54 protein-coding genes (2 of these 54 cut by a window edge) are annotated in these 57,671 nt (G+C 70.3%); 40 read left to right on the forward strand and 14 right to left on the reverse strand.

Translation table 11 applies throughout. From position 1 onward, the window contains the following. The 3 genes in view from CLV71_RS37845 to CLV71_RS37855 are tightly spaced (at most 44 nt apart) and all read left to right on the forward strand, a layout consistent with a single transcriptional unit that may run on beyond the window. Positions 1-1,143: the 3' portion of an ATP-binding protein gene (locus tag CLV71_RS37845; protein WP_133907864.1), read on the forward strand. 138 nt of this gene lie to the left of the window's left edge; 1,143 of the gene's 1,281 nt are visible here — the last part of the coding sequence; its start codon lies beyond the left edge, outside the window; the stop codon is at positions 1,141-1,143. A gap of 9 nt (positions 1,144-1,152) precedes the next feature. Next, positions 1,153-1,812: a response regulator gene (locus CLV71_RS37850; RefSeq protein ID WP_133907730.1), complete on the forward strand. Its 660-nt coding sequence runs from the start codon at positions 1,153-1,155 to the stop codon at positions 1,810-1,812. A gap of 44 nt (positions 1,813-1,856) precedes the next feature. After that, on the forward strand, positions 1,857-2,663 hold the full coding sequence (locus CLV71_RS37855; RefSeq protein ID WP_133907731.1) for a MerR family transcriptional regulator: 807 nt from the start codon (positions 1,857-1,859) through the stop codon (positions 2,661-2,663). On the opposite strand, the gene CLV71_RS37860 is transcribed toward CLV71_RS37855, so the two are convergent. From CLV71_RS37860 to CLV71_RS37895, 8 genes are all read right to left on the reverse strand, one after another. Beyond that, positions 2,635-3,528 (reverse strand): DMT family transporter, encoded by an 894-nt coding sequence (locus CLV71_RS37860; RefSeq protein WP_133907732.1) that lies wholly within the window; start codon positions 3,526-3,528, stop codon positions 2,635-2,637. The genes CLV71_RS37855 and CLV71_RS37860 overlap by 29 nt on opposite strands. 469 nt (positions 3,529-3,997) lie before the next feature. Next, positions 3,998-5,623: a serine/threonine-protein kinase gene (locus CLV71_RS37865; protein WP_133907733.1), complete on the reverse strand. Its 1,626-nt coding sequence runs from the start codon at positions 5,621-5,623 to the stop codon at positions 3,998-4,000. Positions 5,624-5,636: 13 nt separating this feature from the next. Further along, a complete protein-coding gene (locus tag CLV71_RS37870) occupies positions 5,637-6,974 on the reverse strand; it encodes a serine/threonine-protein kinase (RefSeq protein ID WP_133907734.1) in 1,338 nt (445 codons plus the stop codon). 207 nt (positions 6,975-7,181) lie between these two features. Then, positions 7,182-8,021: a hypothetical protein gene (locus CLV71_RS37875; protein WP_133907735.1), complete on the reverse strand. Its 840-nt coding sequence runs from the start codon at positions 8,019-8,021 to the stop codon at positions 7,182-7,184. A gap of 138 nt (positions 8,022-8,159) precedes the next feature. Beyond that, positions 8,160-9,350 carry a hypothetical protein gene (locus CLV71_RS37880; protein WP_133907736.1) on the reverse strand — a complete coding sequence of 397 codons (1,191 nt, stop codon included), beginning with the start codon at positions 9,348-9,350 and terminating at the stop codon, positions 8,160-8,162. A gap of 57 nt (positions 9,351-9,407) precedes the next feature. Beyond that, positions 9,408-10,118, reverse strand: coding sequence for a PIG-L deacetylase family protein (locus CLV71_RS37885; RefSeq protein ID WP_243867156.1), 711 nt, complete (start codon positions 10,116-10,118; stop codon positions 9,408-9,410). A gap of 96 nt (positions 10,119-10,214) precedes the next feature. Next, the gene (locus CLV71_RS37890) at positions 10,215-10,520 is read right to left on the reverse strand and encodes a hypothetical protein (protein WP_133907737.1); all 306 of its coding nucleotides are present in this window, start codon (positions 10,518-10,520) and stop codon (positions 10,215-10,217) included. Positions 10,521-10,582: 62 nt separating this feature from the next. After that, positions 10,583-10,858: a chorismate mutase gene (locus CLV71_RS37895; RefSeq protein WP_133907738.1), complete on the reverse strand. Its 276-nt coding sequence runs from the start codon at positions 10,856-10,858 to the stop codon at positions 10,583-10,585. Positions 10,859-11,107: 249 nt separating this feature from the next. On the opposite strand from CLV71_RS37895, the gene pcrA reads away from it, so the two are divergent. Then, the gene (gene pcrA / locus CLV71_RS37900; protein WP_133907739.1) at positions 11,108-13,465 is read left to right on the forward strand and encodes a DNA helicase PcrA; all 2,358 of its coding nucleotides are present in this window, start codon (positions 11,108-11,110) and stop codon (positions 13,463-13,465) included. Between the two features lie 126 nt (positions 13,466-13,591). Next, on the forward strand, positions 13,592-13,825 hold the full coding sequence (locus CLV71_RS37905) for a hypothetical protein (RefSeq protein ID WP_133907740.1): 234 nt from the start codon (positions 13,592-13,594) through the stop codon (positions 13,823-13,825). 4 nt (positions 13,826-13,829) lie between these two features. Here CLV71_RS37905 and CLV71_RS37910 read toward each other — a convergent pair whose 3' ends face one another. Further along, the gene (locus tag CLV71_RS37910) at positions 13,830-14,549 is read right to left on the reverse strand and encodes a M23 family metallopeptidase (protein ID WP_133907741.1); all 720 of its coding nucleotides are present in this window, start codon (positions 14,547-14,549) and stop codon (positions 13,830-13,832) included. Positions 14,550-16,164: 1,615 nt separating this feature from the next. On the opposite strand from CLV71_RS37910, the gene CLV71_RS37915 reads away from it, so the two are divergent. The 21 genes from CLV71_RS37915 to CLV71_RS38015 all read left to right on the forward strand — a co-directional run bounded on the left by CLV71_RS37915 (position 16,165) and on the right by CLV71_RS38015 (position 39,605). After that, entirely contained in the window at positions 16,165-17,862 is a 1,698-nt protein-coding gene (locus CLV71_RS37915; protein WP_133907742.1) for a hypothetical protein, read from the forward strand. Positions 17,863-17,967: 105 nt separating this feature from the next. Then, positions 17,968-19,146, forward strand: coding sequence for an ADP-forming succinate--CoA ligase subunit beta (sucC, locus tag CLV71_RS37920; protein WP_133907743.1), 1,179 nt, complete (start codon positions 17,968-17,970; stop codon positions 19,144-19,146). A 1-nt stretch (position 19,147) separates the two neighbouring features. After that, positions 19,148-20,050: a succinate--CoA ligase subunit alpha gene (sucD, locus tag CLV71_RS37925; protein WP_133907744.1), complete on the forward strand. Its 903-nt coding sequence runs from the start codon at positions 19,148-19,150 to the stop codon at positions 20,048-20,050. A 297-nt stretch (positions 20,051-20,347) separates the two neighbouring features. After that, positions 20,348-20,950 (forward strand): DUF5336 domain-containing protein, encoded by a 603-nt coding sequence (locus CLV71_RS37930; protein ID WP_243867158.1) that lies wholly within the window; start codon positions 20,348-20,350, stop codon positions 20,948-20,950. 970 nt (positions 20,951-21,920) lie between these two features. Then, positions 21,921-23,435 (forward strand): cell division protein PerM, encoded by a 1,515-nt coding sequence (locus CLV71_RS37935; protein ID WP_133907746.1) that lies wholly within the window; start codon positions 21,921-21,923, stop codon positions 23,433-23,435. A 152-nt stretch (positions 23,436-23,587) separates the two neighbouring features. Next, complete coding sequence (purN, locus tag CLV71_RS37940) at positions 23,588-24,196, forward strand: phosphoribosylglycinamide formyltransferase (protein WP_341771705.1); 609 nt, start codon at positions 23,588-23,590, stop codon at positions 24,194-24,196. Beyond that, entirely contained in the window at positions 24,193-25,752 is a 1,560-nt protein-coding gene (gene purH, locus CLV71_RS37945; RefSeq protein ID WP_133907747.1) for a bifunctional phosphoribosylaminoimidazolecarboxamide formyltransferase/IMP cyclohydrolase, read from the forward strand. Before purN ends, purH begins: the two co-directional genes overlap by 4 nt. 393 nt (positions 25,753-26,145) lie before the next feature. Further along, positions 26,146-27,162 (forward strand): ABC transporter ATP-binding protein, encoded by a 1,017-nt coding sequence (locus CLV71_RS37950; RefSeq protein WP_133907748.1) that lies wholly within the window; start codon positions 26,146-26,148, stop codon positions 27,160-27,162. Next, entirely contained in the window at positions 27,159-27,944 is a 786-nt protein-coding gene (locus tag CLV71_RS37955) for an MlaE family ABC transporter permease (RefSeq protein ID WP_133907749.1), read from the forward strand. The genes CLV71_RS37950 and CLV71_RS37955 overlap by 4 nt, the downstream gene beginning before the upstream one ends. 10 nt (positions 27,945-27,954) lie before the next feature. Next, positions 27,955-28,800 (forward strand): MlaE family ABC transporter permease, encoded by an 846-nt coding sequence (locus tag CLV71_RS37960; RefSeq protein ID WP_133907867.1) that lies wholly within the window; start codon positions 27,955-27,957, stop codon positions 28,798-28,800. Further along, positions 28,797-30,041 (forward strand): MCE family protein, encoded by a 1,245-nt coding sequence (locus CLV71_RS37965; RefSeq protein WP_133907750.1) that lies wholly within the window; start codon positions 28,797-28,799, stop codon positions 30,039-30,041. Before CLV71_RS37960 ends, CLV71_RS37965 begins: the two co-directional genes overlap by 4 nt. Then, positions 30,038-31,048 carry an MCE family protein gene (locus CLV71_RS37970; protein WP_133907751.1) on the forward strand — a complete coding sequence of 337 codons (1,011 nt, stop codon included), beginning with the start codon at positions 30,038-30,040 and terminating at the stop codon, positions 31,046-31,048. Before CLV71_RS37965 ends, CLV71_RS37970 begins: the two co-directional genes overlap by 4 nt. Further along, on the forward strand, positions 31,045-32,046 hold the full coding sequence (locus CLV71_RS37975) for an MCE family protein (protein ID WP_133907752.1): 1,002 nt from the start codon (positions 31,045-31,047) through the stop codon (positions 32,044-32,046). Before CLV71_RS37970 ends, CLV71_RS37975 begins: the two co-directional genes overlap by 4 nt. Further along, complete coding sequence (locus tag CLV71_RS37980; protein ID WP_133907753.1) at positions 32,043-33,074, forward strand: MCE family protein; 1,032 nt, start codon at positions 32,043-32,045, stop codon at positions 33,072-33,074. Before CLV71_RS37975 ends, CLV71_RS37980 begins: the two co-directional genes overlap by 4 nt. Next, entirely contained in the window at positions 33,071-34,093 is a 1,023-nt protein-coding gene (locus tag CLV71_RS37985) for an MCE family protein (RefSeq protein WP_133907754.1), read from the forward strand. The genes CLV71_RS37980 and CLV71_RS37985 overlap by 4 nt, the downstream gene beginning before the upstream one ends. Beyond that, positions 34,093-35,304, forward strand: a complete 1,212-nt coding sequence (locus CLV71_RS37990) for an MCE family protein (RefSeq protein WP_133907755.1) — start codon at positions 34,093-34,095, stop codon at positions 35,302-35,304. Before CLV71_RS37985 ends, CLV71_RS37990 begins: the two co-directional genes overlap by 1 nt. Beyond that, the gene (locus CLV71_RS37995) at positions 35,289-35,792 is read left to right on the forward strand and encodes a hypothetical protein (protein WP_208297954.1); all 504 of its coding nucleotides are present in this window, start codon (positions 35,289-35,291) and stop codon (positions 35,790-35,792) included. Before CLV71_RS37990 ends, CLV71_RS37995 begins: the two co-directional genes overlap by 16 nt. Next, entirely contained in the window at positions 35,789-36,457 is a 669-nt protein-coding gene (locus CLV71_RS38000; protein WP_243867161.1) for a hypothetical protein, read from the forward strand. The genes CLV71_RS37995 and CLV71_RS38000 overlap by 4 nt, the downstream gene beginning before the upstream one ends. A gap of 187 nt (positions 36,458-36,644) precedes the next feature. Further along, complete coding sequence (locus tag CLV71_RS38005) at positions 36,645-37,214, forward strand: hypothetical protein (protein ID WP_133907756.1); 570 nt, start codon at positions 36,645-36,647, stop codon at positions 37,212-37,214. Between the two features lie 29 nt (positions 37,215-37,243). Then, a complete protein-coding gene (locus CLV71_RS38010) occupies positions 37,244-38,650 on the forward strand; it encodes a DUF6801 domain-containing protein (protein WP_133907757.1) in 1,407 nt (468 codons plus the stop codon). Positions 38,651-38,669: 19 nt separating this feature from the next. Next, positions 38,670-39,605: a hypothetical protein gene (locus tag CLV71_RS38015; RefSeq protein WP_133907758.1), complete on the forward strand. Its 936-nt coding sequence runs from the start codon at positions 38,670-38,672 to the stop codon at positions 39,603-39,605. Between the two features lie 48 nt (positions 39,606-39,653). Here CLV71_RS38015 and CLV71_RS38020 read toward each other — a convergent pair whose 3' ends face one another. Beyond that, positions 39,654-40,877, reverse strand: coding sequence for a PucR-like N-terminal domain-containing protein (locus CLV71_RS38020; protein WP_133907759.1), 1,224 nt, complete (start codon positions 40,875-40,877; stop codon positions 39,654-39,656). A gap of 268 nt (positions 40,878-41,145) precedes the next feature. On the opposite strand from CLV71_RS38020, the gene CLV71_RS38025 reads away from it, so the two are divergent. From CLV71_RS38025 to CLV71_RS38055, 7 genes are all read left to right on the forward strand, one after another. Continuing rightward, positions 41,146-41,358, forward strand: a complete 213-nt coding sequence (locus tag CLV71_RS38025) for an SRPBCC domain-containing protein (RefSeq protein ID WP_133907760.1) — start codon at positions 41,146-41,148, stop codon at positions 41,356-41,358. Further along, entirely contained in the window at positions 41,342-41,650 is a 309-nt protein-coding gene (locus CLV71_RS38030; RefSeq protein WP_133907761.1) for an ArsR/SmtB family transcription factor, read from the forward strand. The genes CLV71_RS38025 and CLV71_RS38030 overlap by 17 nt, the downstream gene beginning before the upstream one ends. Before the next feature lie 98 nt (positions 41,651-41,748). Continuing rightward, positions 41,749-42,609, forward strand: coding sequence for a hypothetical protein (locus tag CLV71_RS38035; protein WP_208297955.1), 861 nt, complete (start codon positions 41,749-41,751; stop codon positions 42,607-42,609). A 55-nt stretch (positions 42,610-42,664) separates the two neighbouring features. Beyond that, on the forward strand, positions 42,665-44,221 hold the full coding sequence (locus tag CLV71_RS38040) for a DNA polymerase Y family protein (protein ID WP_133907870.1): 1,557 nt from the start codon (positions 42,665-42,667) through the stop codon (positions 44,219-44,221). 105 nt (positions 44,222-44,326) lie between these two features. Beyond that, entirely contained in the window at positions 44,327-47,635 is a 3,309-nt protein-coding gene (locus CLV71_RS38045) for an error-prone DNA polymerase (RefSeq protein WP_133907762.1), read from the forward strand. A gap of 111 nt (positions 47,636-47,746) precedes the next feature. After that, positions 47,747-48,337 (forward strand): RNA polymerase sigma factor, encoded by a 591-nt coding sequence (locus CLV71_RS38050; RefSeq protein WP_133907763.1) that lies wholly within the window; start codon positions 47,747-47,749, stop codon positions 48,335-48,337. Next, the gene (locus CLV71_RS38055) at positions 48,334-49,098 is read left to right on the forward strand and encodes a hypothetical protein (protein ID WP_133907764.1); all 765 of its coding nucleotides are present in this window, start codon (positions 48,334-48,336) and stop codon (positions 49,096-49,098) included. The genes CLV71_RS38050 and CLV71_RS38055 overlap by 4 nt, the downstream gene beginning before the upstream one ends. A gap of 160 nt (positions 49,099-49,258) precedes the next feature. Here CLV71_RS38055 and CLV71_RS38060 read toward each other — a convergent pair whose 3' ends face one another. After that, positions 49,259-49,816 (reverse strand): TetR/AcrR family transcriptional regulator, encoded by a 558-nt coding sequence (locus CLV71_RS38060; protein WP_133907765.1) that lies wholly within the window; start codon positions 49,814-49,816, stop codon positions 49,259-49,261. Between the two features lie 79 nt (positions 49,817-49,895). On the opposite strand from CLV71_RS38060, the gene CLV71_RS38065 reads away from it, so the two are divergent. After that, entirely contained in the window at positions 49,896-50,348 is a 453-nt protein-coding gene (locus CLV71_RS38065; RefSeq protein WP_133907766.1) for an anthrone oxygenase family protein, read from the forward strand. Here the strand turns inward: CLV71_RS38065 and CLV71_RS38070 are convergent. Then, positions 50,299-50,865 carry a nucleotidyltransferase domain-containing protein gene (locus CLV71_RS38070; RefSeq protein ID WP_166664421.1) on the reverse strand — a complete coding sequence of 189 codons (567 nt, stop codon included), beginning with the start codon at positions 50,863-50,865 and terminating at the stop codon, positions 50,299-50,301. The two genes, CLV71_RS38065 and CLV71_RS38070, sit on opposite strands and share 50 nt — an antisense overlap. On the opposite strand from CLV71_RS38070, the gene CLV71_RS38075 reads away from it, so the two are divergent. Beyond that, complete coding sequence (locus CLV71_RS38075; RefSeq protein ID WP_133907768.1) at positions 50,864-51,406, forward strand: RBBP9/YdeN family alpha/beta hydrolase; 543 nt, start codon at positions 50,864-50,866, stop codon at positions 51,404-51,406. The two genes, CLV71_RS38070 and CLV71_RS38075, sit on opposite strands and share 2 nt — an antisense overlap. Positions 51,407-51,435: 29 nt before the next feature. On the opposite strand, the gene map is transcribed toward CLV71_RS38075, so the two are convergent. Next, positions 51,436-52,233 carry a type I methionyl aminopeptidase gene (map, locus tag CLV71_RS38080; RefSeq protein ID WP_133907769.1) on the reverse strand — a complete coding sequence of 266 codons (798 nt, stop codon included), beginning with the start codon at positions 52,231-52,233 and terminating at the stop codon, positions 51,436-51,438. Between the two features lie 81 nt (positions 52,234-52,314). Between map and CLV71_RS38085 the strand changes: the two genes are divergently transcribed. The 3 genes from CLV71_RS38085 to CLV71_RS38095 are packed head-to-tail and all read left to right on the forward strand — an operon-like array spanning position 52,315 to position 53,669. Continuing rightward, a complete protein-coding gene (locus tag CLV71_RS38085) occupies positions 52,315-52,581 on the forward strand; it encodes a helix-turn-helix transcriptional regulator (protein WP_133907770.1) in 267 nt (88 codons plus the stop codon). 59 nt (positions 52,582-52,640) lie between these two features. Continuing rightward, on the forward strand, positions 52,641-53,063 hold the full coding sequence (locus CLV71_RS38090) for a universal stress protein (protein ID WP_133907771.1): 423 nt from the start codon (positions 52,641-52,643) through the stop codon (positions 53,061-53,063). 9 nt (positions 53,064-53,072) lie between these two features. Then, positions 53,073-53,669 carry a pentapeptide repeat-containing protein gene (locus tag CLV71_RS38095; protein WP_133907772.1) on the forward strand — a complete coding sequence of 199 codons (597 nt, stop codon included), beginning with the start codon at positions 53,073-53,075 and terminating at the stop codon, positions 53,667-53,669. 37 nt (positions 53,670-53,706) lie between these two features. On the opposite strand, the gene CLV71_RS38100 is transcribed toward CLV71_RS38095, so the two are convergent. Continuing rightward, entirely contained in the window at positions 53,707-55,956 is a 2,250-nt protein-coding gene (locus CLV71_RS38100; protein WP_243867163.1) for a TNT domain-containing protein, read from the reverse strand. Positions 55,957-56,056: 100 nt separating this feature from the next. Here CLV71_RS38100 and CLV71_RS38105 point away from each other — a divergent pair, with 100 nt between their 5' ends. Together CLV71_RS38105 and CLV71_RS38110 are read left to right on the forward strand one after the other, a co-directional pair. Beyond that, entirely contained in the window at positions 56,057-57,025 is a 969-nt protein-coding gene (locus CLV71_RS38105) for a DMT family transporter (RefSeq protein ID WP_133907773.1), read from the forward strand. A gap of 13 nt (positions 57,026-57,038) precedes the next feature. Further along, positions 57,039-57,671, forward strand: the 5' portion of a protein-coding gene (locus CLV71_RS38110; RefSeq protein WP_133907774.1) for a bifunctional methylenetetrahydrofolate dehydrogenase/methenyltetrahydrofolate cyclohydrolase. 219 nt of this gene lie beyond the right edge of the window; the window shows 633 of its 852 coding nt (coding positions 1-633); the start codon lies at positions 57,039-57,041; its stop codon lies beyond the right edge, outside the window.

The raw sequence follows: 57,671 nt of genomic DNA on the forward strand, positions 1-57,671 counted from the left end.
GTGCGGGTCGCCTTCGCGGTGCTCGCGGCCTTCGGCGGTGCCGGGGTGATGGCCTACGGCCTGCTGTGGGTGTTCGTCCCGCAGAACCGCAACGAGAGCAAGCCGACCGAGGTCTCCACCCGTGAGAAGCAGCAGGCCCGCGGCCTGCTCGCCATGGGTGTGGGCCTCGCGGTCGGCGTCGGCGCGCTGTCCGGGATGCTCAACGGCTGGGTCGCCGGCGGCATCGCGGTGACGCTGGTCGGCGCCGCGCTCGTCTGGCGGGAGGCCGACGAGCAGCAGCGCCAGCGCTGGAAGGGCTCCGGCGTCGTCGGCGCGGTCATCGGCCAGGGCGGTCGGTCGGCCGCGGTCCGCATCCTGACCGGCGCGGTGCTGGTCATCACGGGTATCGCGGTGTTCCTGGCCCGCAGCGTCGGGCTCGACCAGATGCAGTTCGCCCTGCTCGCGGTGATCGCGGCGCTCGGTGGCGTCGCCGTGCTGACCGTCCCGTTCTGGCTGCGGCTGGTCCGCGACCTCGGCGAGGAGCGCACGAAGCGCATCCGCACCGAGGAACGCGCCGAGATCGCCGCCCACCTGCACGACTCCGTGCTGCAGACGCTCGCGCTGATCCAGAAGCAGGCCGAGGCGCCACGTGAGGTGCTGCGGCTCGCGCGTGGCCAGGAGCGGCAGCTGCGTGGCTGGCTGTACGGGCCGTCCGGCTACGGCGGCGGGATCCGCGCGGCGGGTGAGGGCTCGCAGACCGGGCCCGAGGTGCTGTCCGAGGCCATCGCCCGCGCGTGCGGCGAGGTGGAGGACCAGTTCGCGATCAAGGTCCAGCACGTGGTGGTCGGGGACTGCCCGCTGGACGAGAAGCTCACCGGGCTGGTCTACGCGGCCCGCGAGGCGACCGTGAACGCCGCCAAGCACGCGGAGGTCGGCGAGGTCAGCGTGTACGCCGAGGTCGAGCCGGACTCGGTCGAGATCTTCGTGCGCGACCGGGGGAAGGGCTTCGACCCGTCGGCGGTCCCCGAGGACCGGCATGGCCTGGCGGACTCCATCAGGGGGAGGATGGAGCGCAACGGCGGCGAGCTGCGCCTCCGTACCGCGCCCGGCGAGGGCACGGAGGTGCACCTTCGCATGCCGCGGCAGACCGTCGCGTCGAAGTAAGGGGATCTGATGGCCGAGAAGCCCGTGCGGGTGTTCCTGGTGGACGACCACGGCCTGTTCCGGGCCGGGGTGCGGGCGGAGCTGGACTCCATCACCGACGAGGTCGAGGTGGTGGGTGAGGCGGGCACGGTCGGCGAGGCGGTCGTCGGCATCGGCCACAAGAAGCCGGACGTGGTGCTGCTGGACGTCCACATGCCGGACGGCGGCGGCGCCGAGGTGCTGCGCCGGGCCAGGCCGGACAACCCGGAGGTCGTGTTCCTGGCCCTGTCGGTGTCCGACGCGGCCGAGGACGTCATCGCCGTCATCCGGGCGGGTGCCCGCGGCTACGTCACCAAGACGATCTCCAGCCACGAGCTGGTCCGCGCGGTGGTCCGGGTGTCCGAGGGGGACGCGGTCTTCTCGCCGAGGCTGGCGGGCTTCGTGCTGGACGCGTTCGCCGACCGGCCGGGCGCGGCGCCGATCTCGGACCCGGAACTGGACCTGCTGACGCCCCGCGAGCGCGACGTGCTGCGTTTACTGGCCCGCGGCTACGCGTACAAGGAGATCGCGGCGGAGCTGTTCATCTCGGTGAAGACGGTCGAGACGCACGTGTCGAGCGTCCTGCGCAAGACGCAGCTGTCCAACCGGTACGAACTGTCGCGTTGGGCTTCCGACCGTAGGCTGGTGTGAGGTTTGACCCTGACACCGTGTGAGGCCATAGACCTGGGCACGTCATGTTCACCATCGGAGACTTCGCCAGACACGGCCGTGTGACGGTCCGCATGCTGCGGCACTACGACGGGATCGGCCTGCTGAGGCCGGCCCGTGTCGACCCGCACAGCGGCTACCGCGGCTACGACGCGGCCCAGCTGTCCCGCCTCAACCGCATCGTCGCCCTCAAGGACCTGGGCTTCACCCTGGACCAGGTGGCGGCGATCATCGACGACAAGGTCGGGATCGACGAGCTGCGCGGCATGCTGCGCCTGCGGCGGGCCGAGCTGGAGACCCAGCTGACCGTCGACCGCGCACGGCTGGCCGCCGTCGAGGCGAGGCTCCGGACGATAGAGACGGAGGGCGCCATGCCCACTGACGACGTGCAGGTCAAGAAGGTCGAACCGGTCCGCGTGGCCGAGCTGAGCGCGGTGGCCGCGGGCTTCGAGCCGAACGCCATCACCCCGGTGATCGGTCCGCTGTACGAAGAGCTGATGAACCTGCTCACGGCGGCGGGCGTGAGTCCTGTCGGCCCGCCGATCGCGTACTACGAGGACGCACCAGGCGGCGGCGTCGTGGTCCACGCGACGTTCCCGGTCAACGTCGACGCCGTCGAGGGCACCCAGGTCGTCGACCTGCCGGGGTTCGAGCGTGCGGCCACGATCGTCCACCGCGGCGACATGGACAACGTGCTGTCGACGATCCAGACGCTGGCCACGTGGATCGACGAGAACGGCCACACCTCGGCGGGCTACAACCGCGAGGTTTACCTGGAGATCATGGGTGAGCGCGACACGTGGGTCACCGAACTGCAGGAACCACTGAGGTAGCCGGGACAGCCGGCGGCTCGACGGGCCGCCGGCGCACCCTGGTCAACGCGACGCCGCCGAGCACGACGACCATCCCGGCGACGACGTGCGGGCTGAGCGACTCGTCGAGGAACAGCGCCCCGAGCAGCACGGACACGACCGGCAGCAGGTACCCGACGGTCGCCGCGTTGGTCGGGCCCTCGTCGGTGATGATCCGGTAGTTGAGCGCGAAGGCGAACCCGGTGCCGAAGACGCCGAGGATGGTCACGGCGATCGCGGCACCCCAGTGCAGGTGGACGGCCGGGAACCCGGAGAACGGCAGCGTGACGGCCATCAGCGCGGCGGCGGCCGTGATCTGCGAGGCGGACAGCGCGATCGGCGCGACGCCGCGTCCGGAGATGAACCGGCCGATGTAGGCGAAGCTGACGGCGTAGCAGATCGCCGCGAACAGGATGGCCATGGCGTCCCAGCTGGCGAACGACACCTCCCACGGCGAGAAGATCAGCAGCGTCCCGACGAACCCGAGGACCAGCCCGGCGATCTTCGTGGTCGACAGTCCGCGCTCGGTCCGCAGCACGATCGCGATGAGCAGCACCCAGAGCGGCGTGGTGGCGTTGAGCACCCCGGCGACACCACTGTCCACAGTGCGCTCGCCGACGGCGAAGAGCGTGAAGGGGATCACGTTCCCGATGACTGCCGCGACCAGCATGTGTCCCCACAGCCTGCGGTCACGCGGCAGCCGGTTGCGTCCGGCGTAGCAGAGGACGACGAGGACGGCGGCCCCGAGGACGACACGGGCGAAGGTCATCTGTATGGGCGTGAAGCTCGCCAGCCCCAACTTGATCCAGAGGAAGCTGGATCCCCAGAACAGCGCCAACAGTCCCATGCGAACCAACGTCGCCCCACCACCACGGATCACGAACGCCACGCTGCCGCACGCCAAGCGGTAGGACAATCAAATAGTCCAACAGGGACGTGTTAGCAGAACTGAACGGTCGGTGGCACCCCGGCGAGTTGTCCACAGGTGACCGAGTTGTCCACAGTCAAGATCGACAACGCCGCCCCCGTCACCCCCCACCACTAGGCTGGGACACGGGGGTGGGCCCGGCGACTGCGCGGAGGCAGAGCGGCACGGGGCGGCACGGTGGGTGGGCGCTGGGGGGCGCTGGGGGCAGGGGCGGGCGCAGGGGCGGGCGCGGAGCCGGGCGGCGGGATGCACTGAAGGGCCCCTTCGTAACGCCCAGCGTAAGGAAGGCGTCCTTCGTAACGGCCAGCGTTAGGAAGGCGTCCTTCAGTGCGGTTGACCGGCCGGGACCACCGAGGGGCGCCGGGTCGGGCGGGTCGGGCGGGCTGGGTCAGCCCAGCTTCTGGAAGTTGTCGATCATCAGTGCGCCGGGCTGGCCGACGATCATGAGCAGGTAACTCTCGTTCGAGGTCCGGTTGTCGGTGGTCACGAACTGCAGCGCGGTCGTGACCTGGTTCCCGGACACGGTCGCCGACAGCACCTGGACCGACGCGATCCCGGCCCAGAACGACTGGTAGGCGTCCTGCCCACCGCCCGCCGCCTGGGCCGTCGGCGTCATCCGCTGCCACGCACCCTCGACGTTGCCCGGCAGCAGCCCGTAGTAGTCCCGGACGGTCTGCTCGTACTCGGCAGGCGTCGGCCCGGCGGGCGGCTTCTCGGTGGTGGTCGTCGTCGTGGTGGTCTCGGTCGTCGTGGTGGTCGTGGGTGCCGTCGACTTCGACGACGTGAGTGTCGTCGACGTCTTCGAGGACTGCGGTCCCTGCCCGGCGCTGTCGTCGGAGTCGTCGTTGGACAGCAGGCTCGCGACGAGGATCCCGATCAGCGCCGCCGCGACGATGGCCAGCACGGTCAGCACGATCGACCGGACCCGGTCGTTCCTGGCCTTGTTGGCGCCAGGCCGAGACGACGGTTGCTGCGTCTGCAGCTGCTCGCGCACCGGCCCGCTGGGCGTCGGCTCGGAGAACGGGTGCACGTCCAGCCGGGTGCCCTCCGGCGGCGACGGCGGTCCCTGCGGCGCGCCCCACCGCTGCTGCGGCTGCTGCTGTGGCGGCGGACCGGCGGGCCGCGACGGCAGCCGGTTCCCCGCGATGCGGTCGGTCGGCGCGCCCGCTGCGTTGAGCACCCCGGACGGCGTCCTGCCCTCGGCGACCGCCTGCAGGTTGTCCTTGGTGGTCGACAGCGACGGCCGCTCGCCGGGCTCCACCCGCAGCAGCTGCATCAGCAGCGCCGTGAGCGGTCCTGCCTGCCTCGGCGGCGTGATCTTGCCCGCGGCCACCGCGTACAGGAGCGCCAGCGTGTTCTCGCTCAGCCCGAACGGGGAGTGCCCCTCGATGGCCGTGTACAGCGTCGACCCGAGGGAGAACACGTCCGCGGCGGGCTTGGGGTCCTCACCCTTGGCCACCTCGGGCGCCAGGTAGGCGGGCGTGCCTGCCAGCATGCCGGTCGCGGTGACCGTGACGTCGCCGGTCGCCCTGGAGATGCCGAAGTCGGTGATCTTGACGGTGCCGTCCTCGCCCAGCAGGACGTTGGCCGGCTTGATGTCGCGGTGCACGATCCCCGCGGCGTGCGCGGCGACCAGTGCCGCCGCTACCTGCGCGCCGATCCGTGCCGTCTCCGAGACGGGCAGCGTGCCCTGCTCGGACAGCACCGTCGCGAGGCTCTTGGACGGCAGGTACTCCATGATCAGCCACGGGTCGCCGTCGTGCTCCGCGACGTCGTACACCGTGATGGCGTTGGGATGCGTCAGACGTGCCGCGATCCGCCCTTCCCGCATACATCTTCGCCTGGCCTCTTCGGCCTGTGCCGCGGAAAGGCCCGGCTGTAACAGCAGCTGCTTGACGGCCACCGTGCGGTGCAGGCGCTCGTCGTGCGCCTGCCACACGATGCCCATCGCACCGCTGCCGATCTGCCGGCCCAGCCGGTAGCGCCCAGCGACGAGGGCACCCTCCGCCGTCATATCAGGTTCCCCACTACTGACCCGCGCCCGTTGGCGGGTCGGATGGCTCGGACGGCGGAGTGGTGGTCGTCGTTGTCGTAGTCGTGGTGGTGGTCGTCGTTGTCGTGGTGGTCGTTGTCGTGGTGGTCGTGGTGGTGGTCGTCTCGTCGGTCGTCTCTTCCCGAGTCGACTCGGTCGTCGTGGTCGGCGCCAGGGTGGTGGTCGTCGGCACGACCTGTGTCGTCTGCGTCTTCTCCGCGGGCGGCGCGTTGTCCTCCTGCTTGTCGCGGTCGCGGGTGGACAGCAGGAACGCCACCGTCGCGAGCACGGCGACCAGTGCGAGGCCCGCGCCGACCACGATCGGCGCCCTCGACTTCTTCGGCGGTGGCGGCGGCCCCTCGCGCCGCGCGGGGCGCACGGCACGCGTCCGGTCGTCGGCGCCGACCATCTGCGTGGCCTGCTCGTAGTAGCCGCTGTCGTAGTCGTCGTAGTCGTCGACCAGCTCGGTGCGGCGCGACCCGACGCTCATGGGCAGCGCCACGTCCGGGATCTCGCCGACGGCGACCGCGTACAGCAGGTCACGCGACCGCGAGGTCGTCGGCCGCTGGTCGGGGTCGGCCGCGAGCATCGCGATCAGCACGTTGGTGAGCGAACCGGACATCTGCGGCGGGTTGATCCGCCCGGCGGCCACCGCGTGCAGCAACTGCAGCGTGTTCTCCGTCAGGCCGAACGGCGGCTCGCCCTCGACCGCCGCGTACAGCGTGGAGCCGAGCGAGAACACGTCCGACGCCGGCGTCGGCTCCTGCCCGACCGCGGCCTCCGGGGCCAGGTAGGCGGGGGTGCCCGCGATCATGCCCGTCTTGGTGACCGTGACGTCGTCGGTCGCGCGGGAGATGCCGAAGTCGGTGATCTTCACGGTGCCGTCGTCGCCGAGCAGGATGTTGCCCGGCTTGATGTCCCGGTGGACGATGCCTGCCGCGTGTGCGGCGGCGAGCGCCGCCGCCGACTGTGCGCCGATCCGCGCGACCTCACGAGGCGGCAGCGGACCCTGTTCGGCCATGACCATGGCCAGGCTCTTGGACGGCAGGTACTCCATGATCAGGCACGGGGCGCCGTCCTCGTCGACCACGTCGAAGACGGAGATCGCGTTGGGGTGTTGCAGGCGGGCCGCGATCCGGCCCTCCCGCATGCATCTGGCGACGGCCTCGGCCTGCTCCTCCGGCGGGAGGCCGGGCTGGAGCAGCAGTCGCTTGACGGCGACGGTGCGGTTCAGCCGCTCGTCGTGCGCCGTCCAGACCACGCCCATCGCACCGGTGCCGATGCGGTGGACAAGGCGGTAACGGCCGGCGACCAGGCGACCTCCATCGGTCATCGCGCCGAGTCCCCCTCTACCTGCAGGTGATCGGTGTACATGCCGACTCCGGGAGTTATTGGGAACGGCTAGCTGGCCCCAAACGGGCGTCAACCCGCACAAGGCTAGGCGTTCACGCTACGCACACGGACGGGGACCGCTCCGTACACGGGTTGACCATGCTTGGTATTGCGAGTGACGTAAGCAGGGGTACCGCAGGTTACCGGGTCAGTTGCGTTGGGCCGACAGCAGCTGTACACCGACGATGCGGCGGGGACTCTCCGCGACCGTGACCAGTTGTTCGAGGCGGAGCTGGCCGCCGCCGAGCAGTCGCATCCGGACGGTCGCGAGCACTCCGTCGGCCCGCTGGACGACCTTGACCGAGTCGATCTTCGTGACCGTCGACCACGACGAGAGGAACTCGCCGAGGTTCATGCCGAGGCCGTCGGACTCGAGCAGGTCGAACGCGGCGATCGGCGCCTCGGGGAGGTTGCCGTAGAACTGGCGGACCAGCTCGAGGTCGTTCGGCGCGTCGACGGACGCCGTGCTGCCACTGGCGGTCGTGCCGGTGTCGGGCTCGGCGGCCGGTGTCGCCGAGGGGCTCGGCACTGCCGTGTCCTGCTGCTCGGCGACCGACGGTGACCTCGGCACCGCGTGCGACGTCGGCACGCGTGGCAGCGTCCGGTCCAGCTGGTCGGGCAGCAGCGCCTGCTCGCCGGTGATCTGCACGGCTGGTCTCATCGCGTTGTGGCTCGCGTCCCGGCGCTGGTCGGCGATGAGCGAGGAGATCGTCACCGCGCCACACAGCACGACGCCCGCGACGCCGAGACTCGCCAGCTTGGCCATCTGGCCTGCCCTGGCGGGTTCTCGACGGTGCGACACCGCCGAGACGACAGGAATCGTCTCGGTGACGTCGTCGACGCCCTCGATCTCGATGCCGCTGTCGTCGTCCGGGGTCGCCGGGGAGCTGTCGGTGCAGTGCGTTGGTGACGCCTGTCTGGACAGCAGCTCCGTGACGGTGACCGAGCCGGCGCGTACGTGGCGGCGCCCGGTCGTCAGACGGTCCACTGTGTGATGGCCTCCGTGCGTAGCGTTAGGGGCCACTCATACTCCCGTTACCGGGCTACGCGGTAGTAATTTCGAGTGGATCACCCGAACGGGTTGATCTCATCGTAGGGTGTTCACTCGAATGGAGTATGAGTTGGATCACCCTGTAACGAGATCATTGATGATCTTCGGATCGCCGCCCCACGTGAAGACCAGCTGGCGCCGTTCGAACGTCACCGAGCCGTCCTCGCGGACGATCCTGACCGTCGACGTGGTGATCGCCTGGCCCCGGTCGATGAGGATGTCCTGGACCTCGACCTGGCGCACGCCCTCGTACCGTGCCTCGATGCCCTCCCTGCCCTCGTCGGCCAAGCTGCCGGTGGTCATGGCATGTGCCGCGCCGGGATCCGTGACGACCAGCAGGAAGTACTGCTCGGTGCGGTCGCCCATGGCCGCCGGGTCGGTCGGGATGAGCGGAACGGCACCGACGGTCTCGCGAGTCGGCTCCTTGGGAGTGGTCGGCGACGGGGCCTGGCTCGACGAGTCGTGCGGACGGGGGAAGTCCGTGGTGTCCACGTCGCCGGTCGTGGTGTCGAGGACGGTGTTTATCGGCACGCTCACGTCGCTCGACGGCTCGCTCGACGGCGCCGGTGTCGTCTCGGGCTTCGAGGTCCTCGACTTCGCGGTGGGCGTGCCGCTGGCGGCCGTCTGCTGGGTGGGCAGCTTCCCGAGCGTCAGCGGTCCGCTCGGGTAGGCGGGGAGGGCGTCGATGAGCCCGTTGCCTGCAGGCCTGCTCATCAGCCCGATGGCGGCGACGGTCAGGCCCAGCACGACGGCCGCGGACGTCCCGACCGCGAACCACGCGGCCCGACGCCAGCTGCGTGGCGGGGTGACCGAGGCGGGCACGTTGCCGAGGTCGAACTTCCGCAGTCCCGTCGCGGTCGTCTCGGACAGCGCGTGGACCACCGGCTCCCGGTCGGCCGCCCTGGCCATGCCGTGCGCCAAGACGGTCGTGCGTGCCGGCGGCGAGTCCGGCCCCGGCACGTCGTCGGGAGTCGGCCATGCCGGCTCTTCGGGCCACGAAGGTTCCTCCTCCGGCCAGGTGCCGCCGACGGCCCCCACCGGGTCGCCGGGCTCGATCGGCCAGCCGGGCCGCCTGGTCAGCACCTCGCTCGGCGGCCACCCCGGCCCCTGGTCGTTCGGCCAGGCCCCGGGCCCGAACCCGTCCAGTCTGGCGTGCGCGGGCGTGGTGTCCGTCGGGCGCACGGCGGGTGTCCACGCCGCGCCCTTCGCACCCTGCCGGTGTCGCCCGTTACCGCGTTCATAGTCGTGCCAGCCCCCGTTTGTCATGACTGTAAGACTCCCCACCCTCCCCGTTCGTGACGCAGTGCGACGAAGCGGATACGACTACCGGCTAGTGTCGACAACCTGGAAGCTCTCGGCCAACCGCCCGTCGAGCAGACCGAACCGGGCGGCGGTGGACCCGAGGCCCTGCCGTAACGCCTGCTCGATGCCATCGGACGTGGCTCCGGCCTGGGAGGCGTGGGAGCGCAGCGCGGCCATCTTCCTGTCGAACACGTCGGTGACGTCCACGGCGTGGTTCCGCTTGTCGGCAGGCCCGTCGGCCAGCCACAGCTCACGCACGGCCCACGGCTGCCAGCCCTCCTCGAGGAGCAGGGCGCGGTGGGCGTAGGGGTTGCGGGCATCCGGGTACACGGCGGCGAAGGCCGCCTCGCCCACGGCGCGGTGGTCGGGGTGGGTGGTGGGCACGAAATCCCAGTTGATCTCCGGTGACCAGGTGAGCACCCGGTCGGGGCGCACGCGCCGGATCACCCTGGTGATGTCGCGGCGCAGCTCGAGGGACGGCGTGACCATGCCGTCCGGGTAGCCGAGGAACGTGACGTCGTGGACGCCGACCTCGGCCGCCGCCGCCCGCTGCTCGGACTCGCGGACGGCCGCCATCTCGGGCGAGCCGTCCCCGCTGGCCTCGCCGGACGTGCAGACGCAGTAGGACACCTCGATGCCGGCCGACGTCCACACCGCGACCGTGCCTGCCGCACCGAAGTCGACGTCGTCGGGGTGGGCGGTGACAACCAGGGCTGACCGAACGGTGCTCACTCCCGGCAGCGTAGGTGGTTGCCCAGGGTGGAGGCGGGTGGGTACGTGTTTCCCTCACGTATCACCTCATGGTGTGACACGTGCACCGCCAGCAATCTATTCGCCCGTGCGGTAACGCTCCTGGGTCGCCTGGAGGGCCTTCACCGCGCCACCACCGGAACCGGCGGCGAGCAGGATCGCCAGCACGTCGGCGAACATGGGGCCGCTGGTGAGCAGCAGCGCGAGCAACGCGCCCGCGGTCGTGACGCCGGCGATGGGCCACCGGCTGCGCACGTACTGCGCCACGGGCGCGCCGCCCGCCCGCTTGGTCGCGGCCGAGTTGAGCATCGCGAGGTACCCGGCGTGCCCGAGCGCGGCCAGGAGACCGGCGATGGCGATGAGGACGGCGATCAGGTTGAACATGACTCCAGTGTGCCCGCGATGCGGCCGCGCCGGATCGGTGAGAACCCTGAGAATCCGAACGGTTATCTACCGAGCCTGCCCCGGCCCAGCTCCAGCAGCGCCATCGCGATCCTCGTGCCCTCGGGGCCGAGCTCGCCGTAGCGGGCGAGCACGTCCATCTCCCGGTTGACCACGATCCGGGGGCCGCCCGCGGCCATCCGTGCCGCGCCGATCGTCTGCGACACCTCGGCGCGGCGTTTGACCAGCCGCACGATCTCGGCGTCGAGCCAGTCGATCTCCTTGCGCAGCTCGCCGATCTCCTCGGCCGCGGTCTTCTCCTCGTTGGCGGTGGGGGGCATGTCGTCTCCTCGGTTCACAGCTCTGGAGTATGTCCCGGCCCCGTGCGAAAAGCCCCGGGGTCCGAGGACTCCGGGGCTTCGTAGGTTGGTGGCGCGCTAGCCAACTACGGGAGCCGGAGTCCGGATCCCGTAGAAAAACTCGAAGTGGCGGTCGCGCACGGCGTCGATTCTGGCACTCGCCGCCGAAGCGTGTCCACTCGGCTTGTCGGCGTCGGCTCTGTCGGTGCGTGCCGGTAACGTGAACCTACAATGAGCACTCTGTTCGAATTGCCTGCACAGACGTCCCCACCACCCCGCCGCAAGGCAGGGGCGGAGCTGCTCGACGGCCTCAACGACCAGCAGCGCGCCGCCGTGCAGCACGCCGGTTCGCCGCTGCTCGTCGTCGCGGGCGCCGGTTCGGGCAAGACGCGGGTACTGACCAGACGCATCGCCTACCTGCTGGCCGAGCGGGACGTGCACCCCGGCCAGATCATGGCCATCACGTTCACCAACAAGGCCGCCGCCGAGATGCGCGAGCGCGTGGTCGAGCTGGTGGGCAGGCGCGCCAACGTCATGTGGGTGTCCACGTTCCACTCCATGTGCGTTCGGGTGCTGCGCCGCGAGGCCACGACACTCGGCATGAAGTCGAGCTTCTCCGTCTACGACTCGGACGACACGCGCAGGCTGATCACGCTCGTGTCCCGCGACCTGGACATCGACCCGAAGCGCTACACCGCGCGCGGGCTCGCGACGGCCATCTCGAACCTCAAGAACGAGCTGGTCGACCCCGAGGAGGCGACGGCGAAGGCGACCAACGACTTCGAGCGCCGCACCGCCGAGGTCTACGTCGAGTACCAGCGGCGCCTCGGTCTCGGCAACGCCTTCGACTTCGACGACCTGATCATGCGCACGGTCGAGCTGCTGCAGAACTTCCCGGACGTCGCCGAGTACTACCGCCGCCGCTTCCGGCACGTGCTGGTCGACGAGTACCAGGACACCAACCACGCGCAGTACACGCTGGTTCGCGAGCTGGTCGGCACCGGCCAGGGCGGCGTGGAGCCCGGCGAGCTGTGCGTGGTCGGCGACGCGGACCAGTCGATCTACGCGTTCCGCGGCGCGACCATCCGCAACATCGTGGACTTCGAGCAGGACTATCCGCAGGCCACGACGATCATGCTGGAGCAGAACTACCGCTCCACGCAGACGATCCTGTCCGCGGCCAACGCGGTGATCTCCCGCAACCCGGGCAGGCGCGACAAGCGGCTGTGGACCGCGCTCGGCGACGGGGAGAAGATCGTCGGCTACGTCGGCGACAACGACCACGACGAGGCCGCGTTCGTGGCGGGCGAGATCGACCGGCTGATGGACGGCGGCGAGGTCAAGTACAGCGACATCGCCGTCTTCTACCGGACCAACAACCAGTCGCGCGTGTTCGAGGAGATCTTCGTCCGCATGGGCCTGCCCTACCGGGTGGTCGGCGGCGTCCGGTTCTACGAGCGGCGTGAGGTGCGCGACGCGCTCGCCTACCTGCGGGTGCTCGCGAACCCCGACGACGGGGTCAGCCTGCGCCGGATCCTCAACGTGCCCAAGCGCGGCATCGGCGACCGCGCGGAGGCGTGTGTGTCCGCCCACGCCGAACGCGAGCGGATCTCGTTCGACGCAGCACTGCGTGACGCGGTCGAGGACCGGGTCGCGATGCTCAACCCCCGCTCGCGCAACGCGATCGCGGGCTTCGTCGAGCTGCTGGACGACCTGCGGGGCCTGGTCACCGACGGCCACGAGGTCGGCGACATCCTCGAGGCGGTCCTGGAACGTACCGGCTACCGTGCCGAGCTGGAGGCCTCCGACGACCCGCAGGACGCGACGCGGGTGGACAACCTGACCGAGCTGGTGACGGTGGCCCGCGAGTTCGCCGTCGAGCCGGTCGCCGTGCCGGACGACGACACACAGGACGCACAGCAGGACGGCGACGGCCTCGTCGAGCCAGGGTCGCTCGCCGCGTTCCTGGAGCGGGTCTCGCTGGTCGCGGACGCGGACCAGATCCCGGACGAGGACGAGGAGGCGACCGGGGTCGTCACCCTGATGACCCTGCACACCGCCAAGGGCCTCGAGTACCCGGTGGTGTTCTGCACGGGCTGGGAGGACGGGATCTTCCCGCACATGCGGGCGCTCGGTGACCCGACGGAGCTGGCCGAGGAGCGGCGGCTCGCGTACGTGGGCATCACGCGTGCCCAGCGGCGGCTGTACCTGTCCAGGGCGATCGTGCGGTCGGCGTGGGGGCAGCCCATGACCAACCCGCCGTCCCGGTTCTTCGACGAGATCCCGGCCGAGCTGCTCGACTGGCGCCGCGTCCAGCCGGAGCGGTCCGCCCCGAGCGCGCCGACCTCCACGTGGAACCGCCGCCAGTCATCGTCCTCCACGTCCTCGTTCGGCCCGGCGAAGGGCTGGAAGGACACCCCGGCGCTGTCCCTGGCCGTCGGCGACCGGGTCACCCACGACAAGTACGGCCTCGGCACGGTCGTCGCCACGGACGGTGTCGGCGCCCGAGCCACCGCCACGATCGATTTCGGCACCAACGGCACCATCAGGCTGATGCTCATCGGCAGCGTGCCACTCCAGAAACTCTGAGTGGACACTTTGGAGTGACCTTCTCCCCAAAAGGTCGAACGGATGTGCGAAACTGTCGGTGCCGTCCGCTTGACTACTCCCCGACGGGACCACACAGGTCCCGAGGAGAGACAGGGAGTTCTGGATGTGGACGAGGTGCTCTTCGGCGTGCTCGCCGAGAACGTCGGTCGCCACCTGGACGGCCTCGACCGTCGCGTGGCTCATTCTGAGGAGCTGCGCCGCCTGGTTGCGGCGTGGCGCACGCTGCTCGACCTGCACCGCCCTGGCGGGCGTAGGGGTAGGTGCACGGGGTGCGTGGAGTCCCGTCAGCGTGCGATGTGCACGGTCTGGCGCGTCGCGAACGCGTTCTTCACCCGGTGAGGGCTCAGAGGTTCACACCGTGGTCGATGAGCCACGGCCGCGGGTTGATCTTCTTGCCGCCCGGCTCCCAGACCTCGAAGTGGAGGTGCGGGCCGGTGGACTGGCCGCGGTTGCCCGTGCGCGCGATCTGCTCGCCCGCCTTGACGTGCTCGCCCTCGCGGACCGAGAAGTCCTGCATGTGGCCGTAGACGGTGATGGTGCCGTCCTCGTGCTCGATGCGGACCCAGAGACCGAACCCGCTCGCGGGCCCCGCCTCGATGACCACGCCGTCGGCGGCCGCGTAGATCGGCGTGCCGATGGGGGCCGCGAAGTCCAGCCCGTAGTGGGTCGTGCCCCACCGGGCACCGAAGCCGGAGGTGATGGTGCCGCTCGACGGCCGCACGAACTTCGGCCGCTCGGCCTCGGCCTTCGCGGCCGCGGCGATGGCGGCCCGGTTCTGGACGATCTGGTTCGTCGAGGCGATCTGCTGCACCTCGGGCGCCGCGACGGCGGGCTTCGCCACCGCCAGCACCTCGGGTGCGGCTGCCGACGTGCCACCACCTATGCCGATGGCGGCGGAGGCGGTCTTGCTGTCGGCGAGGGGGGCGATGTCGTCCGAGGGGGTGGAACCAGCCTTGAGCGTCTGACCAGCCGCGGCGGCAGCGAACGCGCCCACCGCGACAGCGGCGACCACGACCCGGCCGCGCAGTTGGGACGAGGGTGGGTTCACCCGGTGCGATGCCATTCGGATCCGCGCGGTGCTGTTGCGTGCAGCCAACGCTTCTTCGAGTACTTCGCACTCCCGTATTGCGTCGCCGCCGGGGGAGCGGTGTCGAGACAAGGCCTGCCCTTCCGTCTTCGGGGAGTCCGGGACTTACACGTACGCCGGGCTCGATCGGTTCGAGCTTGTCGGCGTGGACACCGGGCGGGGGATCCCGGCCGGACGGAAACCCGAGGGTTGCCGTCCAGTCCAATTCGTGACCGGACCGTGACAACGGACCGGGGGACGATAACCAAGGGGAAGCACCGAGGGCAACTTCCGTGAACGGACGCGGCCAAACGGGTGGCGAGCGAAGAGGCTTCAGCCAGCGGTAATGACCAAAAGTAAGTACAAGATCACGTAGTTACTGTGACCCACGTTACTTAATCTCGGAGGTATCCGAGGTTTCGATGAACCCTCCCCGAGGTGTCGGCGGGGTATCGATCAGTTACCTGCAACCCCCATCGCCGCCCCCCGAAACACGATCGTGGACGGCTCCGTAACGGACCGAAACCGCGCCTCACGACCGGCGCGACCGGACCCCGGGGCGGGCCGCCGCCGCGGGCCGGGTCGGGCAAGGGCGCGCGAGAGGCCCAGAGAGGAGGAGGCCCAGAGAGGAGGAGGCCCAGAGAGGGCGCGGAGGACACGGAGAGGAGGTGGCAAGGGGAAGCCGGGGGCCGGATGGGCCGGACCGGGTCACGGTCCCGGGTGGGCGCTGGGTCGGGTGGGCGCTGGGTCGGGTGGGCGCTGGGTCGGGTGGGCGCTGGGTCGGACTTCGGCCTGCGGTCGTATCGGGCCACCGTCGACCTCCCGACAACCTGCGCATCGAGCTGGAGCTGCCTCGGTTCCGGCCATCCGGCCTGAGCGGGACTGCGGTCAGAACTGCGGAGCCGGGTCGAGGCGGGCTGGGCAGCCGGATGGGTTCGGGTGCCCAGCTCTGGGAGCTGTCCGGGCCGCAGGACGGCGCGCCTCGTGGCGCCCTGCCTCGCGGCACCAGGCCTTGATTCTGGACTGGGCCGGAGCTTGGGCTGAGGCTCGGTGCTGGGCGAGGCCGGCAGTCTGGCGGCCACACGGGACCGGGCGTAGCTGCTGGATCGGTTCGAGTGGCGAACCGGTCACCGAGGTCGGCCCGGCGTCCGACGCCTACTCCGCTGGTCCGCGCATGGCGGCGACCTCAAGCCGACCACCATCTCCCAGTGATCTCCCCACTGGCCAGTGGGGAGATCACCGCCGGACCGCCGATGACCGAGGGCATGGGCTGCGTTCGCCGAAGGCGCAGGCATTGTCGGCGCCCTGAGCCGCCGATTGCCTCGAGCACCAGCCCGCTCACGGTGAGAGACATCCCGGGTCGGCGCCTCGGGAGGACTGCCTGTCAGGGACCGCGACCAACCCCGGCCCCTTTCCCCTCCTCAGCCGCCGCCTCCCACTGCCGATCAGCCGACGACCCGCCTCCCTTGCTAGCGTTCCCCCGATGACTGCGCGGACTCGAGCGACGCTTGGCTCGTCGGATGGCCGGCGGCGTGGCGCACAACCAGCGGGCAAGAAGCCCAGTACAGGCAGGGACGAGACGAGCGCAACCAGTCGGCTCCGGCTCGGCATCGTGGCCGCCCCGCTCCGGCTCCGGCTCGGCCTGCTGGCGTCCGTGGCCGGTGCCGTGCTCACCTTCCTCGGCGTCTTCCAGGGCCTCGTCGACGACGCGCCGCCACCCGCCTTCCACAGCATGGCGCTGCTGCTCGTCCTCGCCTGCGCACCGGCAGGGCTCGCCATCCTCGCCGTCGCCGTCGGGCGGGCGCCGACAGCCGCAGGCATCCTCACCGGCGCCGCCATCCTCGCGCCCGGGCTGGCCCTCATCGACGCCCAGTTCCTCGGGGACGCCCTCGAGGCCTCCCGGCCCGAGCTGATGGTGCCTACCTCCCTCGCGCCTCTCACCCCGGCCGCCGGTGCCTACCTCCTGCTCGTCGGACACGCCGTCACCGCGCTCGCCGGGCTCCTCGTCATCGGACGGGCAGGCGCCGACCCGGACTCCGACTATTACGCCGCCCTCGACGCGGGTACCGACCTCAACCGCCGCGCCATCGGGTGGGCGATCGCCGCGGGGGCCGTCAGCGTCATCGGACTGCTCTTCTCGCCGTTCAGCTCCGACAACGCCTTCGTCGTCGCCAGCGACCTCATCGCCAGCCCCGACCTCGTGCGCTACGGCGGGCTGCTGCTGGTCGTCAGTGTGCTGGTCGGCTGCGTCGCCGTCGCGGTCAACCCCGCGCCCCCGCTGGCCAGGGGCATGGCCGTCGGGCTCTTCGCCGGGCTGTCCTGGCTGGTGCTCGCGCAGCTCGCGGCCGTCGCCCGCGTCGAATGGCTGCACCTCCAGCCGTGGCCGATCTGCGCCATCGCGCCGATCGGGCTGCTCGCCCTGATGCTCTTCCTCACCGGCGACCTCACCGGCGATGACACCAAGCGGGACGTCCAGTTCGAGGGCAGTCCGATCGCCACCGGCGTCCTCGGGGTCCTCACCGGGCTCGCCACGCTCGTCGCGTCCTTCGGCTCGCTCGTCGTCAACGACATCGACCAGCCGGAGAGCTACGCCAACCGCCAGCTGCTCCCCGCGGGCATCGTGATCATCGTGCTCGGTGCGGTGTTCTTCACGCGCTGGGCGGGCGTCATGCGCCCGGCCTTCGTCGTCGCGCTCGGGGCCGTGCCGCTCGTCGGCTTCGCCGCCCTCGACACCGCGTTCACCGCCACCACGGTCGGCAACGTCATCCCGGGCCTCACGGTCGACACCGGGGACACGCGGGTCGGCGCCGCGGTCTGGTTCATCATCGTCGCGCTCGTGTTCCTCGTGGTCGCCATCGTCCTCGCCGCGGTCGCGGGCGGCAGCGACCGGGACGAGGACGTCGACCTCAGTAAGCGGACGATGCACCTCCGTTACGGTCTTCCCGCTGGTGGGGCCGTCCTCTTCGCGCTCGGGGCGTTCACCTCGCCGATGATCAAGGCCGCGGGCTACAAGTCACCCGGCATCCTCTCCGACTTCCGGCTCGCCTCCTGGGGCCTGCTGATCGGGCTGCTCGTCGTCCTCGGCGCGGCCGTGCTCGCCGCCTTCTCCCGACCCGCCCGCGCCGCGGCCCTGCTGCTCGGCGCTGCCGTGGTCGTCGGCATCCACCTCCTCGAGCTGCCCATGACCGGGGGCCGGGCGGCCGACTCCCAGGCAGGCGCGGGCACCTGGCTGACGCTCGCCTGCCTCGTCGCGCTGGTGGTGGCGGCCGTCGCCGCCATGACCGACCCCAACCGGCACACGGCGGAGTGAGACACCTCACGCACACCGCCCGCAGGGCATAACGCGCAGGTCGCTAGGGTCGTCTGCGTGCCGAAACCCCACCGAGTCGAGCCGTAGATACAGGAGACCGTCGTAGTGGATCTGTACGAGTACCAGGCGAAGGACCTCTTCGGGGCGCACGGGGTCCCGGTGCTGCCAGGGGACGTCGCCGACACTCCGGACGAGGCAGGCCGCGTCGCCGCCGACCTCGGGCAGCGAGTCGTCGTCAAGGCCCAGGTGAAGACCGGTGGTCGCGGCAAGGCAGGCGGCGTCAAGCTCGCCGACGACGCCGCCGACGCGAAGACCAAGGCGGAGGGCATCCTCGGCCTGGACATCAAGGGTCACATCGTCCGTCGAGTACTGGTGGCGCCCGCGTCCGACATCGCGGAGGAGTACTACTTCTCCTTCCTGCTGGACCGCGCCAACCGCACCTTCCTCGCCATGGCCTCCGCCGAGGGCGGCATGGAGATCGAGCAGCTCGCGGTCGAGCGTCCCGACGCCCTCGCCAAGGTGCCGGTCAACCCGCTGGACGGCGTCGACCTGGCCAAGGCCAAGGAGATCCTCACCGCGGGCAAGTTCCCCGAGCCGATCCTGGACCAGGCCGCCGAGGTCGTCGTCAAGCTGTGGGACACCTTCGTCGCGGAGGACGCCACGCTCGTCGAGGTGAACCCGCTGGTCCGCGACCCGCAGGACAAGATCATCGCGCTGGACGGCAAGGTCACGCTCGACGAGAACGCGTCGTTCCGCCACCCGGCGCACGCCGACCTCGTGGACACCGCCGCCGAGGACCCGCTGGAGGCCAAGGCCAAGGCCAAGGACCTCAACTACGTCAAGCTCGACGGCCAGGTGGGCATCATCGGCAACGGTGCGGGCCTCGTCATGTCGACCCTGGACGTCGTCGCCTACGCCGGTGAGGAGTTCGGCGGCATGAAGCCCGCCAACTTCCTCGACATCGGCGGTGGCGCCTCCGCCGAGGTCATGGCCAACGGCCTCGAGATCATCCTCGGCGACCCCGACGTGCGGTCGGTCTTCGTCAACGTCTTCGGCGGCATCACCGCGTGCGACGCGGTCGCCAACGGCATCGTGCAGGCCTTCCAGCTGCTGGAGTCGCGCAACGAGCCGGTCACCAAGCCGATCGTCGTGCGCCTCGACGGCAACAACGCGGAAGAGGGCCGCCGCATCCTCACCGAGGCGGCGCTCTCCGGCCTCGAGCAGGTCGACACCATGGACAACGCGGCACGCAAGGCCGCCGAACTCGCCTCGAAGGGGGCCTGAGATGGCTATCTTCCTCAACGAGGACAGCAAGATCATCGTCCAGGGCATGACAGGCGCGGAGGGCACCAAGCACACGCGCCGCATGCTCGCCTCCGGGTCGAACGTCGTCGGCGGTGTCACGCCGGGCAAGGGCGGCCAGAAGGCCGACTTCTCCGACGTCAAGGGCGGCTCGTCCCTGCCGGTGTTCAACTCGGTCGGCGAGGCCATGGCCGAGACCGGCGCGGACGTCACGGTCGTGTTCGTGCCGCCGAAGTTCGCGAAGGGCGCGGTCCTCGAGGCGGTCGACGCGGGCATCGGCCTCTGCGTCGTGATCACCGAGGGCATCCCGGTGCACGACACCGCGAACTTCTGGGCGCACGCCTGCGCGACCGGCAACAAGACGCGCATCATCGGCCCGAACTGCCCCGGCGTGATCAGCCCCGGCAAGTCCAACGCGGGCATCATCCCCGCGGACATCACCGGCCCGGGCCGCATCGGCCTGGTGTCGAAGTCCGGCACGCTGACCTACCAGATGATGTACGAGCTGAGCGACATCGGCTTCTCGACCGCGGTCGGCATCGGCGGCGACCCGATCATCGGGACCACGCACATCGACGCACTGGCCGCGTTCGAGGCCGACCCGCAGACCGAGCTGATCGTCATGATCGGCGAGATCGGCGGCGACGCAGAGGAGCGCGCGGCGGCGTACATCCAGCAGCACGTGAAGAAGCCGGTCGTCGGCTACGTCGCGGGGTTCACCGCGCCGGAGGGCAAGACCATGGGCCACGCGGGCGCCATCGTGTCCGGCTCGTCCGGCACCGCGGCCGCCAAGAAGGAAGCGCTGGAAGCGGCGGGCGTCAAGGTCGGCAAGACGCCGTCCGAGACGGCCGAGCTGGCGCGCAAGCTGGTCGCCGCGAACGCCTGACCCGGCTGGAGGTGTCCGACGGGCACACTCCGCGAGTCATCCGAAGGTGGGGCCGGCGGTTCGTGTACCGTCCGGCCCCACGACGATGGTCATGGTTTCGGGGGAACCACCTTGCGCCGCAGGCCGTCAGAAGGTCAGGAAATGAAGTCTGTTCGTACCGATCGCGTCGAGTGAGCTGAGGAGAGCAACGCGATGACCTTCCCAGGCGGGGCACCGGGTGGATACCCGGGCCAAGGCCCGCAGCAACCGCCACCCTTCCCTGGCCCCGGCTACGGCGCGCCGCCGTCGAGCGGTGGGATGAAGCTCGGCGTGCCGGCCATCGCGAACCTCGCCACCGCCGTGCTGGGCCTGGTGAACTTCCTGATGGGCTTCGCCAACGTCTGGGACGGCGACATCGCCAGCCTCGGTGGTGGCTACTTCGCGTTCGGGGCCTCGACGCTGCCCGCCCTGTTCCTGATCGGTGGTCTGCTCGCGCTGCCCGCGATCCTGCCGGGCGACAAGAAGAAGCCGGGCATCGCCCCGGCGGCGTTCGCGGTCAGCTCGTGGCTGACGATCCTGTTCTTCACGTTCACGACCGACCCGGACGTGGGCATCGGCTCGATCCTGCTCATCATCTTCGGTCTCCTGCAGACCGTCGCCGCCGTGGGCGGCTACCTGCTCGACGCGGGGATCGTCAAGATGCCTGCGCGTAACCCGTACGGCCACCACCAGCCGCCGCTCCACGGTGGGGCTTTCCCGCCGTCCGGGCAGTTCCCGGCCGCCCAGCCGCCGCAGCAGCAGCAGCCGGGTCAGTTCGGTGCGCCTCCCGGGCAGCAGACGACGTTCGCGCCGCAGCAGGGCCAGTTCGGCCAGCCGCCGCAGCCGGGCACGCCGCCTGGTGGTTACCCACAGCAAGGCTGAGCCGTAGTAATACTTCCATGGGGTGGCACCGAATTCCGGTGCCACCCCATTTTCGTCTGCCCATTCACCTGATCAGGTAACTACGAGGCGTGGCGACGGGATATCCCGAAATCCACCTGCGACAGTGGCCGACATGGCCTCCCACCTGGAAGGATCCACCGAACCGGGCCGACCCGAAAAGGGCGTCGCCAAACCTGCGGAACCGATCGCGGACGCCCTGCAGGAGAACACCGCACCTCCCGAAGAGGATTCGACGGGGAAAGCCGCCCCGATCACCCCGGGTGACACCGCCGAGGTCGCCGCCCCGACAACCGTCCCCAACGACGACGAACCCCGGAGCCCGAACGGCACGCCTCGCACCTCCGGCGGCGGCCCGCAGGGAGGGCCGGCCGCGGGTGGTGGTCATGCTGGCGCGGGGAGCCTCGGTAGTGGGGGTTCGGGCTCCGGTGAGGCTGCTGGCTCGGCGGGGGTCTCTGGTGAGGGCCGGCGGACGCCGGCCTCGGATGGTGGTGGATCTGCTGGCCCGGGAAGTCCCGGTAATGGGAGCCCGAACTCCGGTGACCCCGCCGACCCGACTTGCGCCTCCGACTGCGGCCCGCATGGGAGGCGGTCTTCGGGTGATGGACTTGCCGGCTCGGAAAGCCTGGATAGTGGGGGTTCGGATTCCGGTGGTGAGGCTGCCAGCTCGACCGGGGTCTCTGGTGAAGGTCGGCATGGGACGGCGGGCACGGGTGGTGGTGGATCTGCTGGCCCGGGAAGCGCCGGTAGGGGTGTGCGTGGGAGTTCGGTCGGCGGTGGTGAGACTGCCGGCTCGATCGGGGTCTCCGGGGAGGGTCGGCATGGGACGCCGGGCTCAGGTGGTCGTGGATCGGCGGACTCGGGAAGCCTCGGCGGGGGTCTTCGTGCGAGTTCGGACGCCGGTGGTGGAACTGCCGGCTCGGCGGAGGTCTCTGGTGGAGGCCGGTCTGGGATGCCGGGTTCGAGTGGTGGTGGATCGGCGGGCTCGAAGAGCCCCGGTGAGGGGCTTCGTGGGAGTTCGGACTCCGGGGACGGCGGACCGGCCGGCGCGGCCACCGATTCCGGCGACGGTTTGCGCGGAACGCCGGACTCCGCGGGTGGCGAGCCCGCCAATCCGGGAAGCGCCTCCAGTGAGAGGCCCGACCCCGACGGCGGTGAACCCGCCAACCCGGCGAGCGCCGCCCATGAACTCCCGCCCGAAACCGCCAACCCCGCCGGAACTGAACCCACCCGCACCGGCCAGGAAGCCGACGCCGGTGGAGTCGAGGAAACTCTCCCCACAGAACAGGACACACCTCCGCTCGACCCCGTCCCGGCCATCGTCAGGTTTCGGGCGCTGGTTCTGCTTGCCGTCGGGCCGCTCGTCGGCGGCTACGTGCTCGTCGCGACCCTGCTGGCGCTCGTCACCGGCACCGCGGGCAACGCCCGCTTCACCACCTCGGGCGTCCTCACCGCCGCGCTTCCCGGCTGGCTCGCCGCCCACCAGGTGCCCGTCGAGATCCTCGGCCGCGAGCTGGGCGTCCTCCCCATCCTCCCGACCATCGGCGTCGTCCTCGTCACCGCCAAGATCGCCGCGCTGACCGCCGAGCGCCTCGACCTGCGCCGGCCACGGCAGGTCTCCGTCGTCATCGGTACGGTCGCCGTCGCGCACGCTGTCGCGGGACTGGTCGTCGCCCGCCTGACCGCGGACACCGTCGTCTCGGCAGGCACCCTCGACGCCCTCTACTACCCGGCCCTCGTCGCCGCGCTCGCCGCCACTCTCGGGGTCGCCAGGCGGGGCAGGCTGCGCGAGGCCGTCGCGGGTCGGGTCGACGCCGTCGCGTTCGACGGGCTTCGGGCCGGCGCGTTCGCCGTCGTCCTCCTTCTCGCCGCGGGTGGAGCCGTCCTCACCTTCGGCCTGGTCACCTCCGTCCCCGCCGCCAGGGACCTCTTCCCCGCGGGCGCGGGCAACGCGGTTGGCATGCTGTTGCTCTGCCTCGGCTACCTGCCCAACGCGGTGGTCGCCGCCACCGGGTTCATCGCCGGTCCTGGCTTCTCGCTCGGCGCTGTCGCCGTCTCGCCGATCGAGTTCCACGGTGGCGCGACGCCCGGCGTGCCACTGCTCGCCGCACTGCCCGAGTACCAGGCGCTCTGGTGGCCTGCCCTGTTCGTGCTGCCACTGGCGGTCGGCATCGCCGTCGGTAGGCGTCTGCGGGACGTCGACGAGGACCCCGTCGCACGGCTGCGGGGCGTCGCCGTCGCGGGCGGCATCGTCGCGGTCTGTTTCGTCGTGTTTGCCGGTACCGCGGGTGGGCGGCTCGGCGCCGGGCCGTTCGACCCGGTCAGCATGCGTGCCGCGGCTCTCTCTGTCGCACTCGTCCTGTGGATCGCCGTGCCGGGCGCGATCGTCGCCTGGTTTGGTGGCCCACACCCCGCTGACGTTGGGTTGATCGAGTTCGAGCCGGAGGACGAGGCGGTCAGGGGTTAGACGTACAAGCCCGGACGCCGGGAGCGCAACCGTGCCCACGAACGGAAAGCAGGGCCCACCCGAACGGGCCGGGCCACCGGTTGTCCGCGGTCATCGCCGGTTGCCTAAGCTGCGGGTATGCCGAGGAGCCCCCACTGAGCGAGCCCATCACGGTGAGACCCGATCCCCCGGCCAGGGTGGTCGTCCTGGTCTCCGGTTCCGGCACCCTGCTGCAGGCCGTGCTCGACGCGGCCGACCTGCCCGCGCGGGTCGTCGCCGTCGGCGCGGACCGGGGCGGGATCGCGGGGCTGGACCGGGCCGCGCGGGCGAACGTGCCGAGATTCGTCGTGCGGTTGAAGGACCACCCCGACCGCGCCGCGTGGGACCGCGCGCTGACCAAGGCGGTCTCGGCGTACGAGCCGGACCTGGTCGTGTCGGCCGGTTTCATGAAGATCCTCGGGCCGGAGTTCCTGGCGACGTTCGGCGGCCGGGTGATCAACACGCATCCCGCGCTGCTGCCTGCCTTCCCCGGCGCGCACGCCGTGGCCGACGCGCTCTCCTACGGCGTGCGGGTGACCGGCTGCACGGTCCATCTGGTCGACGCCGGTGTGGACACCGGCCCGATCGTCGCGCAGGAGGCGGTGAGCGTCGTGCCCGGCGAGGACGTCGACGCGCTGCACGAGCGCATCAAGGTTGTCGAGCGTCGGCTCCTGGTCGACGTGATCGCATTGCTGACCCGGCAGGGGTACACGGTGCACGGACGAAAGGTGACCATCCCGTGACTGACGAGCGGCGCCCGGTTCGCCGGGCCCTCATCGGCGTTTCGGACAAGGCCGGTCTGCTGGAGCTGGCCACGGGCCTGCACTCCGCAGGCGTGGAGATCGTGTCGACCGGTGGCACCGCACGTGCCATCGCCGACGCCGGTGTGCCGGTCACGCCGGTGGAGCAGGTCACGGGCTTCCCGGAGTCGCTGGACGGCCGGGTGAAGACGCTCCACCCGCACGTGCACGCCGGTCTGCTGGCGGACACACGCAAGCAGGCCCACGTCGACCAGCTGGAGTCGCTCGGCATCGAGCCGTTCGACCTTCTGGTGGTGAACCTGTACCCGTTCGCGCGGACCGTGGCGTCCGGCGCGTCGAAGGACGAGTGTGTCGAGCAGATCGACATCGGCGGGCCCGCGATGGTCCGCGCCGCGGCGAAGAACCACGCGAGCGTCGCGGTGGTCGTCGACCCGTCGCGCTACGACTGGGTGCTGGAGTCGGTGCGGGCGGGTGGTTTCACGTTGGCGGACCGCCAGGGCCTCGCCGCGGACGCGTACCGCCACACGGCGTCGTACGACATCGCGGTCGCGTCGTGGATGGGCTCGGTGCTGGCGCCAGGGGAGGATGCCTTCCCGTCGTGGGTCGGTGCGAGCTGGGAGCGGCGCAACACCCTGCGGTACGGGGAGAACCCGCACCAGAGTGCCGCGCTCTACGTGTCCACGCACGGGTCCGGTGGCCTGGCCACCGCGGAACAGCTGCACGGCAAGGAGATGTCGTACAACAACTACCTTGACGCGGACGCGGCGTGGCGTGCCGCGTACGACCACGAGTCGGCGTGCGTCGCGATCATCAAGCACAACAACCCCTGTGGCATCGCGGTGTCGTCCTCCGACGTGGCGGAGGCCCACCGCAAGGCCCACGCGTGTGACCCGGTGTCCGCGTACGGCGGCGTGATCGCGGTGAACCGCGAGGTCTCCGTGGAGATGGCCGAGCAGGTGGCCGAGGTGTTCACCGAGGTGGTCGTGGCCCCCTCGTACGCCGACGGCGCGGTCGACGTGTTGGCCCGCAAGAAGAACATCCGCATCCTGGTGGCGCCCGCGCCGCAGCGGGGTGGCGCGGAGTTCCGCGCGGTGTCCGGTGGCCTGCTGATGCAGCAGACCGACATCGTCGACGCCCCGGGCGACGACCCGGCGAAGTGGAGCCTCGCGACCGGGACCCCTGTCGACGACGACACGCTGGCGGACCTGGCCTTCGCGTGGCGGACCTGCCGAGCGGTGAAGTCGAACGCGATCGTGCTGGCCGCCGATGGCGCGACGGTCGGCGTCGGCATGGGCCAGGTGAACCGCGTGGACGCCGCCCGCCTGGCGGTCGCCCGCGCCGGTGACCGGGCCCGGGGCTCGGTGGCCGCGTCCGACGCGTTCTTCCCGTTCCCGGACGGCCCGGAACTCCTCATGGAGGCCGGTATCCGGGCGATAGTGCAACCAGGGGGCTCGGTGCGTGACGCGGAGGTAATCGCCGCCGCGGAGGCAGCGGGCGTTCCGGTCTACCTGACAGGAACCCGTCACTTCGCGCACTGACCCCGGCCGGTCCGCACTGAAGGACGCCTTCCTGACGCTCAGCGTCAGGAAGGCGTCCTTCAGTGCATTCGGCGACGCGTGCGGTCGTGATCGTTATAAGCGCGAGCGGGCCGACTGGGCCCAATGGTCTAGCTGCAGGCACCCTTCCGAAGGGCCGGACTGAGTTCCGGATCTCCGCGCTGACCGTATGGTGCAATGCGCCAACGCCGTTTCACTCATCCGCATAGCCCGAACGGCGTAGTGTCGGCAAAATTTACGCATCATCCGACAGTTCCGTGGGACGGCATTGTCACGAGAGGCAGAAAACCTCGATCAATCTTGCTGGCCGACACGGGGCTCGTTAGCGTACTCGCCAGTAGTTAAGCAGGGCCTCGACACCAACGGAGGTGCGCATTGGGGGTCGAGGTTGTCGTCGAGAATCTCTCGAAGTCGTTCGGCCGGCAGCGGATCTGGCACGACGTGACGCTCACCCTGCCCGAGGGGGAGGTCAGTGTCATGCTCGGCCCTTCCGGCACCGGGAAATCCGTTTTCCTGAAATGTCTGATTGGCCTGTTGAAGCCCAACACCGGCCGCATCCTGATCAACGGCATCGACCTGGTGCGTTGTTCTGAACATCAGCTCTACGAAACCCGAAAACTGTTCGGCGTGCTCTTCCAGGACGGCGCGCTCTTCGGGTCGATGAACCTCTACGACAACATCGCGTTCCCGCTGCGTGAGCACACGAAGAAAAGCGAACGCGAGATCAGGGACATCGTGCTCGGCAAGATGGAGATGGTCGGCCTCACGGGCGCCGAGACCAAGCTGCCCGGCGAGATCTCCGGCGGCATGCGCAAGCGTGCCGGCCTCGCCCGCGCGCTGGTCCTCGACCCGCAGATCATCCTCGTCGACGAGCCGGACTCCGGACTCGACCCGGTCCGCACGTCCTACATCTCGCAGCTCCTCATCGACCTCAACGCGCAGGTCGACGCCACGATCCTGATCGTCTCGCACAACATCAACCTCGCGCGGACCGTGCCGGACAACATCGGCATGCTGTTCCGCCGCGAGCTGGTGATGTTCGGCCCGCGCGAGGTGCTCCTGACCAGCGAGGAACCGGCCGTCAAGCAGTTCCTCAACGGCTCGCGCATCGGGCCCATCGGCATGTCGGAAGAAAAAGACGACGCCACGATGGCCATGGAGCAGGCACACGCCGAGGCCGGCCACCACGACGGCTCGACCGAGGACGTGCGCGGCGTCGTCCCGCAGCTCCAGCCCACCCCCGGCCTGCCCTACCGCGACGCGGTCCGCCGACGCAAGGACCGCGTCATGCGCATCATCCACACGCTGCCACCCGGCGCCCGCACTGGCATCCTGTCCAGTCTGGACGATGAGGACCGGGCGCGATACCAACTCGGGACACCGCTGAGATGACGATGAGGCAAGGCTTTCCCGGCGCTGCGGCGATGCGGCAGACCGGCAGGCTCTACGCGCTCGGCCTGGACGTCATCCGCTGCACCTTCAAGCGGCCGTTCCAGTTCCGCGAGTTCGTCGGCCAGTTCTGGTTCATCGCCAGCGTCTCCCTGCTGCCGGCGGCACTCGTGTCGATCCCGTTCGGCGCGGTCATCGCACTGCACCTCGGCTCGCTCACCCAGCAGATCGGCGCGCAGTCGTTCACCGGCGCCGCCAGCGTCCTCGCGATCATCCAGCAGGCCAGCCCGGTCGTGACCGCACTGCTCATCGCCGGTGCCGGCGGTTCGGCCATGTGTGCCGACCTCGGCGCCCGCACCATCCGCGAGGAGATCGACGCGATGGAGGTGCTGGGCGTCAACCCCGTGCAGCGCCTCATCGTCCCGCGCGTGCTCGCCGCGATGGGGGTCGCCGCGTTCCTCAACGGGCTCGTCAGCGTCGTCGGCGTGCTCGGCGGCTACTTCTTCAACGTCGTCATGCAGGGCGGCACGCCGGGTGCCTACCTCGCGAGCTTCTCCGCGCTGGCGCAGCTACCCGACCTGTGGATCTCCGAGATCAAGGCCGTGATCTTCGGCTTCGTCGCCGGAGTCGTGGCCTCCTACCGCGGCCTCAACCCAGGGCGCGGGCCGAAGGGCGTCGGTGACGCGGTCAACCAGTCCGTGGTGATCACGTTCCTGCTGCTGTTCCTGCTGAACCTGATCCTCACCACGCTGTACCTGCAGCTCGTGCCGCCGAAGGGAGCGTGACGTGGCGCTCCTGGAGAAACCCAGGGCCGAGAACCGGTTCCTGACGGCGGTCGACCGGCGGTTCACGTTCCTCGACGTGCTCGGTGACCAGATCTTCTTCTTCCTCAAGGCGATCGCGTGGATCCCGCGTGCGATCCGCCGCTACGGCAGGGAGATCGTGCGCCTGATGGCCGAGGTCAGCTTCGGCTCCGGCGCGCTCGCGGTCATCGGCGGCACCATCGGCGTGATGGTCGGCATGACCGCCTTCACCGGGGTCGTCGTCGGCCTGCAGGGATACTCGGCCCTCAACCAGGTCGGCACGTCCGCCCTCGCCGGCTTCATCTCCGCCTACTTCAACACCCGCGAGATCGCGCCACTGGTGGCGGGCATCGCCCTCTCCGCGACCGTCGGCTGCGGGTTCACCGCACAGCTCGGTGCCATGCGGATCTCCGAGGAGATCGACGCGCTCGAGGTCATGGGCGTGCCGAGCATCCCCTACCTCGTCACCACGCGGATCATCGCGGGCTTCATCGCGATCATCCCGCTCTACGCGATCGGCCTGCTCACCTCCTACATCGCGTCGAGGCAGATCACCATCTGGTTCTTCGGCCAGTCCGCGGGCACCTACGACCACTACTTCCACCTCTTCCTACCGCCGATCGACGTGCTCTACTCGTTCGGCAAGGTGCTGGTGTTCAGCGTGGTCGTCGTGCTCGCCCACTGCTACTACGGCTTCCGTGCGACCGGCGGCCCCGCCGGTGTCGGCGTCGCGGTCGGCCGCTCGGTGCGCACGTCCCTGGTCGCCGTCAACGTGATCGACCTGTTCCTGAGCCTCGCACTGTGGGGCGCCACCACGACGGTGCAGGTGGCGGGATGACGTCCAAACTAGTCAGAAGGTCAGCCGGGGTCGTGTTCCTGGTGGTCATGGCAGTGCTGGCGTGGTTCGCGATCCAGGTGTACCAACAGAAGTTCTCCGACGACGTCCTGGTCACGCTCAGGGCGGATCGGATCGGCAACCAGCTCAACAAGGCCTCCGAGGTCAAGGCGCGCGGTGTCGTCGTCGGGACCGTGCGGGCGGTGCACGGCGGTCAGAACGGCGCGACCGTCGACCTCGCGATGAAGCCGGACATGCTGCCACGGCTGCCGAAGGACGTCACCGCCCTCCTGATCCCAAAGACGCTGTTCGGCGAGCGTTACGTCCAACTGTCCATTCCGGACGACTCACGCGAGGCCCCGCTGCGGGCGGGTGACGTGATCCAGCAGGACCGGTCGAAGAACGCGATCGAGCTGGAGCGCGTGTTCGACGACCTGCTGCCGGTGCTCAAGGCCGTCCAGCCGCAGAAGCTCGCGACCACCCTCACCGCGATCTCCACGGCGCTGGACGGTCGGGGCGAGCAGCTCGGCGAGGCCCTGGCGACCACGGCCGACTACCTCGACGAGTTCAACCCGAACCTCCCGACGCTCACGTCCGACCTGCAGGACCTCGCGAAGGTCAGCAGGCTGTACGGCGACATCGCACCCGATCTGCTCGACGCGCTCACCGACTCGTCGGTCACGCTCAACACCGTCGCCGACCAGCGCGTCCAGCTCACCGACCTGTACGCGCAGGTCACCCGCTCCTCCCAGGACATCACGCTGTTCCTGCGCAACAACAAGGACAACCTCATCCGCCTCGCCGCCACGAGCCGCGTACCCCTCGAGACGGCCGCGCGGTACTCACCGAGCTTTCCCTGCACCCTCAAGGCGTTGACCGACCTCAAGCCGTCCGTCGATGCGATGCTCGGCGCCGGCACGGACAAGCCGGGCGTGCACGTCGACCTGAAGGTGACCAAGGACAGCGGCAAGTACGTGCCCGGCAGGGACGACCCGGTCTACGACCAGGACAGCGGCCCGCGCTGCTACCCGAGCGGCGTCGCGCCGACACAGGGTGTGGCCGCCGCGCCGACCGGCAGTGACGGTCACCCGCTGCTCGCGGGTGGCGACCTCGGGCTGGCGAACTCCCCGCAGGAGCAGGAGCTGATCGCGGCGCTGCTGGCACCCGAGGTGGGCGAGGTGCCGTCGTGGGGCAGCGTGCTCGTCGGCCCGCTCTACCGGGGCACGGAGGTGACCCTCCGATGAGAAATCTCGTGGGGCCGCTCGTCAAAGGGCTCGTCTTCGTGCTCGTCACGGGGCTCGCCACGGCGATCCTCGCGGTGTCGATCTCCAACACCAACGTCGGCGACACGATCGGCTACGCGGCCCGTTTCACCGACGTCACCTCGCTCAACCCCGGTGACGACGTCCGCATCCGTGGCGTGCGTGTCGGTCAGGTCGACTCGATGTCCGTCGTCGACCACAACCTCGCGCTGGTCCGGTTCTCGGTCGACAAGTCCAAGCCGCTGCCCGCCGACGTGACCGCGACCATCAAGTACCGCAACATGGTCGGCCAGCGCTACATCGCGCTCGACCGAGGCGAGAAGCTGTCCTCGGTGCTGCTGTCGCCGGAGGACGTCATCCCGCTCGACCGCACGCACCCGGCGCTCGACCTGACGGACCTGTTCAACGGCTTCAAGCCCCTGTTTCAGGCCCTGTCACCCAAGGACGTCAACGAGCTGTCCGGCGAGATCGTCCAGGTGCTGCAGGGAGAAGGCGGCACGGTCGACAGCCTGCTCCAGCACACCGGCTCGCTCACGAGCACGCTCGCCGACCGCGACCAGGTCATCGGCCAGGTGATCGACAACCTGAACTCCGTGCTGGGCAACGTGAACAACCAGGGTGACGCACTGTCCACACTGGTCGTCACGTTGCAGCAGCTGGTGTCCGGCCTCGCGGGCGACCGCACCGCCATCGGCGACTCGATCCAGGGCCTTGCCTCCCTGACCGAGGCCACCGCCGGTCTGCTCGACCAGGCAAGGCAACCGTTGAAGGACAGCATCTCCGGGCTCGGCATGCTGGCGTCGAACCTGGCCAACGGCACTGGCCGTGCCGAACTCGAACAGTTCCTGGTCGCCACGCCGGAGAAGTTCGACGCGCTGGGTCGCACCGCCTCGTACGGCTCGTGGATGAACTTCTACCTGTGCGAGGCGACCGTCGTGGGCTACCCGGATCAGCACTACGGGAACGGCGATCCGAGGTGTGAGTCGTGAGGTCGTTCAAGGAACGCAACCCCGTGCCCATCGGGGTGATCGGCACGGTGGTGCTGCTGGGGATCACCGCGCTCGTGTACTTCTGGGGCGACCTGCCCGGCATCAGCGGGACCACCTACGAGGCCGAGTTCTCCGAGGCGGCCGGTCTGCGTGCGGACGACGAGGTGCGGGTCGCGGGCATCAAGGTCGGCGAGATCAAGGACGTCGAGCTGGACAGCGAACACGGCTACAGCCGCGTGCTGGTCACGTTCCGCGTCGACGACACCTGGATCGGCGACCACACCACGGCCGCCATCAAGATCAAGACGTTGCTGGGCCGCAAGTTCCTCGCCCTGCACCCGACCGGCGACGAGGAGCAGGACCCCGACACCCGCATCGGCCTGGACCGCACGGCCACCCCGTACGACGTGACGCAGGCGTTCGAGGGGCTCGCCGACACCGTCGGCGACATCGACACCGGCCAGCTCGCCGACAGCTTCCGCACGATCTCCGACACGTTCGCCGACTCGCCGGAACATGTCAGGTCCGCACTGGACGGTCTGACCTCGTTGTCGCACACCATCTCCTCGCGTGACACCCAGCTCGCCCAGCTGCTCGCGAACACCAGGCAGATCACCACGACGCTGTCCGGCACCAACTCGGAGTTCGACAAGCTCCTCGACGACGGCAAGCTGCTGCTCGACGAGCTGAACAACCGCCGCGACGCGATCCACAAGCTGCTCACCGGCACGACCGACCTGGCGCGGCAGCTGTCCGGACTCGTCGCCGACAACCAGAAGCAGCTCGGCCCGGCACTCGCGCAGCTCGACCAGGTGACCGACGTGCTCACCAAGTACGGCACGCAGCTCGACCGCAGCCTCCAGCTCGCCGGACCGTACTTCCGCACCCTCACCAACATCACGGGAAGCGGCCAGTGGCTCGACACGTACGTCTGCGGCCTGGTGCCGGAGAACCGCGAACCCTGCATGCCGAAGCGGCCTTCAGGGGGTGCGAAGTGAACGAGACCCGTGCGCGAAGGCGGTTGGGCCGGGCCGTGGCGATCACACTGGTGCTCGGCGTGCTCACGGCGGGCGCGCTGTGGTGGATCTTCGGTGGCGACGACGAGAAACGCGTCACCGCCTACTTCAGCCGCGCGGTCGGGGTGTACGCGGGCTCGGACGTACAGGTGCTCGGCGTCAAGGTCGGCACGGTGGAGTCCGTTACCCCGCGCGGGAACCGGGTCGAGGTCGTGTTCACCGTCGACCGGGACGTCCCCGTGGCGCGGGACACCAAGGCGGTCGTGATCGCGCCGAGTGTGGTGTCGGACCGGTACGTGCAGCTCACCGACGTCGGTGGCGGCAGGCCGATCGAGGACGGCGCGATCATCCCCGAGTCCCGCACCGCCACCCCGGTCGAGCTGGACGAGCTGTACGCGAGCCTCAACACGATCATCACCGCGCTCGGACCGGAGGGTGCCAACAAGGACGGCGCGCTGTCCGACCTGCTCGACACGGGTGCGGCGAACCTGGAGGGCAACGGCAAGGCGTTCAACGAGAGCGTCCGCAACTTCGCCGACGCGGCGCGGACCCTCAACGGCTCGGCAGGCGACCTCTTCGCCACCATCGACGAGCTGCAGAGCTTCACGCACATGCTGGCCACGAACGACAAGCAGGTCAGGGACGTGAACACGCAGCTGGCCCAGGTGACCCAGACCCTCGCCGCCGACCGGGACGAGCTGGGCACCGCACTCGCCACGCTCGGCGACGCGCTCGCCGACATCCAGGCGTTCATCAAGGACAACCGCCTCGCGATCAAGTCCAACGTGGACAAGCTGGCACGCACGACCCAGCTGCTGGTGGACAACCGGGCGTCGCTCGCCGAGGCACTCGACGTCGCGCCGCTCGCGGTGACCAACGTCGTGCAGGCGTGGGATCCCGCCTCGGGCACCCTGCAGGGACGAGGGCTGCTGCTGGAGTACTTCGGGGACACCGCACCCGCCCTGCCGCTGCCGATCACGGACGGCGTGCCGCTGGACGGTGGCCGATGAAGAAGCTCCTCGCCGCCTGCGCCGCGGTGTTCGCCCTTGCCGGCTGTACGTCCACCGGCGCGACCGGCATCTACGACCTGCCCCTGCCCGGTGGTGCCGATCTCGGCGACCACCCGTACCACGTCACCGTCGAGTTCGCCGACGTGCTCGACCTCGTGCCGCAGGCCGCGGTGAAGGTCAACGACGTCGTGGTCGGCCGCGTCGAGGAGATCACCCTCGGTGGCGCGGACCGCTGGACGCCGCAGGTCGTCGTGGCCGTCAACGGGGACGTCCGACTGCCTGCCGACGCGACCGCGAGCCTGCGCCAATCCTCCCTGCTTGGTGAGAAGTTCGTCGAGCTGGCGGCCCCGACGAGCGGCGACAAGGCGAGCAGGCTCGAGGACGGCGCGGTGATCACCGCGGACCGCACCAACCGGCACACGGAGGTCGAGGAGGTCTTCGGCGCGCTTTCCCTGCTGCTCAACGGCGGCGGGATCGGTCAGCTGCGGACGATCAACCAGGAGCTGACGAAGACGCTGTCCGGCAACGAGCCCGAGATCAAGGCGTTCCTCACGAACGTCAACCAGCTGGTGACCACTCTGGACGACCACCGGGGCGACATCACCGACGCGCTCGACGGGTTGAACCAGCTGTCCGCGACGCTCGCCGGCCGCAACGAGCAGATCACCGGCGCGCTCACGAACCTCACGCCCGGCCTGCAGGCGCTGTCTGACCAGCGCACCGCGCTCGTCACGATGCTGCAGTCGCTGGACGCGCTGTCGGACGTGGCCGTGGACACGATCAACAAGAGCCGCGACGACATGGTGGCGGACCTCCAGGCGCTGGCGCCGGTACTCGGCAGGCTCGCCGACGCGGGCCAGTACCTGCCGCAGGCGCTGGAGATCCTGCCGACCTTCCCGTTCACCGACGAGGTGCTGAACGCCAGGAAGGGTGACTACATCAACATCTTCCTCTCCGTCACCCCGGTCGCGAACTTCCCGGCGCCGTTGCCGCCGCTGCCGATCCCGGAGGGCAACTGATGCTGACCAGGGTGGTTCGGTGGCAGGTACTGGCGTTCGTGGTGATCTCGCTCGCCGTGGTCGCGTTCGTCGGCGCCAACTACGCGGGTCTCGACCGGCTCTTCGGTGGCGGCACGTACACCGTGCGCCTCGAACTCGCCGACGGCGGCGGCCTGTTCACCAACAGCGAGGTCACCTACCGGGGAGTCGCGGTCGGCCGGGTCGGCGACATGCGGCTGACCGACCGCGGCATGGAGGCCGACCTGCTGCTCGACGACTCGGGACAGGACATCCCGGTCGACACGGAAGCCGTGGTGGCCAACAGGTCCGCGATCGGTGAGCAGTTCGTCGACCTGCAGCCGCGCACGGACGGCGGCCCGTTCCTCGCCGACGGCGACGTGATCCGCCGGGAGCAGACGAGCGTGCCGATGCCGGTCACGACGCTGCTGTCGAACCTGAGTGCCCTCAACGAGTCCGTGCCGACCGAGTCGCTGCGGGTGGTCGTCGACGAGCTGTACACGGCCATGAACGACACCGGGCCGAGCCTGCAGCTGCTCCTCGACTCGACCATGTCCTTCACCGACGAGGCGTCGCGGCACCTGCCGCAGACCACGATGCTGATCGACGACGGCGCGACCGTGCTGAGGACACAGCTCGACTCGTCCTCCGCATGGCGGGACTTCTCCGACAACGCCAAGCTGTTCGCCCACGAGCTGGCGACCTCGGACGGCGATCTCCGCAGGTTGATCGGGACCGCGCCCGCCGCGGCGACGCAGCTGTCGCAGCTGCTGGCCGACACGAACCCCGGGCTGCCGGTGCTGGTCGCGAACCTGCTGACCACCTCGGAGATCTTCGAGTCGCGGATCGGCGGCATGCGCCAGCTGTTCGTGAACCTGCCCAAGGCCGTCGCCGCGACGTCGACCTCCATCCGGCCGGACGGCGCGCACCTGTCGATCACCCTCAACTTCTACAACCCGTCGCCGTGCGTGACCGGCTACGACAGCCCGTACCGTCCGGGCGCGGACACCTCGTACCTGCCCTTCGACACGAGCGGCGCCTGCACGCTCCCGGACGGCGACCCTCGGCTCGTACGCGGCGCGCAGAACGCACCCCGAGGTGGCGTACCCGACCCGGCGGTGCCGGGTGGCGGGGTGTCGATGCCCGGTCCCCTCGGCGTGCCCGACCTGCCACTGGCGTCCAGCATGAAGGAGTTGCTGTGGCTAGAGAAGTGAAGGTGATGCTGACCGTCGTGGTGCTGGCACTCGCGTTCGCCTGCTGGGGCGGCTGGACCTGGTTCCAGGCTGGCAACGACGACTCCATCGCCTACGCCAGTGCCCGTGACGACGTGCTCTCCGTGGCCAGGACCCAGGTCGCCGTACTGACCACTTTGGACGCACACGACGTCGACGGTGGCATCGACAAGTGGCTCGCGGTGTCGACCGGCGGGTTGCGTGACGAGCTGGCCGCCACCGACGCGAAGACCAGACAGGCGTTGACGACCGCGGGCACGGTCGCCACCGGCCGGGTGCTCGACGCGGCCGTGAGTGAGCTGGACACCCGTTCCGGCACCGCGAAACTGCTGGTGTCGGTGGAGATCTCGACCGCGAAGGACGGCACGCCGCCGGTCCCCAAGCGGAACCGGTTCGTGGCCGGTATGTCCCGTGTGGACGGTGGGTGGAAGCTCTCCGCCCTCGACCAGGTGCCGTTGGGGGCGCAATGACGACCAGGACCGACGACGACCGTGACCTGGCCCTCGACGCCGAGGACATCGTCGAAGACGCCGAGGACATCGTCGAGGAGGACGACCGCGACCTGGCCGCCGAAGTCGACGACGACCCGCCGGACGAGGACGGCGAGACGTCGAGGTGGAGTCGTTTCCGCAGCCCACGCAGGCTGTCGATCGCACTCGGCGTGGTGGCGGCCCTGTTGGTCGGCGTGGGTGCGTGGGCCTTCGTCGCGGCAGGCAACCTGCGTGACTCGCCCGCGGCGCAGAACAGCGCGCTCGTCGACACCGGCCGCACCGCCGAGGTGAGCGCCGCGATCACCAACGCGCTCAACCAGATCTTCTCGTACTCCTACGACAAGACCGACGTCACGGAGAAGGCCGCGAAGGACGTGCTCCGCGGCGACGCGCGCGGCACGTACGACAAGCTCTTCGCCGAGGTCAGGGACAAGGCGCCCACGCAGAAGCTCGTGCTCACCACCAGGGTCGTCTACGCGGCGGTGCAGTCGCTGGAGGGCGACCGCGCACAGCTGTTCGTGTTCCTCGACCAGTCGGCGACTCGCGTCGACACCAACACGACCAGTGCCGCCGCGGCGCAGCTTTCCATAACGGCGAAACACGAGGACGGGCACTGGGTGATAACGGACATGGCGCCGCGCTGAACTATCCGTCCGTGACAAATCGGGACCTCGGGATGTGTCACGGGAGATAAAAGAAGAAAGCAGTTGTTGTGCACGGTGTTACCCGTAGGTAACATGATTTATCGGGGTTGCAACACAACGCCAAATTTAGTCGGGAGAAAGGAACGATCGCATGCGAGCACGTTTGTTTGGCGCATTAGTCGCTGGTGTGGCTCTCGCCTCGGCGGCGGTCATCACCGGTACTGCCTCGGCGGACCCGGCCACGTGGTCAGTCAGCCCGGGGGGCGCCTTCACCGGCGAGGCCGGCGAGACGATCCTGACCACCGAGTCCGGCGTCGAGCTGTTCTGCACCTCGTCCGACGCGTCGGGCACCGCGGAGAGCGGCACCGGCCTGTCGAACCCGCTGGCCTCGCTGCCGGAGGGCGGCGTGACGTTCAACGACTGCCAGGGTCCGTTCGGTCTCACGTTCGAGGTCGCGCACCTCGGCACCTGGGAGCTCAACGGCGTCTCCTACGACGGTTCCGACGTCACGACCGGCACGCTCGACAACATCACGGCCCAGATCTCGGGGCCCGCCTGTGAGGCGACCGTCACCGGTTCGGTCAACGCCACCTACACGAACAGCACCGGCACGCTGAGCGTGCTGCCGGAGCAGACGCTGACGATCTCGACCGTCGACCCGTCGAACGACTGCCTTGGCCTGATCACGCAGGGCGAGGCCGCCGGCTTCTCCGGTGGCTACGCCATCTCGCCGCAGCTGACCGTCACCAGCCCGTAGTAGCGGCGGAACTCCCGAAGGGCGAGCGCATGCGCACCAGACGAACCCTGCCGATCGTCGCCGGGCTGGTCGGTTCGCTGGCGCTCGCCCCGGGAACCGCCGGGGCACAACGAGAACCACTGCTCGTCGACACCACGCTCGGCTATGTCTGCGGTGATGCCGGACCGGTCACGGCGCACGTGAGCGCCAGCTTTCCCGCGACGGGCGAGGTCGGCGAACCCGTCGAGCCGTCGCACGTCGGCGTGGACGTGACGGTCCCGGCCGCGGCGCTCGCGGGATTGCCGTCGGCGGCGTCGGTGACGTCGTTCGCGCGGCTCGAGGTGGCGTCGCAGACGTGGTCGGTCGCGTTGTCCGACCCGGTGCCGCTGACCGATCCCGTGACGCTCGGCGGCAGGGTCGCGGCGCAGGCTGTGACCCCGGACAAGGCCGGTGACCTGGCCTTCACCGCGGGGGACCTGTCGGTGACGGTCACCGGGTACACGGCGGACGGCGCCCCGACCGAGCCGCCGACCGTCGACCTGACGTGCGTGCTCGATCCCTCGTCCACCGGCATGCTCGCCACGGTCCCGATCGCGGCGCCGGACGACACGACCGAGGTGCCCCCGCCGCCGCAGGACCCGTCACAGCGTGCCCCGGAGTCACTGGCACCCGCGGCGGTTCCGGCGCCGGACTGGTGCTACCGGCTCTCCACCAAGTTCCCCGAAATCACCCCGGACTACACGAGCGCCTTCTGCGCCTATCTGACCGGATATTCGAACGTCAAGAAGTTGGACGCGTCCGTGCTACAACCCGCGGCGCCGGTCAACATCGCCGCGACGAATTTCATCCGTACCTGCCCGGAAGGCACCGGGGTGCTGTGCCAGAAAGCATTCGTGTATCCCTCGCAGGAGGGTGACGATCCCGACCTGAACGGTGAGGGAAAAATGCCGCCGGCGCGGGGATCGTTTTTCGGCTTCGGTTTCATTCCGACGACGGGAACCCTGCAGTTGACCCAGATCGGGCTGGCTGACGTGTACCTGTGGTCGACCAGCAGGCCGCCGTACCAGGGCCTGACGACGGTCAGGGTGAAACTGTCCGCACAGATCCTCCCGACGATGCTGGACGAGACGACCGACCCGCCGACGGTCAAGGTCGAAGGGCCGTCGGTCAACGGTGTCCCGCTGGACATCGGCCCGAACTGTCGCACCGCGCAACCCATCGACGGCGTGTTCACCGGCACCTACGACAGCTACTCCATCACGAAGGGCGGCGTGCTGAAGGGCACGGTGACGATCCCGCCGTTCACCGGCTGCGGGGTGACCGAGGACCTCGACCCCGTTTTCACCGGGCTGATCTCGGGCCCCGGCAACTTCGTGAAGCTCACCCAGGGCCCGGTGTGCACGGTCGGCGGCAACAACAACGGCTGTCCCCCGACGAAGCCAGAACCACAACGTTGATTCTCTGAGAGGTGCGTCCATGTCTCTGCGAAGAACCCTTTTCGTAGCGGCCGCCGCCGTGGTGGCCTCCGCGACCGCCCTCGTCATGCCGGCCGCCGCGCAGGCAGCCGCCGCACCGACCCTCGCCGGAGCGTGGGCGCCGCTCAACCGCTGCCCGGTCGACGCCCCGGCCATGCTCGCCGCGGACGGGGTGACGGTCGCCGCCGCGTGCCTGTCCTCCAGCGCGCCGTCCGGCACGATCAAGATCGGCTCGACCACCCTCACCACCGGCGCCACCGACCTGCAACTCGGCCTGCTCAACCAGGGCGGGGTGTACACGGTCGTCGCGCCGGCGGCAGGCACCGTCGTCGGTGACCCGGTCGACATCCCCGGCGGTCTGCTGGGCCTCATGTGCCCGAGCGCCATCCCGTTCGTGACCGCCATCTGCCAGCAGCTGGCGAACAACCCGCTCAACCGGGTGACGGCGACCATCCAGTCCGCGGGCGCGCCGACCGACTTCAACCTCGCCAACGGTGTCGGCGTCGGGCAGCCGATCCTCACGCTGCCGGTGAAGATCAAGCTCGACAACCCGTTCCTCGGCTCGACCTGCTACATCGGGTCGAACTCGAACCCGATCGTGCTGAAGCCGGCGAACCTGACCAAGCCGACCGGCCGGGTCGTGCGCTTCAACGCGGACGGCACCCCGAGCGCGACAGGTGAGCAGGGCTACCTGTCGGTGTCCGGCGCCGCCCAGGGTGACAGCACCTTCGCGGTGCCCCGCTCCAACGGCTGCGGCCTGCTCGGCATCCTGTCCGGCGCCGTCGACCTCAAGCAGGGACTGCCGTCCGCGGCAGGCGCGAACAACCTGGTCCTGAACGACGCCGTCACCAACCTCGGCGGCTTCCAGACCCCCCGCAACTTCGCGCCGACCGAGGGCCAGCAGCTGTCGAACCGCTGGCACGCGGCAGTGATCTGACCCGCTTCGTGAGATGGGCCCCTTCGGTTCTCGAAGGGGCCCGTTCCTCTATCGCCGTTGGGTCGGAAGAGCCACTTCCTGCTCGCGGCGCCGAGGGGACGCCCGCAGCACCAGCTCCAGCTCGAACCGCTGGTGCGGGTCGTGCAGCAGCTGTCCGAGCGACTGTTCCAGCTGGCGCATCCGGTACCGCACGGTCTGCGGGTGCACGTCGAGCAGTGCGGCCATGTCCGGGACGCTGCCCCGCACGTCCAGCCACGCCCGCAACGTCTCCAGCATCCGCTCGCGCTGCTTGACGGTCAGCGCACGCAGCGGTGCGAGCAGCCGGTCCCGCAGCGTCGCGAGCAGCCGGTCGTCCGAGTGCACCAGCACCGCCGACAGGTACTGCTCGCAGCGGATGACCTGCCGGTCCGGCAGCACCCCCTGCTGCGCGAGCGTCAACGCCTTGCGAGCCCAGCGCAGTGCGTACGCGGCCCCGTCGAGACGCACGCACGGCCCCACCGCGAGCCTGCACTGCGGCAGCGCCGCCCGGATCGCCGCCAGCCGGCCGTCGGTCACCTCGCCGGGCACCAGCAGGCGCGGCTCGATCCCGTCGAGGTCGGCGAGCACGTCGCCGTCCAGCGTCGGTTTCCGCTGGTTGTGGCCGGTGCCGGGCAGCGGGTGCACGGCGATCGGCGACACCTTCTCCGGGACGGGCCAGCTGATCAGCTGCGCCAGCTCCGCGACCGCGGCCGTCGGGGCGGGCGGGGTCTGCAGGAGCATGCCGAGCAGCCTGCGCCGCCACGTCTCCAGTGCCCCCGCCGAGGTCGCCTTCGCCTCCAGGTAGCCGTCCAGTGCCACCGAGGCCAGCTTGTCCATGTACGCGAACACGGCGTCCGCCAGCTGCGACATCACTGCGGAGGACAGCCCGTTCCGCTTGCCCAGCCGCATCATCCTGCGCCACGCGACCCGCGCGCCGATCCGGTAGGCGGCCTGCAGGTCGTCGAGGCTGCGGCCCTCACGCATCTCGTTCTGGCCGAGCTTCTGGTGCACCTCGTAGCACTTCTGCGCCGACGCGTCCGGGTTCGCGATCTGCTCGATGAACAGGGTCAGCGCGTGCTGCACCCCGGCTCTGATCGACTTGCCGTAAGGACCGTCCAGTGGCCGCGCGTAGTTGGGAATCTTCGCGCGGATCTCGTCGACGATCTCGGCGGCCAGGCTGGCCAGCTCCGGACGGAGAACGTCCGCGAGCGGTTTCGGCAGGACGTTGTTGTCGAGGCGGAACTCGACAGTCATGTGGTGCCCCCTTACGGGCCGCGCGCCTTCGAGCGGTGCACCTGGCTTATCGGATGATGCGTGCCTGATGTCACATCCGGACGGGGGCAAACAGGCGGTTTGTCAGGAAGGTGACAGGTTCCCGGTTACCAGTTGTCCTCGGTTGACAACTCTCACGCGCCGTATATCGTCTGAGGGGAATATTGTCATGGGACGATATGCGGAGGTAGTTGATGTTCGGCACCATGCGAAAGCGGCAGGATGGGCGTGTGGAACTGCGGTTCGAGAAGTGGTTCGCGCATCCGAGGTGCTTTCCTGCGACCCGCCTGTGCTCCTCGAGTACACCTGGGACACCGAGGTCCTCCGGTGGGAGCTGTCCGACGCGGAGGGCGGCACTCGTCTGGTATTCACCAACATCGTCGACGACGAGTCCACGGCCGCCGCGGTCGATCCCGGCTGGGACGTCGGCCTGAAGCGGCTGGCCGATGCGCTCGATCTTTGAGGTGCTGGCGGAGCCGCACCGCCGCCGGATCCTGGAGCTGCTCCGCGTCCGCGAACACGCGGCGGGCGAGCTGGTCGACCTGCTCGGCATCGCGCAGCCGACGGTCTCCCAGCACCTGAAACTGTTGCGGGAACACGGCCTGGTGGTCGTCCGCCAGGACGCGCAGCGCCGCGTGTACCGCCTGAGTCCCGAGCCGCTGCGTGAGCTGGAGGCGTGGCTGGCTCCCTACCGCGTCCTGTGGGCCGACCGCCTGTCCGCGTTGTCCCGCCACCTGGACGAGATGCCGGACTGAGCCGCTCGCGTTCGACCGGGCGGTGTGCTAGTATCGAACAGGCGTTCGAGTTATGCTGCCTTCCCCGCAGCGCCTGGTCGGGGAAGGGGTGCGTCCGAATGCCGGCGTTGGGTGCGGTGTCGTCGCTGGCCACCTCCTGTGCGGTGGGGGTGGCCAGCGACCTCGCCAGGGCGCCTGCCGACCGGTCCCGGATGCTGCCCGTCCACCCCTCGCTGACGAGCCTGTTCCCGAGGGGCGGCTTGCGGCGGGGGAGCACGGTGGTCGTCCGCGGCTCGACGTCGCTGCTGTTCGCGCTGCTCGCGCAGGCCACCGAGACGGGCTCGTGGGCGGCACTCGTCGGCATGCCCGACCTCGGCCTGCGGGCCGCTTCGGAGCTGGGGGTCGCGGTGGACCACCTGGCGCTGGTCCGGCACCCGGGCGCCGACCTGCCGAAGGTGATCGCCGCACTGCTCGACGGCATGGACCTGGTCGCGGTGGACCCGGCCCGTCTCACCGACTCCCAGATCCACCGCCTGTCCGCCAGGGCCCGCCACCGGGGCGCGGTGCTGGTGTCCACGGGCGCGTGGCCGGGCGCGGACCTCGAGCTGACCCGGGAGGTGGCCGGCTGGTCCGGTCTCGGCCAGGGGCACGGCACCCTGTCCAGCCGCGAGGTGCGCCTCCGCGTGCGGGGCAGAGGCGTCGCCACCCGTCCGGTGGGGGCGCGGCTCCGGCTCCCGGCGCAGGACGGTGCCGTCGCGGACCTGCCCGAAGCGGTCGAACCAGTCCGACCCGATGTCCCGCGAGGCGCCCCGGAACGGGGTGTCTCGGGCCTGCGAAGCTCCCGCCCTGACCCGGCGTGTCGCGACTCACTCCCACTTGACGCGCCGGGCGGGCGGACCGATGCCTCGGGCGGCCCGTTCGCGACGCTCACCCCGTCGAACGGGCCGTTCGGGGCCCCTCTACCTGCGGAAGTGTCCTGAGCCTGATCAGCTTGACGCTCCTGTTGTTCGAACGTATGTTCTACTCATGCAGCGGATGCTCGTCGTGTGGTGCCCCGACTGGCCGGTGACGGCCGCCTCGGCGGCAGCGCGGCTCGCACCGCACCAGCCGGTCGCGGTGGTCGAGGCCAACCGCGTGGTGGCGTGCTCCGCGCAGGCCAGGGCCGAGGGCGTCCGGCGCGGCATGAAGCGCAGGGACGCGCAGGGCCGCTGCCCCGAGCTGGTCGTCTTCCCGGACGACCCGGTGCGCGACGCGCGGCTGTTCGAACCCGTCGCCGCCGCCGTCGAGGAGCTGGCCGTCGGCGTCGAGATCGTCAGGCCCGGCGTGGTCGCGGTCCCTGCCCGCGGCCCCGCCTCCTACTTCGGGGCGGAGGAACGCGCGGCCGAGCGCCTCATCGACCAGGTCGCCGACCGCACCGGCGCGGAGTGCCAGGTCGGCGTGGCCGACGGTCTCTTCGCGGCCATCCTCGCCGCCCGGCGCGGCGTGCTGGTGCCGCCGGACGGGAGTCGCGAGTTCCTCGCCCCGCTCAGCGTCCGCGAGCTGCACCGCCCCGCGGAGGGACACCACCGCGCCGACCTCGTGGACCTGTTGCGCCGCCTGGGACTGCGCACCCTCGAGGCGTTCGCGCAGGTGCCGGAGAAGGACGTGTCCGCCCGCTTCGGGGCCGACGCCGTCGCCGCGCACCGCCTGGCACGCGGGCAGCAGGAGCGGCCGCCGTCCCGCCGCAAACCGCCGCCGGAGCTTGCGGTCACCGAGGAGCTCGACCCGCCGGTCGAGCGGGTCGACGCGGCCGCGTTCGTCGCACGCACCTTCGCCGACGCCTTCCACGCGGGCCTCGCCGCGCACGGCCTGGCCTGCACGCGTCTCGGCATCAGCGCCGTCACGGCCAACGGCGAGGAGCGCACGCGGGTCTGGCGCTGCGCGGAACCCCTGACCCCCGGCGGCATCGCCGACCGCGTCCGCTGGCAGCTCGACGGCTGGCTCTCCGGAGCGAACCGGCAGACGCAGGGCGGCCGGCCGACCGCGGGCATCACCCTGCTGCGCCTCGAACCCGTCGAGGTCGTCGAGGGGCACACGCTGCAGCTCGACCTGTGGCGCGGCGAGGGCCGCGCCGAGGCGGACGAGCGTGCCGCCCGCGCCATGGTCCACGTGCAGGGCCTGCTCGGCCCGGACGCCGTGGTCACGCCGGTGCTCGGCGGTGGCCGCGACCCGAACGAGGAGGTCCGGCTCGTCCCGTGGGGCGACGAGCGTTCCCCGCGCCGCGACCCCGACCCACCGTGGCCGGGTCGCCTGCCCGCCCCGTCCCCGGCGACCGTGTTCGCGAAGCCCCTGCCCGCCAAGGTGTTCGACGAGACGGGGGCCCGCGTCGACATCAGTGGCAGGCACGAGCTGACCGGCAGGCCGTGCCAGGTCTCGGTCGACGGTGGCAGGCCGCGCCGCGTCCGCGCCTGGGCGGGCCCGTGGGCCACGGACGCCCGCTGGTGGACCGAACCGTGCCGCCGGGCGCGCCTGCAGGTGCTGCTGGAGGAAGAGACCGCGCTGCTCCTGGTGCTTTCCGAGGAGCGGTGGACCGTGGAAGGGATCTACGACTGATGTCAGAGCGAAACGAGAGCGTCGAGGCCATCGACGACATGGACGGTCTCGACCTGCTCATCCCCGCCCCCCGGCGCTCGCAGGAGAACGCCGGAGTGCGGTGAGATGGGGTGGGACAACCCGCCGGTGCGGTGGTCGGAGGTCGAGCGGATCCTGTCCGGCCGACCCAAGCCGACCGGCGACGGCGGCGACAGTCCGGCGTGGACCCACAAGCGCGAGCGTTACTCGGCACCCGCGGGTATCGGGCCGCCCGGCGGCTCCGACTACGCGGGTGGAGACGAGCGCGTCCCGTACGCGGAGCTGCACTGCCACTCGAACTTCAGCTTCCTCGACGGCGCGAGCCACCCCGAGGAGCTGGTCGAGACGGCCGCGCTGCTCGGCCTGGACGCCATCGCCATCACCGACCACGACGGCATGTACGGCGTGGTCCGCTTCGCCGAGGCCGCGAGGGAGCTGGGCATCGGCACGGTGTTCGGCACCGAGCTGAGCCTCGGTCTCTCCCAGCCGCAGAACGGGGTCGCCGACCCCGAGGGCGACCACCTGCTGCTGCTCGCGATCGGCACCGACGGCTACGGCAGGCTCTGCCGTGCGATCACCGACGGCCAGCTCGCGCACGACAGCGAGAAAGGCCGCCCGGTCTACGACTTCGACGACGTCGTCGACCAGACCAGGGGCCAGGTCGTCGCGTTGACGGGCTGCCGCAAGGCATCCGTACGCCGCGCGCTGCTGCGTGACGGCCCGGACGCGGCCTACGCGGAGCTGTGCCGCCTCGTCGACGCGTTCGGCCGCGACCACACCTACGTCGAGCTGATCGACCTCGGCAACCCGCTCGACACCAGGCACAACGACCTGCTGGCGGCCATGGCCGCCGACCTGGGCCTACCGACGATCGCCACCAACGCCGTCCACTACGCGCAGCCGACACGCGGCGAGCTGGCGACCGCGCTGGCCGCGGTGCGAGCCAGGCGCAGCCTCGACGACATGGACGGCTGGCTCCCGCCCGCGCCGACCGCGTACCTGCGCTCCGGCGCGGAGATGAGCCGCCGCTTCGCGCGGTACCCCGGCGTGGTGGCGAGGTCCGCGCTGCTGGGCGTGCAGCTGTCGTTCGACCTGAAGCTGGTCGCCCCGAGGCTGCCGCCGTTCGAGATCCCCGGCCACACCGAGATCAGCTACCTGCGGGAGAAGACGTTCGAGGGCGCCACCATCCGCTACGGCACACGCGAGGAGAACCCCGGGGCGTACGAACAGATCGACCACGAGCTGAAGGTGATCGAGGAACTGGGCTTCCCCGGCTACTTCCTGATCGTCGCCGACATCGTCGACTTCTGCCGCGGCAACGGGATCTACTGCCAGGGCAGGGGATCGGCCGCCAACTCGGCGGTCTGCTACGCCCTGGGCATCACGAAGGTCGACGCCGTCCGCTGGAACCTGCTGTTCGAACGCTTCCTGGCCCCCGCGCGCGACGGCCCGCCGGACATCGACCTGGACATCGAGTCCGACCGCAGGGAGGAGGCGATCCAGTACGTCTACGACAAGTACGACCGCCGCCACGCCGCGCAGGTCGCGAACGTCGTCGCCTACCGCGCGAAGTCGGCCGTGCGGGACATGGCCAAGGCGCTCGGCTACTCCGCGGGCCAGCAGGACGCGTGGAGCAAGCAGATAGACCGCTGGGCGCCGGTGCGCTCGACGGTGGCGGAGAACGACCACGACGTGCCGGTGACCGTGCTGGAGCTGGCCGGTCAGCTGGAGGACTTCCCACGGCACCTGGGCATCCACTCGGGCGGCATGGTGATCTGCGACCGCCCGGTGAGCGAGGTGTGCCCGGTGGAGCGGGCCCGCATGGACAAACGCACGGTCCTGCAGTGGGACAAGGACGACTGCGCGGCGATCGGCCTGGTGAAGTTCGACATGCTGGGGCTGGGCATGCTGTCGGCGCTGCGGTACATGGTCGAGCTGGTGGCCGAGCACCACGGCGTCGACGTGAACATCGACAAGCTGGACCTGTCGGACCAGGCCGTCTACGAGATGCTGTCCAAAGCGGACTCGGTGGGTGTCTTCCAGGTGGAGAGCCGGGCCCAGATGGCGACGCTGCCACGCCTGAAACCCCAGGAGTTCTACGACCTGGTGGTGGAGGTGGCGCTGATCCGCCCCGGCCCCATCCAGGGCGGTTCGGTGCACCCCTACATCCGCAGGGCCAACGGGAAGGAGGACGTCACCTACGACCACCCGCTGCTGGAACACGCGCTGCGCAAGACGAAGGGCGTCCCCCTGTTCCAGGAGCAGCTGATGCAGATGGCGGTGGACATAGCCGACTTCACGCCGGCGGAGGCCGACGAGCTGCGCAGGGCCATGGGCGCGAAACGCTCGACGAGACGCATGGAGCGCCTGCGGGAACGGTTCTACGACGGCGCGGCAGGCCATGGCATAGAAGAGGAGCTGGCGGGCAAGATCTACGAGAAGCTGATGGCGTTCGCGAACTTCGGCTTCCCGGAGAGCCACGCGCTGAGCTTCGCGTACCTGGTGTTCGCGAGCGCGTGGTTCAAGCTGTACTACCCGGCGGCGTTCTGCGCGGCGTTGTTGCGTGCCCAGCCGATGGGCTTCTACAGCCCGCAGTCCCTGGTGGCGGACGCGCGGCGGCACGGCGTGACGGTGCAGGGCCCGGACATCAACAAGAGCCTCGCGTACGCGACGCTGGAGCGCCGGGGCGAGGAGCAGACCGTCCGAACAGGACTGGCCACGATCAGGACCATCGGCGACGACCTCGCCGAGCGGATAGTGGCGGAGCGGACCGGGAACGGCCCGTACGGGAGCATGACCGACCTGGCGGGGAGAACCCGGCTGACGAGAGCCCAGATCGAGGCACTGGCGACGGCGGGTGCCTTCGGCGGCTTCGACGTCGGCCGCCGCGAGGCGCTGTGGGCCGCCGGTGCGGTGGCGGGTGAGAGCCCGGATCGGTTGCCTGGCACGACAGTGGGTGCGGAAGCCCCGCTGCTGCCTGGCATGGACGACATCGAGACCGCGGTGGCGGACGTCTGGGCCACGGGCCTGTCGCCGGACAGCTTCCCGACGCAGTTCGTCCGGGGATGGCTGAACAGCCGGGGAGTGCTCCCGGTCACGGCGTTGCCCGCGGTGGTGAACGGCACGAGAGTGGTGGTGGGTGGTGCGGTGACCCACCGCCAGCGCCCGGCGACGGCAGGCGGGGTGACCTTCCTGAACCTGGAGGACGAGACCGGCATGGTGAACGTCGTGTGCACCCTGGGGCTGTGGACCCGCTATCGGCGGACGGCGCGGAACTCCGCCGCACTCCTGGTACGCGGCACGGTCGAGAACGTGGAGGGCGTGACCAGCCTGCACGCCGACCGCCTCGAGAACCTGGACCTCCGAATCCCCAGCCGGTCGAGGGACTTCCGCTGACTCCGGTCAGTGGCTTCACGGCTTTGCAGGGTCTCCGGGATCTCGGCGGATCTGGACAGGTGTTCCGGGTGCGGTAGGCAACACTCGCGGTCGTGGTGGGCATTACCTGACATGACGACCGAAAACCGGACGGACCGGGAGCTGTGGGACGACGCCCGCGGCGGTGACGGCGGGGCCTTCGGCCTGCTGTTCGACCGCCACGGCCGCGCCGTCTACAACCACTGCTTCCGGCTCGTCGGATCCTGGGCGGCGGCCGAGGACCTGACGCAGGCGGTGTTCCTCCTGGCCTGGCGCAAACGGGCGCGGGTGCGGATGACCAACGACTCGGCGATGCCGTGGCTGCTCAGCGTGGCCACCAACGTGGTCCGCTCCCACCACCGCTCGATGACCAGATGGCTGCGCAACGCCCGGCGACTGCCCTCCCAGGACGTGCCCGACCACGCCGACGACGTGGCCGGCCGCATCGACGACGAGCGGCGCATGGTCGAGCTGCTCGCGGCGGTGCGAAGGCTGCCCCGCAACCAGCAGGAAGCACTCGCCCTCTGCGTGTGGTCCGGCGTGCCCTACGCCGAAGCCGCCGCGGTGCTGGGGATCGCGGAGGTCAGCGTCCGGGCGCGGGTCAGCAAGGCCCGCGCCCGGCTGCGGGACCAGTTCACACCACCCGTCGTCACGCTCACCACCACGGAGGAGGTTCCCCGATGAACACCACCCTGCCCCCGGCCCGCGACCTGCCGCCGCACCGGCATGCCCAGGTCCGCGCCACCCTCGTCCGCGCCGCGAGTGAACCGCGGCAGGCGATACGGCTCGTACCCGTCGCGGCCACCGTCGTCGCGGTGGCGGGTCTGGTCGCGAGTGCGGTGTGGCTGGTGCCGAGCGACTCCGGCCCGCAGGCCGCCGGGCCGCCGACCACCTCGTCGTCGACCGCACCAGCCACGGCACGCGGCCCGCTCCACCCCTCGCCGGATGACCTGATCGCCCGGTTCAGGGTGGTGCTCGGCGAGACCGCGACGTTCGAGGTGACCACGAAATCCACCGTGCCACGGACCACCCAGTCCCAGAACCCGGGGCCGGGCGAGGTAAAGCTGGAGGACCCGGATGGCGACGCGCTTGTCGCCGGGACTCTGACCACCGCAGGCGTCACCGGGGGCTTCAGCCTGATGATCTACCCCAGCGATTCCGAGCCCGACGAGTGGTGCCGCCTCTCCCGCACGGAGGACTGTGATCTCAGCACGCTGCCCGACGGCTCCCGGCTGGCGACCGGGGCCGCGCAGCCCTTTCCCGGCTCGGTGTCGTACATGGCGTGCCTCAAGCGGCCCGACGGGACACTGGTCCTCATGCGCCTCAGCAACCAGGAGGACCCCGGGGGCGCTGCGATCGACTCGCCGGGCGGTGAGGTCTACTCGCCACAGCCGCCGCTGACCCTCGACCAGCTGAAGGCGATCGTCACCTCCGACAAGTGGTGACGGGTTTCGTGCCTGCCGGCTGCTTCGGTCGTCGGCCGGCAGGTCGGGGAAGTAGACCGCCGCCACCTGATTCACCGTGACAACCCGAACGGAGTCAGCGGTGGGCAATCCGGGCGTACCGGCCTGCGTCGGCAGCCGGCTGTCGTGGACGGTCTCCGGGTCACGTGGCGAAGCGGGCCGCGAGCTCGGCTATCCGGAGTGGCCGGTGTTCCCGGCGCATCCGGCCGACGCGTTCCAGCTGGCTCATGCCGTGTAGTGCGCTCCAGAACACCTCGGTCACCGTTCCGTCGTCGGTGCCGAGGGCGGCGCCCAGCGCGTCGAAGCCCGCCCGCAGTTCGCTCTCCGCGTCGTCCTGTGCGAAGCGCGCGTCGATGGGCAGCTGGAACATCGCCTCGTACAGCGACGGGTGCGTCGCGGCGAAGTCCAGGTACACCTCCGCGACCGCCGCCACCGCCTGCGGCCCTGTCCCGCCCCTCATGGCCACTCGGGTCGCCGCCGCCAGCTCCGTGAAGCCCGCGAGCGCGACCGTGCGCATGATCTCGGTCTTCCCGCCCGGGAAGTGACCGTAGAGCACGGGTTGCGTGTACCCGATCGCGTCGGCTAGGCGCCGCGACGTGACAGCCGCCCACCCGTCGGCCTCGGCGATGGTCCTGGCCGCGTCGAGGATCTGTTGCCTGCGCTCGGCCACGCGCTCCGCGCGGCTTCCTGTCCTCGCCACGGTTCCTCCCCTTGCGCTCTGTCCAACCAGAGCTTAGGTTAGCATTGCTAGAAATCTAGCACTGCTAGAAAGGAACGTCATGCTCAGCACGCTCGCTGTCATCACCGCAACCGTCGTCGGCGTCATGGTCGGCGTCGAGTTCGCCGTCGCCGTCTTCGTCAACCCCATGCTGTTGCGACTGTCCGCAGGCCCCTCGCTGGAGGCCCGCGCCGACGGCGCCCGGGTGCTCGGCCGTGTCATGCCCTTCTGGTACGTCGGGTCCCTGCTGCTCACGGCCTGGCTGGCCGCTCTCTCGTGGGGCAGTCCGGCGGGCGTCGCGGCCGTCGTGGCCGCGGTCCTGCTCGTCGTGAGCGTCGTCATGTCCGTCACCCTGCTCGTCCCGATCGCCAACCGCGCCGCCACGTGGACGGCCGACGACCACCCCGCGGACTGGCGCGACCAGCAACAACGCTGGGACCGGCTGCACTACGCGCGAGTGGTGATCATCGTCGCGGCGTTCGTGCTGACACTCGTCGCGGGGACGGTCGCCTGAACGCGGTCCACCGCATCGACCGGAGAACGCGAACCGCCGCGATGTCCTTGTCGCGCCACGGCCGCCCGTTGCGCAGGTGGGGGTACTGCTCCCGCATCGCCAGCATCCCGACCACGCTCATCACCAGCAGCGACAGACCCTCGAACTCGACGCGCTCGTCGGGGAACGAGCCAGCGGGGAACACCCAGTCGTCCCATCGGCCTTCGGTCGTGAACGTGCCGTCGGACCGGGCGTCGAAGTAGGCGGTGCTGAACCGGGTGTCCTCCCAGCTGTACTCGCTGGACTCCTCCGGCGGCTGCGTGTCCAGGAGGGTCGCACCGGCGTCCACCAGCAGCCGTCGCACCTCGGGTGCGTCGCGGCGGTCGACCCAGAACTCGACGTCCCCGTGTTCGCGGGTCACGTGCCCGATCCGGGCGTCGAGTCCCCAGCCGCCGAACAGCCACGCACGTCTGTCGTCCAGCGTGGTGGTGATCCTGTCGATCAGGTCGAGCTGGGGCCGGGTTACCTTCTCCGTCATGGAGAACATGATCGTCGTGCCTGGTCTGGGTGGGTCGGGGCGTGATCACTGGCAGTCGTACTGGCTCCGGGACCGGCCCTCGGCCGTGCGGGTCGAGCAGCGGGACTGGGAACGGCCCGACCGGGACGAGTGGGTGGCCGCACTGGATGACACGGTCGCACGCGCCACGGGACCGGTCGTGCTGGTCGCACACAGCCTCGGCTGCCACACCGTCGCACACTGGGCCGACAAACACGACGCGCCCGTCCGCGCGGCACTGTTGGTGGCGCCGCCCGACATCGAGTACTCGGCGTCCCACGGCGCGCCGATCGCCGGTTTCGGGCCGCCCGCCGCGAACCCGTTGCCGTTCCCGACCGTCCTGGCGGCCAGCGGCTCCGATCCCTGGGCGGCGATCGACCAGTCCCGTCGGCTGGCCGAACAGTGGGGGGCACGGTTCGTGAACCTCGGTGACGTCGGCCACGTCAACCCCGCCAGCGGCTTCGGCCCGTGGCCCCAGGGTGAGGAGTTGCTCCGCGCCCTCCTCGCCGAGACCGCCGACTGAACCGGACAGCACGTACCGGCTCCGGGAGATCAGGAGCGGTGGGCGGAGTCCGCGTGGTGGGGCTGTCGTTCGGTCAGCACGAGGGTGCTGTCCTCGGTGATCGCGATCGTGTGCTCGGAGTGGGCGGTGCGTGAGCCGTCCGCCGAGCGGATCGTCCAGCCGTCGGGGTCGAAGACGATCCGGTCGGTCGTGGCGGCGAGCCAGGGCTCGAGTGCCAGGGTCATGCCCGCGCGGAGCTTGAGGCCGCGGCCCGCGCGGCCCCTGTTGGGCACGTGCGGGTCCTCGTGCATCGTGCGGCCGAGGCCGTGGCCGCCGAACTCCGTGTTGATCGGGTAGCCGTAGCCGGAGGCGACCGCCTCGATCGCCGCCGAGACGTCGCCCAGCCGGTTGCCCGGCCGCGCCGCTTCGATGCCCGCGACGAGTGCCTCCTCGGTCGCGCGGATGAGCCGCAGGTCCTCCTCGGCCGGGGTGCCGACGATGATGGTGCGGGCGGAGTCCGCGACCCAGCCGTCGATCCCGACCGCCAGGTCCATGGTGAGGACGTCGCCGTCGCCCAGTGTGTAGTCGTGGGGCAGTCCGTGGAGCACCGCGTCGTTGACCGAGAGGCAGATGACGTTGCGGAACGGGCCCTTGCCGAAGGACGGGGCGTAGTCCCAGTAGCAGGACTCCGCGCCACGTTGGCGGATCCGGTCGCGGACGTGGTGTTCCAGGTCGAGGAGGTTGACGCCGACGTCGGCGAGATCGCCCAGCTCGGACAGGATCTGGGCGACGAACTGTCCGGTGACGTGCATCCGTTCGATCTCGGCCTGCGACTTCAACTCGATCATGGACACCCTCATGCCGTCGGTCGGTATAATAATACCAACGTAGCACTTGCGGTATTAAAATACCAGCCGTACTCTGGTGCCGTGGTTCGCAACCCGCTCACGCCGGAACAGATCGAGGCAGGCAGGCGTCTCGGAAGGCTGCTGCGTGAGGCGCGGGCCGACCGCGACCTCGGCGACGTCGCGCAGGCGGCGGGCATGTCGCCGGAGACACTGCGCAAGATCGAGACCGGTCGGCTCCCGACCCCCGCCTTCGGCACGATCGCCTGTCTCAGCGACGTTCTCGGCCTGCCGATCCAGGACCTGGCCGCCGCGTGGCGTGACGGCCCACCGCTCGAAGCGGCGTCCTGAGGGCATCTACCGCATAACGACAGTTCAACAGGAGTGGTTCGTAGCCCTAGGATCCGGGCGTGCGCGACTACGAAGTCGGTAAGGACGGACTTGCCGTGATCGTCGTCGGTGTGGACGGAACGCCACGCGCACTGCATGCCGCCGCGTGGGCGAGCGGACTGGCCCGGCGGGAGCGCGCACGCCTCGTCTTCGTCTACGTGGAGCCGATCACGAGCCCCGCCTACTGGTCCCCTTTCGGCATGGCCACTGCCGCGGAGGCCGCCAACGAGCTGGTGGCAGAGCTGCGCCGCACGGTCGCGGACTACCTCGGCAGCATGGGTGTCCAGTGGGAACTGGTGCACCACAGGGGTGATCCGGCGCACGGGCTCGAGAAGGTGGCCGAGGAGCTGCACGCCGACTGCATCGTCGTCGGCCGCGGCGGGGGCGGCGTGGCGAAGTTCCTGATCAACGACGCGCGACGGCCTGTCGTGGTCGTTCCCTAGTCTGCGGGTATGAACGACGACGACTACCGCGATGTCGACCTGTCCAACCAGTCGTGGGAGGGCGAGAACTTCACCGGCATCGACTTCACCGACTCCGACCTGCGCGGCGTCGTCACCAAGCGGTGCACGTTCGACCACTGCGACTTCACCCGCGTGGACTTCGGCGAGTCCAGGCACACCGTGTCCGCGTTCCGGTCGTGCACCTTCGAGCGCACCAACCTGATGCACTCGACCTTCACCGGCTGCTCGTTCCTCGGTGCGACGTTCCACGAGTGCCGTTTCCGGCCGTGGCAGGTTACGGACACCGACCTGACCCTCGCGAGCCTCGGCGGGGCCAACTTCCGCAAGCTCACGCTCGCCGGGCTCAGGTTCCGCGAGGCCAACCTGACGGGTGCGGACCTCCGTGAGTGTGACCTCACCGGCACCGACCTGACCGGCGCCCGACTGCTGGAAACCAAGCTGGAAGGCGCCGATCTCCGCGGCGCCCAACTCGACGCCAACGGGCTGCGTCAGGCGTCCCTTGCCGGTGCGCGCGTGGACATCGACATGGCCATCGCGTTCGCCGCCGCCCACGGCCTGCAGGTCGGCGAGCCCGACGGTCGGTAGTCCTGGGGTGGGCCGGAGGCCGGCCCACCCCAGGGGCTCAGCCCGGCGGGCGGTCGCGGTCGTTGACCTCGGTGAGCTGGCCGTGCGCGACCATGTCGCCGACCGCGTCCGGCAGCAGGAAGGCCGTGCCGCCGCCCGGCTGGTCGAACCACGGGATGGCGGCGCCGGTCAGTACCTGCACCGGCTGGCGGACGCGGTAGACGTGGTACGGCCGGTCGATCCACTCCGGCACCAGCGACCGCTCCGAGAACGGCGTGCCCACGGCGTAAACGAGGTTGCCGTCACCGTCGCCGAAACGGTCGATCTCCATGCCCGGCTCCAGCTCGATGACCCGCTTGCCGCGGAACAGCGTCAGCGGCGGCTCACCCGGCAGCGGCGTGATCGGCCACTCCGAGCCGGCGGGCGCCGTCGCCGCACCGTTCGGACGGGAGGCGAGGACCGTCGCCTGGTCACGCGACTCGGCCCGGGACGGCAGGTCCAGCCCACGTCCGTTCTCGAACCCGCGCGACGGCAGGTCCATCCCACGACCCGGCGTATCGAGGCCACGTCCGGCGTCGGGTCCGCGACCCGTGTCCAGACCGCCCGGCGGGGTGAACCCTCGTCCGCCGTCCGACCCGTCCTGCCCACGGCTGGGTGAGTCGAAGCCTCGACCCGGCGTGTCCAGACCGTGGCTCGGCATGTCGATGCCACGCGGCGGCGAGTCCATCCCGTGCGGGGACGGCGCCTCCATGGCCATCGTCGGCGCGGGCCTCGGCGGGGTACCCGGGGGCGGCCCCGACCTCGGTGGCGTGAACGCAGGCGAGTCGCCGTGCCGGCCGGACGAGTCGCCGTACGCGGGCGCGTCCGAGTACCGGTTCGGTGTGTCCCCGTACCCGGGCGTGCCGGGTGGCGGCTTGACCGGACCGGCCGGCTGGTGTCCGTAGTCCTCGCTCTGCGAAGCCAGTGGCTCGAAGGCGTCGATCGGGGCCGACATCGGTTGGAAGCCCTCGTCGGTTTGCTGTGCGGGGACAGCGGGCGGCAGCTCCGGGTTCTTCGGACCGGCCGCCCACCTGTCGGTGTCCAGCAGCAGCTTGCCCAGCAGGAACGCCGAAGCGTCCGCCACGTCCTCGAACACCGCCGGTGCGACCCAGTCGCGGTCGTGCCAGCCGACGCGCCAGCCCTCGTCCGTCTGCTCCATGGCCCAGCCGCGACCGACGGGCGTGCCGATCCGGTACGCGGTGTCGGGCACGTCCAGGTCCTCCAGCCGCGCCCGCAGCTGGTCGATCTGCTGCGCGGGTGGACCCTGCGACGGCAACGCGGCCCTGGGCGGCACGGGTCCCTGCGCGGGCGCGGGGCCCGGTGCGGGCGGGGGCACCGGCATCGCACGGGTGGGCGCCGCAGGCGCGGGCCGGGCGCCGGGAGCGGGTGCTCCCGGGGGCGGCCCGAGGAACAGCTGCGCCGCGGCGCGGGTCTGGTCGTCGACCGGCACCACCTTGAACCGCATCCGCCGCATGTGCTCGACCAGGTCGGGCTCCGGCGCTACGTCGTGCTCACGCAGGTAGTAGTTCACCGCCGCCGGCCAGATCCACGTGCCGTCCGTGTGGAACGCGACCGGCACCGACTGCTGCCCGTTCGGGTCGAGCCGGTCGGTGTCGTACCCGCGGCCGGGCCCCACGAGCGGCGCCTTGTCCAGGTAGTCCAGGACGTCCGTGATGTCCATGTCGTCGACCGGCGGGCGGTTCACCGACGGGCGGCCGTCCTCGCCGGGGCCGTCGAAGATCCGCGCCACGCGGAACCTCGGCGCCTGCGCACCGAGAGGGCGGTCGGGACCGGGGCCGGGAACGGGTCCTGGACCGGGCCCGGGACCGGGAGGCGGCGCCATCGCGAGTCTGCGGCGCAGCCACTCCGGGACGTTCTCGTCGGAGCGGGGGAACATCCGCATGTCGTCCGGGTACGCCTGCGGGGGCGGCGCCATGTCCCAGGCGGGCTCCTCGCGGTCGTACTCCAGGTTGTAGCTCGACGGGTGGTCGAGGCGGTAGCGGGCGTTGAACCACGTGCCACGCCCCTCGCGGTACATGCCGCCCCGCAGGCGGGCGAACAGCCCCTGCAGGTCGGCTGGCATCTCCCACGGCTCCGTGGTGCCGTCACCGAAGGTGACCTGGCTGGTCGACTCGGCGTAGCGGCCGACGGCGCGGTAGTCGACGGTGAGCTGCTCCCAGTCGCCGGGAGCGACGCGGAGCATCGCCAGCCCGATCTGCTTGACCAGGGCGTCCTGCTCAGTCGGTGTTAGCTGGGTCGGTTGGGCCACGGTGACATCTTCCCTTAGTCCTCCGGTCGGCGTCACAGCATGCTTGCTCTACCTGGCCCTTTTTGCGGCCGCAGGGCCTCGTGGGTCAGGATGACGACACGTGAGCACCGCCGTTGTCTCTCCAGCACACCATCCGTCGGCACGCCTCCGCGCGGCGGGTGCCGCTCTCGCCGCACTCGGCGGGGTCGCGCTGGCCGTGCAGGGCCGGATCAACGGCCAGCTCGGCCACCAGCTGCAGGACGGTGTGGTCGCGGCGCTGATCTCCTTCTCGGTCGGGTCTGTGCTGCTCCTGGCCGTTGCACCGATCCTGCCAGGCGCCCGCGCGGGTGTCGGCCGTTTGCGAAAAGCGCTCCGTGAACAGGCCCTGCGCCCCTGGCAGATGCTCGGCGGAGCCTGCGGTGCGTTCCTCGTCACGACGCAGGGGGTCACCGTCCAGCTGCTCGGCGTCGCGGTGTTCACGGTCGCCGTCGTCGCTGGTCAGGTCGTGTGCAGCCTGCCCGTCGACCGTGCCGGGCTCGGACCGGGCGGGCCCCAGCCGATCACGCTGCCGAGGGCTGTCGGGGCGTCACTCGCTGTGATCGCAGTGATCATCTCGGTCTCTGACCAGGGCATCGTCACTGCTTCGGGTGGACTCTGGTGGGCTGCGCTACCGGCGGTAGCCGGCGCCGGCCTCGCGTGGCAGGGCGCGATGAACGGCCGGGTCCGTGCCGCCGCCGACGACGTCGTGGTCCCCACGGTGGTGAACTTCCTGGTCGGCACGTGTGCGCTGGTCCTGGCGGCCTGCGTCGACGTGATCATCAAGGGCTGGCCCGCCACACCACCCGATCAGTGGTACCTCTACGTCGGCGGCACCCTGGGTATCGTCGCGATCATGACGGCGGTGAGCGCCGTTCGGGTGACGGGCGTGCTGCTGCTCGGCATGGCCTCGGTCACCGGTCAGCTGGTGGGCGCCGTCCTGCTGGACATCTTCGTGCCGACGACCGGTGGACTGTCGGTGACGACCGTCGTCGGCATCGCGCTCACGATGGTCGCGGTCGGCATCGCCGCCATCCGCCGTCGGCCTCGATGAGAGGATGGGCGGCGTGACCGCGACGATCCTGGACGGCAAGGCGACCCGAACGGCCATCTTCGAGGACCTCCGCGTGCGTGTCGGCGTCCTCGCCGCACGTGGCGTGGTGCCCGGCCTCGGCACGGTGCTGGTCGGTGACGACCCCGGCTCGCACTCCTACGTCCGCGGCAAGCACAACGCGTGCGCGAAGGTCGGCATCAACTCGATCCGCCGCGACCTGCCCGCGGACATCTCCCAGGCCGACCTCCACCGCGTCATCGACGAGCTGAACGAGGACCCGGCCTGCACGGGCTACCTCATCCAGCTGCCGCTGCCGGGGCACCTGGACCCTGGCGCCGCCCTGGAGCGCGTCGACCCGGCGAAGGACTCCGACGGTCTCCACCCCATGAACCTGGGCCGCCTGGTCCTGGGTGAGACGGGCCCGCTGCCGTGCACTCCGCTCGGCATCGTCGAGCTGCTCAGGCGCTACGACGTGCCCATCGCGGGCACGAACGTGACGGTCGTCGGGCGAGGCGTGACGGTCGGCAGGCCGCTCGGGCTGCTGCTGACGCGCCGCTCGGAGAACGCGACCGTCACGCTGTGCCACACCGGTACCAAGGACCTGGCCACGGAGGTCCGCCGCGCCGACATCGTCGTCGCGGCGGCT

The sequence above is a fragment of the Actinophytocola oryzae genome (genome assembly GCF_004364325.1).
Lineage (GTDB): Bacteria > Actinomycetota > Actinomycetes > Mycobacteriales > Pseudonocardiaceae > Actinophytocola > Actinophytocola oryzae.

Bases quoted from the DNA above. Each gene is read 5' to 3' on its own strand.
- CLV71_RS38040 (WP_133907870.1), top strand. From the start codon at position 42,665: ATGCTCGTCGTGTGGTGCCCCGACTGGCCGGTGACGGCCGCCTCGGCG.
- CLV71_RS37935 (WP_133907746.1), top strand. From the start codon at position 21,921: ATGCCGGGTTCGAGTGGTGGTGGATCGGCGGGCTCGAAGAGCCCCGGT.
- CLV71_RS38035 (WP_208297955.1), top strand. From the start codon at position 41,749: ATGCCGGCGTTGGGTGCGGTGTCGTCGCTGGCCACCTCCTGTGCGGTG.
- CLV71_RS38000 (WP_243867161.1), top strand. From the start codon at position 35,789: ATGACGACCAGGACCGACGACGACCGTGACCTGGCCCTCGACGCCGAG.
- sucD (WP_133907744.1), top strand. From the start codon at position 19,148: ATGGCTATCTTCCTCAACGAGGACAGCAAGATCATCGTCCAGGGCATG.
- CLV71_RS37965 (WP_133907750.1), top strand. From the start codon at position 28,797: ATGACGTCCAAACTAGTCAGAAGGTCAGCCGGGGTCGTGTTCCTGGTG.
- CLV71_RS37895 (WP_133907738.1), bottom strand. From the start codon at position 10,858: ATGCCCCCCACCGCCAACGAGGAGAAGACCGCGGCCGAGGAGATCGGC.
- CLV71_RS38030 (WP_133907761.1), top strand. From the start codon at position 41,342: ATGCGCTCGATCTTTGAGGTGCTGGCGGAGCCGCACCGCCGCCGGATC.
- CLV71_RS38075 (WP_133907768.1), top strand. From the start codon at position 50,864: ATGGAGAACATGATCGTCGTGCCTGGTCTGGGTGGGTCGGGGCGTGAT.
- CLV71_RS38020 (WP_133907759.1), bottom strand. From the start codon at position 40,877: ATGACTGTCGAGTTCCGCCTCGACAACAACGTCCTGCCGAAACCGCTC.
- CLV71_RS37970 (WP_133907751.1), top strand. From the start codon at position 30,038: ATGAGAAATCTCGTGGGGCCGCTCGTCAAAGGGCTCGTCTTCGTGCTC.
- CLV71_RS38050 (WP_133907763.1), top strand. From the start codon at position 47,747: ATGACGACCGAAAACCGGACGGACCGGGAGCTGTGGGACGACGCCCGC.
- CLV71_RS37865 (WP_133907733.1), bottom strand. From the start codon at position 5,623: ATGACGGCGGAGGGTGCCCTCGTCGCTGGGCGCTACCGGCTGGGCCGG.
- CLV71_RS38095 (WP_133907772.1), top strand. From the start codon at position 53,073: ATGAACGACGACGACTACCGCGATGTCGACCTGTCCAACCAGTCGTGG.
- CLV71_RS38045 (WP_133907762.1), top strand. From the start codon at position 44,327: ATGGGGTGGGACAACCCGCCGGTGCGGTGGTCGGAGGTCGAGCGGATC.
- CLV71_RS37930 (WP_243867158.1), top strand. From the start codon at position 20,348: ATGAAGCTCGGCGTGCCGGCCATCGCGAACCTCGCCACCGCCGTGCTG.
- CLV71_RS38015 (WP_133907758.1), top strand. From the start codon at position 38,670: ATGTCTCTGCGAAGAACCCTTTTCGTAGCGGCCGCCGCCGTGGTGGCC.
- CLV71_RS37880 (WP_133907736.1), bottom strand. From the start codon at position 9,350: ATGACAAACGGGGGCTGGCACGACTATGAACGCGGTAACGGGCGACAC.
- CLV71_RS37955 (WP_133907749.1), top strand. From the start codon at position 27,159: ATGACGATGAGGCAAGGCTTTCCCGGCGCTGCGGCGATGCGGCAGACC.
- CLV71_RS38055 (WP_133907764.1), top strand. From the start codon at position 48,334: ATGAACACCACCCTGCCCCCGGCCCGCGACCTGCCGCCGCACCGGCAT.
- CLV71_RS37860 (WP_133907732.1), bottom strand. From the start codon at position 3,528: ATGGGACTGTTGGCGCTGTTCTGGGGATCCAGCTTCCTCTGGATCAAG.
- CLV71_RS37985 (WP_133907754.1), top strand. From the start codon at position 33,071: ATGAAGAAGCTCCTCGCCGCCTGCGCCGCGGTGTTCGCCCTTGCCGGC.
- CLV71_RS37910 (WP_133907741.1), bottom strand. From the start codon at position 14,549: ATGGCATCGCACCGGGTGAACCCACCCTCGTCCCAACTGCGCGGCCGG.
- CLV71_RS37855 (WP_133907731.1), top strand. From the start codon at position 1,857: ATGTTCACCATCGGAGACTTCGCCAGACACGGCCGTGTGACGGTCCGC.
- map (WP_133907769.1), bottom strand. From the start codon at position 52,233: ATGATCGAGTTGAAGTCGCAGGCCGAGATCGAACGGATGCACGTCACC.
- CLV71_RS37990 (WP_133907755.1), top strand. From the start codon at position 34,093: ATGCTGACCAGGGTGGTTCGGTGGCAGGTACTGGCGTTCGTGGTGATC.
- CLV71_RS37890 (WP_133907737.1), bottom strand. From the start codon at position 10,520: ATGTTCAACCTGATCGCCGTCCTCATCGCCATCGCCGGTCTCCTGGCC.
- CLV71_RS38010 (WP_133907757.1), top strand. From the start codon at position 37,244: ATGCGCACCAGACGAACCCTGCCGATCGTCGCCGGGCTGGTCGGTTCG.
- CLV71_RS38065 (WP_133907766.1), top strand. From the start codon at position 49,896: ATGCTCAGCACGCTCGCTGTCATCACCGCAACCGTCGTCGGCGTCATG.
- CLV71_RS37850 (WP_133907730.1), top strand. From the start codon at position 1,153: ATGGCCGAGAAGCCCGTGCGGGTGTTCCTGGTGGACGACCACGGCCTG.
- pcrA (WP_133907739.1), top strand. From the start codon at position 11,108: ATGAGCACTCTGTTCGAATTGCCTGCACAGACGTCCCCACCACCCCGC.
- CLV71_RS38070 (WP_166664421.1), bottom strand. From the start codon at position 50,865: ATGACGGAGAAGGTAACCCGGCCCCAGCTCGACCTGATCGACAGGATC.
- CLV71_RS37870 (WP_133907734.1), bottom strand. From the start codon at position 6,974: ATGACCGATGGAGGTCGCCTGGTCGCCGGCCGTTACCGCCTTGTCCAC.